This window comes from Microbacterium jepli, assembly GCF_047237905.1.
Taxonomy (GTDB): domain Bacteria; phylum Actinomycetota; class Actinomycetes; order Actinomycetales; family Microbacteriaceae; genus Microbacterium.
On sequence record NZ_JBDFLW010000006.1, the window covers coordinates 1 to 55,026 of the forward strand.

At 69.4% G+C, this 55,026-nt stretch carries 56 protein-coding genes; 29 read left to right on the forward strand and 27 right to left on the reverse strand.

Annotated elements, in window-relative coordinates:
• Window positions 1-140: 140 nt before the first annotated feature.
• Both ABC304_RS17820 and ABC304_RS17825 read right to left on the reverse strand, forming a co-directional pair.
• Window positions 141-962 (reverse strand): isocitrate lyase/PEP mutase family protein, encoded by an 822-nt coding sequence (locus ABC304_RS17820; protein WP_412928398.1) that lies wholly within the window; start codon window positions 960-962, stop codon window positions 141-143.
• A gap of 38 nt (window positions 963-1,000) precedes the next feature.
• Window positions 1,001-1,546, reverse strand: coding sequence for a carboxymuconolactone decarboxylase family protein (locus ABC304_RS17825; protein ID WP_412928397.1), 546 nt, complete (start codon window positions 1,544-1,546; stop codon window positions 1,001-1,003).
• A 129-nt stretch (window positions 1,547-1,675) separates the two neighbouring features.
• Here ABC304_RS17825 and ABC304_RS17830 point away from each other — a divergent pair, with 129 nt between their 5' ends.
• On the forward strand, window positions 1,676-2,299 hold the full coding sequence (locus ABC304_RS17830; RefSeq protein ID WP_412928396.1) for a TetR/AcrR family transcriptional regulator: 624 nt from the start codon (window positions 1,676-1,678) through the stop codon (window positions 2,297-2,299).
• A 10-nt stretch (window positions 2,300-2,309) separates the two neighbouring features.
• Here the strand turns inward: ABC304_RS17830 and ABC304_RS17835 are convergent, their stop codons facing one another.
• The 8 genes from ABC304_RS17835 to ABC304_RS17870 all read right to left on the reverse strand — a co-directional run bounded on the left by ABC304_RS17835 (window position 2,310) and on the right by ABC304_RS17870 (window position 7,977).
• The gene (locus tag ABC304_RS17835) at window positions 2,310-2,462 is read right to left on the reverse strand and encodes a hypothetical protein (RefSeq protein ID WP_412928395.1); all 153 of its coding nucleotides are present in this window, start codon (window positions 2,460-2,462) and stop codon (window positions 2,310-2,312) included.
• Between the two features lie 117 nt (window positions 2,463-2,579).
• Window positions 2,580-3,413, reverse strand: a complete 834-nt coding sequence (locus tag ABC304_RS17840; protein ID WP_412928394.1) for an aldo/keto reductase — start codon at window positions 3,411-3,413, stop codon at window positions 2,580-2,582.
• Window positions 3,414-3,429: 16 nt separating this feature from the next.
• The gene (locus ABC304_RS17845; RefSeq protein ID WP_412928393.1) at window positions 3,430-4,209 is read right to left on the reverse strand and encodes an IclR family transcriptional regulator; all 780 of its coding nucleotides are present in this window, start codon (window positions 4,207-4,209) and stop codon (window positions 3,430-3,432) included.
• A 39-nt stretch (window positions 4,210-4,248) separates the two neighbouring features.
• Complete coding sequence (locus tag ABC304_RS17850; protein WP_298745227.1) at window positions 4,249-5,472, reverse strand: NAD(P)/FAD-dependent oxidoreductase; 1,224 nt, start codon at window positions 5,470-5,472, stop codon at window positions 4,249-4,251.
• A 1-nt stretch (window position 5,473) separates the two neighbouring features.
• The gene (locus ABC304_RS17855; RefSeq protein ID WP_194384099.1) at window positions 5,474-5,668 is read right to left on the reverse strand and encodes a ferredoxin; all 195 of its coding nucleotides are present in this window, start codon (window positions 5,666-5,668) and stop codon (window positions 5,474-5,476) included.
• A gap of 13 nt (window positions 5,669-5,681) precedes the next feature.
• Window positions 5,682-5,996 carry a hypothetical protein gene (locus tag ABC304_RS17860; RefSeq protein ID WP_138173433.1) on the reverse strand — a complete coding sequence of 105 codons (315 nt, stop codon included), beginning with the start codon at window positions 5,994-5,996 and terminating at the stop codon, window positions 5,682-5,684.
• Window positions 5,993-6,586, reverse strand: coding sequence for a 3-phenylpropionate/cinnamic acid dioxygenase subunit beta (locus ABC304_RS17865; RefSeq protein WP_412928392.1), 594 nt, complete (start codon window positions 6,584-6,586; stop codon window positions 5,993-5,995). The genes ABC304_RS17860 and ABC304_RS17865 overlap by 4 nt, the downstream gene beginning before the upstream one ends.
• A complete protein-coding gene (locus ABC304_RS17870; protein WP_194384097.1) occupies window positions 6,583-7,977 on the reverse strand; it encodes a Rieske 2Fe-2S domain-containing protein in 1,395 nt (464 codons plus the stop codon). Before ABC304_RS17870 ends, ABC304_RS17865 begins: the two co-directional genes overlap by 4 nt.
• A 145-nt stretch (window positions 7,978-8,122) precedes the next feature.
• Between ABC304_RS17870 and phtC the strand changes: the two genes are divergently transcribed.
• Window positions 8,123-8,869 (forward strand): 3,4-dihydroxyphthalate decarboxylase, encoded by a 747-nt coding sequence (phtC, locus tag ABC304_RS17875; protein WP_194384096.1) that lies wholly within the window; start codon window positions 8,123-8,125, stop codon window positions 8,867-8,869.
• Between the two features lie 33 nt (window positions 8,870-8,902).
• Here the strand turns inward: phtC and ABC304_RS17880 are convergent, their stop codons facing one another.
• From ABC304_RS17880 to ABC304_RS17895, 4 genes are all read right to left on the reverse strand, one after another.
• Complete coding sequence (locus ABC304_RS17880) at window positions 8,903-9,817, reverse strand: alpha/beta hydrolase (RefSeq protein WP_412933022.1); 915 nt, start codon at window positions 9,815-9,817, stop codon at window positions 8,903-8,905.
• Window positions 9,814-10,527 (reverse strand): alpha/beta fold hydrolase, encoded by a 714-nt coding sequence (locus tag ABC304_RS17885; RefSeq protein WP_169080449.1) that lies wholly within the window; start codon window positions 10,525-10,527, stop codon window positions 9,814-9,816. The genes ABC304_RS17880 and ABC304_RS17885 overlap by 4 nt, the downstream gene beginning before the upstream one ends.
• A gap of 140 nt (window positions 10,528-10,667) precedes the next feature.
• Window positions 10,668-11,192: a LysE family translocator gene (locus tag ABC304_RS17890; RefSeq protein WP_169080451.1), complete on the reverse strand. Its 525-nt coding sequence runs from the start codon at window positions 11,190-11,192 to the stop codon at window positions 10,668-10,670.
• A 158-nt stretch (window positions 11,193-11,350) separates the two neighbouring features.
• Complete coding sequence (locus tag ABC304_RS17895; protein ID WP_412933024.1) at window positions 11,351-11,728, reverse strand: hypothetical protein; 378 nt, start codon at window positions 11,726-11,728, stop codon at window positions 11,351-11,353.
• Window positions 11,729-11,771: 43 nt separating this feature from the next.
• Here ABC304_RS17895 and ABC304_RS17900 point away from each other — a divergent pair, with 43 nt between their 5' ends.
• Genes ABC304_RS17900 through ABC304_RS17910 form a run of 3 tightly spaced genes read left to right on the forward strand, consistent with a single transcriptional unit; the run spans window position 11,772 to window position 13,147 of the window.
• Window positions 11,772-12,122 (forward strand): hypothetical protein, encoded by a 351-nt coding sequence (locus tag ABC304_RS17900; RefSeq protein ID WP_412933026.1) that lies wholly within the window; start codon window positions 11,772-11,774, stop codon window positions 12,120-12,122.
• A 7-nt stretch (window positions 12,123-12,129) separates the two neighbouring features.
• Window positions 12,130-12,696 (forward strand): pyridoxine/pyridoxamine 5'-phosphate oxidase, encoded by a 567-nt coding sequence (locus ABC304_RS17905; protein WP_412933027.1) that lies wholly within the window; start codon window positions 12,130-12,132, stop codon window positions 12,694-12,696.
• 22 nt (window positions 12,697-12,718) lie between these two features.
• Window positions 12,719-13,147 (forward strand): cupin domain-containing protein, encoded by a 429-nt coding sequence (locus ABC304_RS17910; RefSeq protein ID WP_412933029.1) that lies wholly within the window; start codon window positions 12,719-12,721, stop codon window positions 13,145-13,147.
• 129 nt (window positions 13,148-13,276) lie between these two features.
• Here ABC304_RS17910 and ABC304_RS17915 read toward each other — a convergent pair whose 3' ends face one another.
• Window positions 13,277-14,305: an LGFP repeat-containing protein gene (locus ABC304_RS17915; RefSeq protein WP_412933031.1), complete on the reverse strand. Its 1,029-nt coding sequence runs from the start codon at window positions 14,303-14,305 to the stop codon at window positions 13,277-13,279.
• Between the two features lie 256 nt (window positions 14,306-14,561).
• Between ABC304_RS17915 and ABC304_RS17920 the strand changes: the two genes are divergently transcribed.
• Together ABC304_RS17920 and ABC304_RS17925 are read left to right on the forward strand one after the other, a co-directional pair.
• Entirely contained in the window at window positions 14,562-15,302 is a 741-nt protein-coding gene (locus ABC304_RS17920; protein ID WP_412933033.1) for a glucose 1-dehydrogenase, read from the forward strand.
• Window positions 15,303-15,363: 61 nt separating this feature from the next.
• The gene (locus tag ABC304_RS17925; protein ID WP_412933035.1) at window positions 15,364-15,954 is read left to right on the forward strand and encodes a hypothetical protein; all 591 of its coding nucleotides are present in this window, start codon (window positions 15,364-15,366) and stop codon (window positions 15,952-15,954) included.
• A gap of 6 nt (window positions 15,955-15,960) precedes the next feature.
• Here ABC304_RS17925 and ABC304_RS17930 read toward each other — a convergent pair whose 3' ends face one another.
• Window positions 15,961-16,359 carry a TIGR03618 family F420-dependent PPOX class oxidoreductase gene (locus ABC304_RS17930; RefSeq protein ID WP_412933036.1) on the reverse strand — a complete coding sequence of 133 codons (399 nt, stop codon included), beginning with the start codon at window positions 16,357-16,359 and terminating at the stop codon, window positions 15,961-15,963.
• Between the two features lie 192 nt (window positions 16,360-16,551).
• Here ABC304_RS17930 and ABC304_RS17935 point away from each other — a divergent pair, with 192 nt between their 5' ends.
• Together ABC304_RS17935 and ABC304_RS17940 are read left to right on the forward strand one after the other, a co-directional pair.
• Complete coding sequence (locus ABC304_RS17935) at window positions 16,552-17,388, forward strand: alpha/beta fold hydrolase (protein ID WP_412933038.1); 837 nt, start codon at window positions 16,552-16,554, stop codon at window positions 17,386-17,388.
• Between the two features lie 127 nt (window positions 17,389-17,515).
• Entirely contained in the window at window positions 17,516-17,707 is a 192-nt protein-coding gene (locus ABC304_RS17940) for a hypothetical protein (RefSeq protein WP_412933040.1), read from the forward strand.
• Between the two features lie 35 nt (window positions 17,708-17,742).
• Here the strand turns inward: ABC304_RS17940 and ABC304_RS17945 are convergent, their stop codons facing one another.
• A complete protein-coding gene (locus ABC304_RS17945; RefSeq protein ID WP_412933042.1) occupies window positions 17,743-18,702 on the reverse strand; it encodes a Dyp-type peroxidase in 960 nt (319 codons plus the stop codon).
• A 96-nt stretch (window positions 18,703-18,798) separates the two neighbouring features.
• Entirely contained in the window at window positions 18,799-21,027 is a 2,229-nt protein-coding gene (locus ABC304_RS17950) for a helix-turn-helix domain-containing protein (RefSeq protein ID WP_412933043.1), read from the reverse strand.
• Between the two features lie 252 nt (window positions 21,028-21,279).
• Between ABC304_RS17950 and ABC304_RS17955 the strand changes: the two genes are divergently transcribed.
• Window positions 21,280-22,071 carry a helix-turn-helix domain-containing protein gene (locus tag ABC304_RS17955; RefSeq protein ID WP_412933045.1) on the forward strand — a complete coding sequence of 264 codons (792 nt, stop codon included), beginning with the start codon at window positions 21,280-21,282 and terminating at the stop codon, window positions 22,069-22,071.
• A 6-nt stretch (window positions 22,072-22,077) separates the two neighbouring features.
• On the opposite strand, the gene ABC304_RS17960 is transcribed toward ABC304_RS17955, so the two are convergent.
• Together ABC304_RS17960 and ABC304_RS17965 are read right to left on the reverse strand one after the other, a co-directional pair.
• Window positions 22,078-23,868 carry a glycoside hydrolase family 2 TIM barrel-domain containing protein gene (locus tag ABC304_RS17960; protein ID WP_412933047.1) on the reverse strand — a complete coding sequence of 597 codons (1,791 nt, stop codon included), beginning with the start codon at window positions 23,866-23,868 and terminating at the stop codon, window positions 22,078-22,080.
• Window positions 23,865-24,869 (reverse strand): LacI family DNA-binding transcriptional regulator, encoded by a 1,005-nt coding sequence (locus tag ABC304_RS17965; RefSeq protein WP_412933048.1) that lies wholly within the window; start codon window positions 24,867-24,869, stop codon window positions 23,865-23,867. The genes ABC304_RS17960 and ABC304_RS17965 overlap by 4 nt, the downstream gene beginning before the upstream one ends.
• Window positions 24,870-25,022: 153 nt before the next feature.
• Between ABC304_RS17965 and ABC304_RS17970 the strand changes: the two genes are divergently transcribed.
• Genes ABC304_RS17970 through ABC304_RS17985 form a run of 4 tightly spaced genes read left to right on the forward strand, consistent with a single transcriptional unit; the run spans window position 25,023 to window position 29,508 of the window.
• On the forward strand, window positions 25,023-26,354 hold the full coding sequence (locus tag ABC304_RS17970) for an ABC transporter substrate-binding protein (RefSeq protein WP_412933050.1): 1,332 nt from the start codon (window positions 25,023-25,025) through the stop codon (window positions 26,352-26,354).
• Window positions 26,355-26,412: 58 nt separating this feature from the next.
• On the forward strand, window positions 26,413-27,354 hold the full coding sequence (locus ABC304_RS17975) for a carbohydrate ABC transporter permease (protein WP_412933052.1): 942 nt from the start codon (window positions 26,413-26,415) through the stop codon (window positions 27,352-27,354).
• Window positions 27,354-28,241, forward strand: a complete 888-nt coding sequence (locus ABC304_RS17980; RefSeq protein WP_412933054.1) for a carbohydrate ABC transporter permease — start codon at window positions 27,354-27,356, stop codon at window positions 28,239-28,241. The genes ABC304_RS17975 and ABC304_RS17980 overlap by 1 nt, the downstream gene beginning before the upstream one ends.
• Before the next feature lie 40 nt (window positions 28,242-28,281).
• Window positions 28,282-29,508 (forward strand): family 1 glycosylhydrolase, encoded by a 1,227-nt coding sequence (locus ABC304_RS17985; RefSeq protein ID WP_412933056.1) that lies wholly within the window; start codon window positions 28,282-28,284, stop codon window positions 29,506-29,508.
• Between the two features lie 4 nt (window positions 29,509-29,512).
• Here the strand turns inward: ABC304_RS17985 and ABC304_RS17990 are convergent, their stop codons facing one another.
• Window positions 29,513-30,910, reverse strand: coding sequence for a threonine/serine exporter family protein (locus tag ABC304_RS17990; protein ID WP_412933058.1), 1,398 nt, complete (start codon window positions 30,908-30,910; stop codon window positions 29,513-29,515).
• A gap of 118 nt (window positions 30,911-31,028) precedes the next feature.
• On the opposite strand from ABC304_RS17990, the gene ABC304_RS17995 reads away from it, so the two are divergent.
• Together ABC304_RS17995 and phrB are read left to right on the forward strand one after the other, a co-directional pair.
• Window positions 31,029-32,714 carry a BCCT family transporter gene (locus ABC304_RS17995; protein WP_412933060.1) on the forward strand — a complete coding sequence of 562 codons (1,686 nt, stop codon included), beginning with the start codon at window positions 31,029-31,031 and terminating at the stop codon, window positions 32,712-32,714.
• 104 nt (window positions 32,715-32,818) lie between these two features.
• The gene (gene phrB, locus ABC304_RS18000) at window positions 32,819-34,243 is read left to right on the forward strand and encodes a deoxyribodipyrimidine photo-lyase (protein ID WP_412933062.1); all 1,425 of its coding nucleotides are present in this window, start codon (window positions 32,819-32,821) and stop codon (window positions 34,241-34,243) included.
• A gap of 40 nt (window positions 34,244-34,283) precedes the next feature.
• Here the strand turns inward: phrB and ABC304_RS18005 are convergent, their stop codons facing one another.
• Together ABC304_RS18005 and ABC304_RS18010 are read right to left on the reverse strand one after the other, a co-directional pair.
• Window positions 34,284-34,691 carry a DUF3054 domain-containing protein gene (locus ABC304_RS18005; RefSeq protein WP_412933063.1) on the reverse strand — a complete coding sequence of 136 codons (408 nt, stop codon included), beginning with the start codon at window positions 34,689-34,691 and terminating at the stop codon, window positions 34,284-34,286.
• Window positions 34,692-34,727: 36 nt separating this feature from the next.
• Window positions 34,728-35,699, reverse strand: a complete 972-nt coding sequence (locus ABC304_RS18010; RefSeq protein WP_412933064.1) for an NAD-dependent epimerase/dehydratase family protein — start codon at window positions 35,697-35,699, stop codon at window positions 34,728-34,730.
• Window positions 35,700-35,910: 211 nt separating this feature from the next.
• Between ABC304_RS18010 and ABC304_RS18015 the strand changes: the two genes are divergently transcribed.
• The 3 genes from ABC304_RS18015 (at window position 35,911) to ABC304_RS18025 (ending at window position 38,020) form a co-directional block, all read left to right on the forward strand.
• Complete coding sequence (locus ABC304_RS18015) at window positions 35,911-36,810, forward strand: VOC family protein (protein ID WP_412933066.1); 900 nt, start codon at window positions 35,911-35,913, stop codon at window positions 36,808-36,810.
• 131 nt (window positions 36,811-36,941) lie between these two features.
• On the forward strand, window positions 36,942-37,541 hold the full coding sequence (locus ABC304_RS18020; RefSeq protein WP_412933101.1) for a GTP cyclohydrolase II: 600 nt from the start codon (window positions 36,942-36,944) through the stop codon (window positions 37,539-37,541).
• The gene (locus ABC304_RS18025) at window positions 37,541-38,020 is read left to right on the forward strand and encodes a MarR family winged helix-turn-helix transcriptional regulator (RefSeq protein WP_412933103.1); all 480 of its coding nucleotides are present in this window, start codon (window positions 37,541-37,543) and stop codon (window positions 38,018-38,020) included. Before ABC304_RS18020 ends, ABC304_RS18025 begins: the two co-directional genes overlap by 1 nt.
• A gap of 223 nt (window positions 38,021-38,243) precedes the next feature.
• On the opposite strand, the gene ABC304_RS18030 is transcribed toward ABC304_RS18025, so the two are convergent.
• The 4 genes from ABC304_RS18030 to ABC304_RS18045 form a co-directional block, all read right to left on the reverse strand.
• Complete coding sequence (locus tag ABC304_RS18030; RefSeq protein WP_412933068.1) at window positions 38,244-39,053, reverse strand: hypothetical protein; 810 nt, start codon at window positions 39,051-39,053, stop codon at window positions 38,244-38,246.
• Between the two features lie 144 nt (window positions 39,054-39,197).
• Window positions 39,198-39,992: an SDR family NAD(P)-dependent oxidoreductase gene (locus ABC304_RS18035; RefSeq protein ID WP_412933070.1), complete on the reverse strand. Its 795-nt coding sequence runs from the start codon at window positions 39,990-39,992 to the stop codon at window positions 39,198-39,200.
• Between the two features lie 347 nt (window positions 39,993-40,339).
• Window positions 40,340-41,461 carry a CapA family protein gene (locus ABC304_RS18040; RefSeq protein ID WP_412933072.1) on the reverse strand — a complete coding sequence of 374 codons (1,122 nt, stop codon included), beginning with the start codon at window positions 41,459-41,461 and terminating at the stop codon, window positions 40,340-40,342.
• A gap of 1 nt (window position 41,462) precedes the next feature.
• Window positions 41,463-42,929 carry an alpha/beta hydrolase domain-containing protein gene (locus ABC304_RS18045; RefSeq protein ID WP_412933073.1) on the reverse strand — a complete coding sequence of 489 codons (1,467 nt, stop codon included), beginning with the start codon at window positions 42,927-42,929 and terminating at the stop codon, window positions 41,463-41,465.
• A gap of 104 nt (window positions 42,930-43,033) precedes the next feature.
• Here ABC304_RS18045 and ABC304_RS18050 point away from each other — a divergent pair, with 104 nt between their 5' ends.
• From ABC304_RS18050 to ABC304_RS18095, 10 genes are all read left to right on the forward strand, one after another.
• Window positions 43,034-44,605, forward strand: coding sequence for an ABC transporter substrate-binding protein (locus ABC304_RS18050; protein ID WP_412933075.1), 1,572 nt, complete (start codon window positions 43,034-43,036; stop codon window positions 44,603-44,605).
• 31 nt (window positions 44,606-44,636) lie between these two features.
• The gene (locus ABC304_RS18055; RefSeq protein WP_127097041.1) at window positions 44,637-45,581 is read left to right on the forward strand and encodes an ABC transporter permease; all 945 of its coding nucleotides are present in this window, start codon (window positions 44,637-44,639) and stop codon (window positions 45,579-45,581) included.
• Window positions 45,578-47,551: a dipeptide/oligopeptide/nickel ABC transporter permease/ATP-binding protein gene (locus tag ABC304_RS18060; protein ID WP_412933078.1), complete on the forward strand. Its 1,974-nt coding sequence runs from the start codon at window positions 45,578-45,580 to the stop codon at window positions 47,549-47,551. Before ABC304_RS18055 ends, ABC304_RS18060 begins: the two co-directional genes overlap by 4 nt.
• On the forward strand, window positions 47,548-48,366 hold the full coding sequence (locus ABC304_RS18065; RefSeq protein ID WP_412933079.1) for an ABC transporter ATP-binding protein: 819 nt from the start codon (window positions 47,548-47,550) through the stop codon (window positions 48,364-48,366). The genes ABC304_RS18060 and ABC304_RS18065 overlap by 4 nt, the downstream gene beginning before the upstream one ends.
• Window positions 48,366-49,238, forward strand: a complete 873-nt coding sequence (locus ABC304_RS18070) for an alpha/beta fold hydrolase (RefSeq protein WP_412933081.1) — start codon at window positions 48,366-48,368, stop codon at window positions 49,236-49,238. The genes ABC304_RS18065 and ABC304_RS18070 overlap by 1 nt, the downstream gene beginning before the upstream one ends.
• Complete coding sequence (locus tag ABC304_RS18075) at window positions 49,235-49,807, forward strand: MarR family winged helix-turn-helix transcriptional regulator (protein ID WP_412933082.1); 573 nt, start codon at window positions 49,235-49,237, stop codon at window positions 49,805-49,807. The genes ABC304_RS18070 and ABC304_RS18075 overlap by 4 nt, the downstream gene beginning before the upstream one ends.
• Complete coding sequence (locus tag ABC304_RS18080; protein WP_412933084.1) at window positions 49,804-51,039, forward strand: CaiB/BaiF CoA transferase family protein; 1,236 nt, start codon at window positions 49,804-49,806, stop codon at window positions 51,037-51,039. The genes ABC304_RS18075 and ABC304_RS18080 overlap by 4 nt, the downstream gene beginning before the upstream one ends.
• Complete coding sequence (locus tag ABC304_RS18085; protein ID WP_412933086.1) at window positions 51,036-52,088, forward strand: 2-hydroxyacyl-CoA dehydratase family protein; 1,053 nt, start codon at window positions 51,036-51,038, stop codon at window positions 52,086-52,088. The genes ABC304_RS18080 and ABC304_RS18085 overlap by 4 nt, the downstream gene beginning before the upstream one ends.
• Window positions 52,085-53,350, forward strand: a complete 1,266-nt coding sequence (locus ABC304_RS18090) for a 2-hydroxyacyl-CoA dehydratase (protein ID WP_412933088.1) — start codon at window positions 52,085-52,087, stop codon at window positions 53,348-53,350. The genes ABC304_RS18085 and ABC304_RS18090 overlap by 4 nt, the downstream gene beginning before the upstream one ends.
• A 161-nt stretch (window positions 53,351-53,511) precedes the next feature.
• The gene (locus ABC304_RS18095) at window positions 53,512-54,837 is read left to right on the forward strand and encodes a serine hydrolase domain-containing protein (protein ID WP_412933090.1); all 1,326 of its coding nucleotides are present in this window, start codon (window positions 53,512-53,514) and stop codon (window positions 54,835-54,837) included.
• The last annotated feature ends 189 nt before the right edge of the window (window positions 54,838-55,026 follow it).

The following is a 55,026-nucleotide window of genomic DNA, read 5'->3' on the forward strand; positions in this document are numbered from 1 at the left end:
TTCAGCAGCTGCTGAATCGTCTCCTCCGGGATCGTCTTGCTGCCGTCGAAGTAGCGGCTGAGGTGCTTGTTCATGATCTTGTCGAGATCCATGGTGTTGTGCCTTCCGTGAGATGTGGTCGTAGGTGGGAGTCGGATGCGTCAGGAGGCGCGGGTGAGCAGCTCGCCCACGCGGTCGAAGCCGATGCCGGCGGTCGCCGACGCGATGTCGCCGGCTCTGAGGGCGCGGGCGGCCTGCTCGAGGGCGGTCATGGCGTTGGTGTACAGCGCGGGTCCGAGACTGATGCGCTTGACCCCGGCCGCCTGCAGCTCCGCGACGGTCAGCACCTGATCCGCCGGCGAGATGAGCACGTTGACCGGAGTCGGCGCGACGGCCGCGACGATCGCCTCGAGGGAGGCGAGATCCGGTGGAAACGGGGCGTAGACCACGTCGGCACCGACCTCGGCGAACGCGGTGAGGCGTCGGATGGTGTCGTCGAGGTCAGGGCGGCCCTGGAGATAGTTGTCGGTGCGGGCGGTGACGACGATGCGTCGCTTCGCCGCATTCACAGCGCTGCGGACGCGCTCGACGGCCTGGTCGAAGTCACGGATCGGGGCATCCGGATTCCCCGTCGTGTCTTCGATGCCGATGCCGGCCAGACCGTACGCCACGGCTCGGTCGACGGTCGCGGCGACGTCTTCGGCGGTGAGGCCGTAGCCGTCCTCGAAATCGCCGTTGACCGGCAGCCCCGTCACCTGGCCGAGCAGGCGGGCATGGTCCAGGTGCTCGTCGCGCGAGACCGCGTGGCGACCGTCCTGCCGCCCGAGCGCGGCGGCCAGCGCCGCTGACGACGTGCCGATCGCCTCGAAGCCCGCGTCGGCCAGGATCAGTGCGGAGACGGCGTCCCACGCGTTCGGCAGGACGAGCCCGCCCTCGCGGATGTGCAACGCCATGAACTTCTCGTAGAGCTCAGAACCGGGCATGGGAGTTCCTTCCGAAGCGCTCGCGGGGTGCCGGCTGATCACGCCGCGGCTGCCGTCGAAGCAGCCGAGGGGATGTCGACGGTGGTCTGGTTGACGTTGTTGATGTAGTTCGTCATCAGCGCGCGCACTGCCAGCGTGACGATCCCGAGGATCTGCGGATCGGTGTAGCCGGCGCCGCGGACCGCGGCCAGGTCGGCGTCGCTCACGTGCCCTCGCGTCTCGATGATGCGGTGCGTGAAGCGTGCGACCGCCGCCCGCTTCGGGTCCACCGAGCTTCCGGCGCGCGCCAGCTCGATGTCCTCGATCGACATCCCGCCCTGAAGGGACCCGGCCGTGTGCAGTGCCAGGCAGTAGTCGCAGCCGTCGGCCTCCGATACGGCGAGCGCGATCGTGTGCCGGGTCTTCGCATCGAGCAGCCGGTTGGCCTTCGTCTGCAATGTCATGACGATGTCGAGCACAGCCGGGTTCGACGCCAGGGTGGCGAACATGTTCGGGACGAACCCGAACCGGCCGGCCACCTCATCGAGTGCGCGGTTCGTCTCTTCGGGAAGCTCGGCGGTGGGGGAAACGTTCAGACGCGACATGAGCGATCGACTCCAGTCCTGGGTGGTCGGTGTCCGACCTCGGTGATTTTTGGGCTGCTTAGCCCACTTGGTTGATGAAACACCAGAATGGAATGGGTTGTCAAGCCCATTTTTGATATGATCGGAATCATGAAGTCCACGACGGCAGCGCCGGAGCCTCAGCAGCTCACCGAGAAGGGTCAGGCGACTCGTGCGCGGATCCTCGAGCACACGGCCGAACTGATCTACCGCAACGGCGTCCATTCGACCAACAACGAACAGGTCCGGCGCGCCGCCGGCGTCAGCGGGTCGCAGCTCAACCACTACTTCCCCACCAAGGAGAGCCTCGTGCTCGCGGTGATCGCGTGGCAGGCCGACAACGTGCTCGCGCTGCACCGGAGCGGGGAGTTCGATCACTTCGAAGACCTCGAGGGATTCCGGAAGTGGGCCGCCTTCTATGTTGGATACGAACGCGCGTTCCACGAAGGATGCACCCTCGGCTCGCTCGCCAGCGAGATCATCAAGACCGACCTCGACGTCCATGACGAGCTCGCGCGCGCGTTCAGCCAGTGGAGGGAGATCTTCCAGGATGCGTTGGCGGATCTGCAGCGTCGCGGCCGACTGAGCGCCGAGGCCGATCCCCGGCAGCTTGCGAACCTGCTCTTGGCCGCCTTCCAGGGCGGGATGATCCTCGCCCAGATCGCTCAGGAGATCTCCCCGCTCGAAGACGCACTGCAGGCGGCGCTGGACCACGTGGAGTCCCTTTCGGTCTAGCGGACGCGCTTCAGGACGCGCCGCGCCGAGCGACGACACCGGGGCGCTTGGCATCGATGACGTCCGCATAGCCGGGGTTCTCGTCGACGAACGCGGCGTCGACCGGACACAAGTTCGTCACCGACCCGCGCTGGCGCGTCACATGACCCGGGAGTCGGAGCATGAAAGCTCGTAGTCCTGGTGTGGTCGGCAGCACCGGCAGCTCGCCAAAACCATCGATCTCGGATCTGATCGCTCGACCCCTGAAACTTGAAACGCGATCGAGTCGGGGAGAAACGCGCTAATGTCCGTTCTCTTTTGAGTCGGAATCTCGTGCCGCTGATTCACCGCGATCGAGGTTCCTCAGCTCCGCAAGGTCGTCGTGAGTGAGGTTGAAATCGAAGATCTGTGCGTTCTCCCGCAGCTGTCTGGGGTCGTCCGCGCGCGGAATCGGGACGATGTTGTGCTGCACATGCCACCGCAACAACACCTGCGCGGGGGTGCGACCGACCCGGTCTGCGATGTCTACCACGACGGGATCTGTGAGCAAGGGGCCTCCGCGCCCGAGCGGACTCCAGGCCTCGGTCACGATGCCCCACCGCTTGTGCAGATCACGGATATCGTCGCGCGCCAGGTCGGCACTCAGTTGGATCTGGTTGACGTCGGGCACGCGTCCGGTAGCGGCGACGATCCGTTCCAGAGGTGGTCGTTTGAAGTTTGAGACGCCGATTGCTCCGACCCGCCCCTGCTCGACGAGTCTTACAAGACCCCGCCACGCCGCAACATAGGTGTCGAGCCAAGGCACTGGCCAGTGAATGAGGAATAGATCGAGGTAGTCGAGCCCGGTCCGTCGGAGGCTCTCGTCATAGGCGCGCTGGACACCATCTACGCTGTGATCCTCCTTGTTGAACTTGCTGGTGACGAAGATCTCCTCGCGAGCGATCCCGCTCTCTCGGATCGCCGCGCCAACCGGTTCCTCGTTGAGGTACTTGTGAGACGTGTCGATCAGTCGATAGCCGATGTCGAGCGCCAGCGCGACCATCTCGTGCACCGCGTCGCCCTCGAGCGGCCACGTGCCGAGACCCAGACGCGGAATCGAGTGTCCGTGGAGGAGGGGGATCGGGGCGGGGTTCACCGGAGCACCCCCGTGATTAGCCCAACGCCTCGCTCAACCGCATCGAGGCGTCCTTGAGTGCTCGCCCGAAGGTCGCGACCTTCGAGACCGGAAGACGATGGACTGGGGCAGCGAGGTTGATGGCGAGATTGATGCCCGCTGAGTTCGCGACCGAGACTGCGACCGACGCCACACCGTCCTCGCTCTCCTCGCGGTTCGTCGAGTAGCCCTGGCGCCGAACGGCTTCGAGTTCCTTCTCGAGGTCCGCAAGGGACTGAACGGTATGCGAGGTCACCGCGGGGAGCGAGTCCGTTGGAAACAAGCGCCCGAGCTGTTCTGCCGGCAGGCTGGCAAGCATCGCCTTGCCGGTCGAGGTCGCGTACGCCGGGATCTCCCGTCCAAGGCGTGAGGCGACGCGGACTGCCGCCGCCGGCTCGGACGCCGCGATGAAGCGGACGTTCGCGCCTTCGAGGATGCCGAGATGGCTCGTCTCGCCCATCGAGGAACTGAGATCCTCGAGGATCGGCTGCGCCAGGCGCGGAAGATCCATGCGCCGGAAAATCGAGAAGGCCACGCTCGTGAGTGTCGGACCCGGACCGTAGGTCTTCGTGCGCGGATCCTGACGGGCAAATCCGCGCCAGATGAGCATTGCGAGGATGCGGTGCGCCGTCGAAGACGCCACCCCGAGTTCGGCGCTGACGTCGGTCAGCCTTACCTCCTCCGTACGCTCGCCAAGAAGGAGGAGCAACCGCAGTGCGTTGTCCACTGACTCGATCGGGTATTGGGGCGCTACACCGTCGCCGGGCGATTTCTGCACAACAGAAATCGTATCCTCTTGTGGTCACGGGGACCATCCTCAGACCGCGGGCGTGACCGACCGCGCGCCGTCGCCGCTCAGGCGCGCCGCGACCTCGGCTCGATCGGTTCTCGTAGCCACCGCTCGCCGCGTGTTAACGAGCGCCCGCGGCCAGTTGACGACGAGCGCGCCGGTCAGCGAGTCGCCACTCTCCGAGTAGAGCACGGCGAAGCGCTGGTCCTCCTCGGACCCGATGATGACGATGTCGTCGGCGCCGGTGCGCCCGACCACCTGGATCTTCCAGTCGTACTGGTCGCTCCAGACATACTCGGTCGTGTCGTAGTCCTCGCAATCATCAGGGTGGACGATGTTGTGTGCGACGACGCGAGCCTGATCAACGGCATTGGTCCAATGTTCGAGGCGCAGCGAGACGTTGCGCGACGCACTCGCCCAACGTGCGATATCGCCGACGGCAAAGATCTCAGGATGCCCGATGGCCCGCAGCCCAGAGTCGCAGATCACCCCGTTGTCGAGTTCGATGCCGGAACCCTCGAGCCACTCCGTGTTGACCACAGCTCCGATACCGACGAGAGCTGCATCGGCCTCGATGATCTCGCCGCCATCGAGCACCACGCGCACCCCGTCTGCCGTCTGTTCGACGCCTTCGACTGTCCTTCCGAAGTACTCCTCGACGCCCTCATGCGCATACTTGCGGCTGAAGATCTGGCCGACCTCGGCATTGAGCACCCGCGACATCGGCGCCGGGAACGGGTCAACCATGCTGACCCGCACGCCCGCCGTGATCGCGGTCGCGGCAGCCTCACCCCCGATGAAGCCTGCGCCGATGACCACAAGGTGCCTCGCTGTGGCCAGCTCATCCCGCAAGCGCTCGGCATCGCCGCTGGTACGCAGCAAGTGAATATGCTCACCTTCACCCCACGGAGAGCGACGGGCGCGTGACCCGGTGGCGATCACGAGTGTGTCGTATGAGACAGCTGCACCGTCCGCGAGCGTCACAACCTGGCCTTCGAGGTCGACGGATGCCGCGGGCGTGCCGAAGATCGAGATGGCTCCGATCCCCCGCGTCTCGTGCTCGGAAAGAAGTTCGATCTCGTGTCGCGCCGTCTCACCGGTGAGGTACTTCTTCGAGAGCGGAGGTTTGTCGTAGGTGGGATGGCGCTCCTGGTCAATCAGGACGATCTCGCCCTCGAACCCCTCGCTTCGAAGAGCTTGGGCGGTCTTGAGCCCACCAACAGAGGCGCCGACGATGACGACCCGCGACACGTCAGTCCTCCACAACCAAGGCGGAGACGGGGCAGCTGCGCGCCGCCTCCTCTACTCGCTTGCGCTCACTGTCGGGCAGGTCCTCGCGCAGAACGATCACCAGGGCGTCGTCATCGAGGTCGAAGTAGTCGCCCGCGGCGACAACGCAATTGGCGTAGCCCTGACAGGCGCTGCGGTCTGCGATGATCCGTGCCATCGGTCTCTCCTTTCTACTGCGGTCGCATTTCGGGGAACATCGGCTGGTCAGGCCGCGCGATCATCTCGGAGAACGTCTGCGTGGTCTGCCAGGTCAGGGCCTCGAGCTCCATGGGATCGATCGCGATCCACTGGCCAGTTTTCGGGGCGTCGATCAGAAGCCTCGTGCCGTTGTGAGTTTCCACACGGCGCACTTCGATCTCCGAAAACTCGTTGGCGATGACGAGCGGCTCCCCGACGGTGCGGGCGACAAGACGCTCGCGCTCCGCAGCCGCAGCCGCCGCGGCATCACGATCGACGTCGGCACCCTCCCAGTCGAGGCCGCTCACAGGAAGATCGCCAGGTTCTGGATGCGGAGCACCGACTCGTCCACCATGATCACCCGACGTGCCAGCTGCAGGTCGTCACCGACGCGACGCAATACATCCTCGCGGTGAGCGGAGATGATTGACGGCTCGTTGACGTCTCCCCGGCTGCGGAACAGCAGGACGGCGGAGTCGACGATGAGCTCGTCCTCGACCGAGGACAGGAACACGCGCACGTTCGTCACGTAATGACGCAGGCGTGAGGGAGGGTCCTCCGTCCAAGCGTGTTCAGTCAGGAATCGCGCGACCCGGCGGCTGAGCGAGTACTTATTCTCGTCCCAGTGCGACATCCCCCTCGCCGTCGTGAAGGAAGACCCGAGAGCCGTCGTCTGACGCACCGGCATGATGTAGTGAATATCCTCTGTAAGCGTCTCAAGCCAGTGCTCGTACCGTTGCTCGTCGAGGGTGTAAGCCTCTTCAATCAACCAACGATGCGCCTCGAGATGCAGTTCGTCGGAGAACAATAGGGACCGCCCGACTCGATCGGCGCGCGTGGCGTGGGCGCCGAGACGCGATTGCTCGGATATCTGGACACCGGTCTCGGTGTTCATCATGCGGGTGCCTCCCCGTTGTTGGTGATGCCTGTACCGATGCTCGCGACCTGCACCTCGACTTCGTCATCGGTGTCGAGGTAGTCGGCCCAGCGATCGAGCAGATGACGCTGGTTGTACTCGCCGTAACCAACGTGCGCGACGCCTGGACCGGCGAACTGTTCAGGAGTCAGCGCAGCGACGACCGGAGTGTCGTCTTTGAGAGTCCCCATCCGACTGTTGAGCAGGAGCCGTCGAGCCATCGAACCCTTGGCAGTCGTGGTCAGCGAGACCCAGTTCTCGACATCGTCCTGCTCGAACATTCCCGTGCTACCGAAGCACATCAGGTAGGCCTTGTACGAGAGATCCTTGAACTCCTCCGGCGCCTCGGCATCGACCGCGAACCAGGAGTAGACCTCCGTCTCGTTCTCGCTAATGGGCTGCCACGAACGGATCGAGATGAAGGGCAGCACGTCGTCCCCGTCCTCCACCTTCGGCCAGTTGTGCACGAAACTCATGTTCGGGAAGAGCGATGCCGCAGAGATCATGAACCCGTCACGGCCAATCACATCGAGCTGCTCAGGCGACCACTGCTCCTTCATCCGCTCGATCATCGCGTCGGGATATCCGACATAGCGCAGCCGCTCCTCGAGGCTGCCAGGCGGGAGCTTGTAGGTCGTGCCGCCGCCGTTGCCGGCCCAGTACGTGTTGCCGTCCTTGCGCTTCTCCGCCTTCGGCTCACGGAACAACCCGATCTCGACGACCGAGGTGTGGGTCTGGGGCGTGTGATACATGTCGCCGGCGAAGTTCTCGGCGCCGATCTTCCAGTTCGCCTTGACGCGCCACCGCTGCGGGCCACGCAGCTCGATGCCCTTGGCGCTCTGCCCCGTGTAGTAGTCGAGGTAGAACGCGAAGTCGCCGATGTATTCCCGCAGGGTCGGCGCGTTCGGGTCCATGCTGATGAAGATCAGACCGTTGTATGTGTCGAGGTTCGGCGCCGGGAGCAGTCGTGCACCCTTCTTGTTGAACCCTGCCTCACCCCCGTAGGCCTCCTCGTGGAACGGGAGGCCCATAATCCGGCCGTCGTTGCGGTATGACCACCCGTGGTAGGGGCAACGGAAGTGGGAGGCGTTGCCGACCTCGGCGCGGCACACCTGCATCCCGCGGTGCAGGCACATGTTGAAGTGCGCCCGAATCTCACCACTCTCATCGCGCACGACGATAAACGAGTCGTCGAGCACATGCCGCACCACGTAGTCACCGGGCTGAGGGATCTCGGATTCATGTCCGACGAAAATCCACGCGCGGCTGAAGAGCTTGCTCTTCTCCTGCTCGAAGATCTCCTCGTCGTTATAGATGTGCGCCGGGATCATGCCGCGCCGCACGTCCTCGAAGATCGTCGTCTTGCTCGCCATTGGGCCGCTGCTTCCTGATGTCAGAGTCCTATTCCGCGCCTTGAAGATGATGTCGGTCGAGACCGGTTTTCTTTAAGACAGAATCTGATTCTGCTAGATTTTCCAGGAATTCGCAATCGGAGATCACGCCTCGAAGGAGAAGTGGATGATGAACGACTACGTCGACGAACGCATGCTCGTCGCCAATGCTTGCCGCGTGCTCGCGGTCCGGGGGCTCGTGGACGACATCCTCGGGCACGTCAGCCTGCGGGTCGACGACGACACCGTCCTCATCCGAGCCCGCGGACCGCAGGAGCGAGGGCTGCGGTTCACCACCGCCGACGACATCCTCGCCGTGCCCCTTGAGGGATCGTTCGAGCTCGCCGGCGGGTACCGGGCGCCGAACGAGCTGTCTCTGCATCTTGAGCTGCTGCGCCGCAATCCTGCGGCTCGATCCGTCGTCCACGCGCATCCGCCGGCTGTCGTCGCGTTCTCGCTGACCGGACGGACGTTGCTACCGATTGTCGGTGCCTTCAACATCCCCGCTATGCGGATGGCGCGCGGCGGCATCCCCGCGCATTCCTCGTCTGCGCTGATCCGCAACCACGCACGCGCGACGGCCATGGCGGACGATTTCGGCACGCGGCCGGTCGGCATCCTGCGCGGTCACGGCCTCACCGCCGTCGGCGAGAGCGTCCCGCAGGCCGTCATCCGCGCGATCAATGTCGACAGCCTGGCTCGCGTGCACCTCGCCGTTCTGCAGGCAGGGGCCGAGCCTATGCCGATCGACGACGACGATCTCGCCGACCTGCCCGACCTGGGTGACGCATTCAACGACGGGCATCTCTGGCGATTCCTGCTGCAGGAACTTGCTGAGCAACGGCTCCTGCTGTACTCGGGCCATCAGAGATGACCGGCGCCCGGGTCGCGATCAGCTGCACCATCCTCACCGCCGCGGGCGTACATTTGGACCGAGCCACTCCGTTACAAGGTTGAGCACCGCATCGCTGTTCGACTCCTGCATCAGCATGTGGCCGTTGCCAGCCACGTTCGCTGCCGTCAACGCGACGAACCTGACATCGCCGCCTCGCTCGGCGAGCCAGTCAGCAGTCGCGCGGTCCGACTCGATCGGATGATCGGTGTCGTGGGTACCGACCATCACGAGGGTCGGTAGGCCGTCCAACTCCCTGTCGCCGATATGGACCTGCGCACCGCGAACGTTCTGCCGCTCGAGGAGGAGCCCGGCTGGGATTGGCACCAGCTGCGAACGGAGCTCGTCCAGGTGACCGGGTGGGAATTGCTCGCTTGCACCGACCAGCTTCGTCTCGATGAACTCTGATCCGGGATGCCACCAGCCGCGACGGGGAAGCCTCCAGGTGAGCGGGCGTCCCTGGACGACGATGTGATCGGCGTCCTCCTCCAGCACGGCGGGCTCGGGCTGGATGTCCCCGGGGGGAGCGGGTGCCAGCGCGACTAGGGCGATCAGTGAATCCCGATGGTGGAAAGCGACCCGATAACCGAAAGCGGCGGACATGGAGTGGACCACGAGGACGACCGGGCCGCCGAGCGCAGCGATTAGCTCCACGATCGCGCCGGCGACCGCCGCCCCATCCAGCCGCGTGTCGGGGTCCCATGCGCCGCCAGCCGACAACCCAGGCCACGTCATCACGACCGCGCGGTATCCGGCTTCGGCGAGACGGGGCGCCCACCCGGGTCGCCCGCCGATCGCTCGACTCCAGCCATCGGGGCCCACCCCCCCGCCGTGAACGAGCAGCACCGTCGCACGGGCGGGGCCGCCGGGCAGCCATTCGGCGTAAGCGACGGTCCCAGCGGAAGTCGCGAAAGAGCGAAACGTCGTCACGACATAACGGAGACGATGGCTGCTGCCAGCTCCACCGGGCGCGTCAACATGGCCATGTGGCTCCCCGGCGAGCTCGCGGTCGTCGGGTTCGTGAGCCGGTCTGCTGATGCGCGGTACAACTCCTGCGGCACAGCCCGATCCTCTTGCAGGAAGATGTAGCCGCTCGGCACGTCACCGGTGCCGGCCGACCGAAGACGGATCGGCTCGTCGAGCCAACCGCCAGGCGACGGCACCAGACGGGGCTCGACCTGCGCGTGAAGCTCCTCCGATCCGTCCTGCAAGAAAGCCGTCATGAATAGCTGCGGCGGGATCGGCACGCTCTGGTCGGGCGAGGATGCGGCTGTGCCACGGGCGAAATTCGCCAACTCGGCGGGGAGGATCGCATTGATCGACTCGCCGTCGGCGAGTACCCACGCGTCGATGAAGATCGCCTGCTCCACCTGCTCCGGCATCGCCTCAGCTACGAGCTGGATGATCGGGCCGCCGCCACTGTGGCCGACTACGACGAACCGGTCCCACCCCTTGTCGGCGATCCGGCCGATGAGATTGTCCGCCATGGTCGAGAGCGTGACACCTGCACGGTCGTCGTTGTCACCGAGACCCTGCAAGGTTGGGGCCCATACCTCGTGGCCTGCCTTCGTGAGCTCAGCGACAACGCCGTCCCACGCCCAACCACCCTGCCAACCTCCATGAACCAAGACGATGCGCATTCTGGAACTCCTTTGTTCACCGACGGCGGGTTCCGTCGGATGGACTCCCACTCTACCTAGCAGAATCTGTGCAGAACAACAGTCCTGCTCGATCCCTTCAGAAAGGGTCATTCGTACTCGTCGAGCTTCCGGAGGACGGTCTATCTGAGCGGCGTCTCACGGAGGTCCTGCAGCATGATCGCCCGGTTCAGGGGCGAGCTGCTTTGCGGGACCTCTCTGGCCAGCATGACCGCCACTGTGCTGAGCAGGGTGCCGGTGACCCAACGCTGCCATTTGATCCACGTGGGTCGCGTCGACACGAATCCGGAGATTGTGCCGGCGCCCAGCACGATGAGGGAGTTGACGATCATGCTGACGATGATCTGAACTTCGCCGAGAACGAATCCCTGAGCGGTCGTGTTTCCCTGCCCGTGATCTATGAACTGCGGGATGATCGCGAGGTACATGACGGCGGCCTTGGGGTTGAGCAGGTTGGTGACGAGCCCCATCCGGAACAGCTTCAACCGGGAGTCGCGCGCGAGAGATTGTGCCTCGAATAGCCCCTTGCCGTCGGGGCGCAGCGTTGCGGACGCCAGCCACGCGAAATAGAGCACTCCAGCGGCGTTCAGGTCGATGTAGAGCCAAGGCACGGCGACGAATACGATGCCGAGCCCCAGGTTGGCCATCGTTAACACACTCTAGGTCGATCTGCCTGCCGCAAGCGGGCATCTGAGTTGAGTCGGGCCAACTGTAGGAAAATGCCATTTCGCGTGGAATCCTGGCCCTGAAACCGTTGTCAACTACCGTGGAATCGCGAGGGTTTCATGTCATCTCAAGCGGGAACCTACACGCGTAGCGCCAGTCGCTCCGCTGTCGAGCCCCGCATGTCCTCATCTCTGCCGCTGCGCGGCAAGACCGCCCTCGTCACCGGCGTCTCCCGACGCGCGGGAACGGGTTCGCCGTCGCGGTGAACATCGCATCCCTGGGTGCGCACATCGTCATCCATCACCACCGCCCGCACGATCTCGATCAGCCCTGAGGCGGTGACGACCTCGAGCAGGTCCGCTCGGGTGTCCGGCGGCATCTGGCCGAGGATGCGCGATTCGCCGACATCGCCGCTGACCTCTCCGACTCCGCCAGGATCCCCGAGCTCATCCACACGGCCGCCGGGCCTGAAGCGATGACGGGCCTGAACGGCGGGCCGTTCGATGAAGCCCGTCACGCCGTGCCTGACACCCGCTGTGCACCGCCGCTAGCCTTGCCGCGTGGAAGCGGACTGGATCGAGCACCGTCGTTCTGGTGACGGCGAACGCGTCGGGTGGATGCAACCCGTCGGCGACGGGTTCATCGCGATCGACCTGCTGGGACGGCCCCGCAGCGAGGTCGTGGACTGGATGCGCGCTGAGGGGATTCTCGACGAGCTCGGTCTGGGCTACCTCGCCGATCCTCACGAACTGCGGCTGGACGACGGAACCTGGCTGCGCGTGCGCATCGCTGAGGTGTCACCGTCGACGATCCGGGTGAAGAAGGATGACTGGGGCGACATGACGGCGACTCAGATCTATCACTCGGTCGCGTTGCCCGTGACCGACAGCCGGCTTCGCGCGCTGTCATGATGGGGCCGTGCCTTCACCTTTCGCGACGTGGCTGAGAGGACAGCCCTCGCTCACGGGGTCGCCGCCGCCCTTCGACGTGACGGCGCTGCCCGCCCACCCGGTCGAGCTCTTCCAGGCGTGGATCGAGCAGGCCGTCGCGGCGGGAGTGCCGGAACCGCTGGCCGCGACTCTGGCAACTGTCGATGCTGCGGGCGTGCCCGACGCGCGGACCCTGATCCTGAAGGACGTCGACAGCCTGGGCTGGGCGGTGGCAGGGCCGCGCTCGTCCGCCAAGGGAGCTCAGCTCGCGGTGAACCCGGCGGCGGCGCTCAACTTCTGGTGGCAGCCGATCATGCGCGCCGTGCGTCTCCGGGGACCGGTGCGCGAGGCATCTCGCGAGGAGAGCGACGCGGACCTCGCCGCCCGATCGCCCGCAGCACGAGCGGGCATCGAGTCCGGTGAGTGGGTGCTGTGGCGCATCATGCCGGTGAGGGTCGAGTTCTGGCAGGGCGCCGAGGATCGTCGGCACACGCGGGTCGTGTACGAGCTGCGCGACGGCGACTGGCATCACAAGCCCCTACCCGCTGCGGGTTGAGTGTCGAGGAGAGGAGAACGCGGTGACGGATCATGAGGTGACTCAGATCGGGGCGCCGGATGCCTGGCGTGATCATTTCGGCGGCTTCGTCCCGGCGCGGTCGCGCGACGGGCGTCGGGTCGTCGACCACGAGCTGGCGATGCAGTACATCGGCATGACGGCCAATGCGCTCCTCCCCGGCGAGGACGCCGGCTACTGGCACACGCACGCGGCCATCGAGGAGCTGTACGTCTTCCTCGAGGGACGCGGCCAGATGGGTCTCGACGAAGAGGTCGTGGATGTCGAGGCCGGGACCGTCGTCCGCGTGGGTCAGGGCGTATGGCGAACGTGGCGCGCGGTGCCCGACAGCCCGACCGAGCTGCGCTGGCTGTGCATCCGGGCCGGGGGAGACCAGCTGCCCCACATCCCCGACGACAGCACGCGCGACCCCGACCGGCCGATGCCCTGGTGACGACCACGGTCTGCACGGCCGTCCGGCGGCTCACGTGGAACCCGCACGTCAGCAGGCGCCCGCCGAGCGCACTCGAGCCCCGTGACCGGCGTCACGGGGCTCGATTGTCACTCGCTCCGGGAGCGGCGGTCACGCCGGGAAGTTGCTCGCTGTCAGAGTGATCACGGCGAAGTCTCCGCCCTCATCGGTGTTCCTGATGGTGTAGCTCTTCGAGACGAAATCGTCTCTCGGGATCAGGAAGTCGGTGTCGAGCGTGCCGTCGAGGTCGTCCGTCTGCTCGCTCGTGCCTTCGTAGAGCTTGCTCTGACCTGTCGCCTTCGCATCCCCGTTGGCCATCGCCTGGACGCTGATGGGCATCTCGACCCGCATCTCTCCGCCCGCGGTCGTGACCATGTTGATCAGCTCCTGCGGCGAGCCGTTGGTGACGACGACCTCCCCCGACTTGTCGCCCGAGTTGTGCTCGTTGCTGCCGAACGTCTCGTCGTCGGTCAGCTCCATGTGGGCGTTGATGGTGATGCGCCGGCGCACTTCCGGCGCATCCGGACCTGCCCCACCGCCGAGACCCTGCGGACGCACACCCCCACCGGCGGCCGGCTGATAGGTCGTCGCGGACACCGCGGCACCGAACGACGGGGACCACCCGATCTGTCCGTTCTGGAAGTCGCTGACCCGGGTTCCCCCCGGTCCGTCGTGTTCGTCTGACGTGGGGTAGCCCAGGAAGGACCGTTCCCATCCGAGCGCGGCGTAACGCCCTCGGATGTCGCCGTGGATCTCGAAGGCTCCCGTCGTCGGCGTCCAATAGATGGACCCGCCTTCGAAGTGGTTGTATCGCCCGACGGTGTCCGGCGTCGTGCTCTCGTCGGTCAGCGGGAACCCGAGGAAGCTCGCCTCCCACCCGAGCGACGCCCACTTGTCGCGGATCGCTCCGTGGACCTCGAACGCGCCGTACTCGGGGGTGTAGTAGATCGAGCCGTTCTGGAAATGCTGATACCAGCCCCGCTGATTGGGGGTCACCGACGGGGCGGACGTCGCCTGCCCGAGCCATCCCAGAGAGCTGTGCTTCTCCGCGATCTGAGCGGGACCCAGCGTCCGGAGTACGGGTCCCAGCGTGAGGTCGCTCATCTTGAAGCGAATTCGTCCAGCATCGATGCTTGTCATCTCTTGCTCCTATCGAATGATCGGGACGCCTGATCGTCGCCGATGCTCTGAGGAGGCCGGAGCGCGGGGTGCTGATACACGCTGCGCGGGAAGGCACCGGGTACACGCAGCGGAGATGGCCGTTCGTCGGAAGGCGTCGCCTTGCCTCACCTCTTCCGGCCCTCCATCTAATCGACACTTGTAGAATAGAACGGTCGCCCATGAAGCGACGGCCCCGGATCGCATCCGGGACTCCTCGAGGAGAAAGGTGCACACCATGGCACGCGTCGACAACAAAGTGGCCCTCATCAGCGGCGGAGCCCGCGGAATGGGAGCATCGCACGCACGACTGCTCGTGGCGGAAGGAGCGAAGGTCGTCATCGGCGATCTGCTCGACGCCGAGGGCGAGGCGCTGGCCGCCGAGCTCGGCGACGCCGCGCGCTACGTCCACCTGGACGTGACCGACTACGCCCAGTGGGAGGCCGCTGTGCAGACCGCCGTCGACGAATTCGGCGGACTCGACGTGCTGGTCAACAACGCCGGCATCGCGAACTTCGGCTCGATCGAGGAGTACACGCTCGAGGCGTGGGACACCATCATCGCGATCAACCTCACGGGTGTCTTCTACGGCACGAAGGCCGCGATCGAGCCGCTGAAGAAGAGCGGCAAGGGCTCGATCATCAACGTCTCCTCGACGGCGGGCCTGCAGGGCTATGAGGCCCTCCCCGGCTACAACGCCGCCAAGTTCGGCGTTCGCGGCCTGTCCAAGAGCACGGCGCTCGACCTCGGCAAGTACAACATCCGGGTCAACTCGGTGCACCCCGGCGCGATACGCACGCCGATGACCGACGGCCTGCCGAGCGAGCAGAACCACGTCGCGCTGCATCGCATGGGCGAGGCGATCGAGCTGTCGAACATGATCCTGTTCCTCGCCTCCGACGAGTCGAGCTTCTCCACCGGCGCGGAGTTCGTCGCCGACGGCGGCGAGACGGCCGGACTCTCGCACTACGAGTCCTGACACGATGAGCGAGTGGATGCCGCGGCCCGCGGCATCCACCCGTCTTCAGGAAGGCCGCGCCATGCGTGAGGATCCGCGCGCGACGCGCACCCGGCGTGCTCTCCGCGATTCGCTGCGTTCGCTGCTGCCGGAGAATCCCCTCGACGACATCTCCGTGGCGATGCTGTGCCGCGCGTCGGGCGTGCACCGCACCACCTTCTACGGACACGCGACGGGCGTCCGGCAGTTCGCCATCGCGGAGTTCACGGCCGAGCTCGACCGGATCGCGACGGTCGAGGTCCACGTCGACGAGGAGACCCCCGCGCACGTGGCGGGTCGCTACCTCGCCTCCCTGCGCGAGCTGCTCGCGCACCTCGTCATCGACCGGACCGTCTACCGGGCCCTACTGACCTCCGACTCGCGCGGAGCCTTCCGCGCGGCGCTCGAGTCGCGTCTGCGCGCGCGCGCCGAGGATGCGCTCGCCGTCTTCGCGAGCCAGGGCATCGAGGGGGCGCCCCGAGATCCGCGCGACCAGGCGGAGGCCGCGGCGTTCATCGCGGGCGCCATCGTCGGTGTCTTCGACGTCTGGACCCTCTCGGACGACGACGACCCGGTGGGGGCGGGCGCGCGCATCGCGACGCTCATGCCGCGGTGGTGGCCGATCGGCGCGTGAGCGCGGTCACTCGCCTCCGGAGTAATCCTGCGACCACGACCGTTCGGGCTCGATGAGGAAGACGGTCATGCCCGATCGCACGTCGTAGTCCGCGCCCGTGTAGAGGCGGGCGATGCGGTCGACGACCTCCATCGCCGGCTCGCCGGTGATGCGCTCGACGACGCGCCCGCGCACCGTCGCCATGTCCAGCGGCTGGTCGGGGCGGGTGGTGGAGAGCGCCACGCGCGGGTCGCGCTGCAGGTTGCGGTCCTTCCGCGAGTCCTCCACCATGAACACCGCGACCCGGTCGCCCTCGACGCCGACCCAGACCGGCACCGAGTGCGGGGCGCCGTCGGGCAGCAGCGTGGCGATGTGCGCGAGCGCGCCGCGTGCGAAGTAGGGCCGGACGGTCTCCCAAGAGCTCATACGCCCGATCGTATCGGCGGACGCGTCGAGCGGAACCGGGCCCTCCGACACTTGTCGCAAGTACCGCGGAGGCCCTGGCGGGGTGGGAATCGCCGGCGTTACCGTGGACGCACTCGCCCGGCATCCCGTGGCGGGATCACCACACCTCGTCCCAGGCTCCGGCTTGGTCCTACACGAACGCGGAGGTCGGTCATGGCATTTATCACCACAGAAGACGGCGCAGAGATCTACTACAAGGACTGGGGGCCTCGCGACGCGCAGCCCATCATGTTCCACCACGGCTGGCCGCTCTCGTCCGACGACTGGGACGCGCAGATGCTCTTCTTCCTGAGCAAGGGCTACCGCGTGGTCGCCAGCGACCGCCGTGGCCACGGGCGCTCGTCGCAGATCGGCACGGGCCACGACATGGACCACTACGCCAGCGATGCCAGCGCCGTCGTCGAGCACCTCGACCTGCGCAACGCCGTGCACATCGGCCACTCCACCGGTGGCGGCCAGGTGGCCCGCTACGTCGCGAAGTACGGGCAGCCGCAGGGACGCGTCGCGAAGGCCGTGCTCGTCTCGTCGGTGCCGCCGCTCATGGTGCAGACCGAGGCGAACCCCGATGGCACGCCGATCTCCGTCTTCGACGGCTTCCGCAGCGCACTCGCCGCGAACCGGGCGGAGTTCTTCCAGGCGGTCGCCGCCGGGCCGTTCTACGGCTTCAACCGGCCCGGTGCCGAGGTGTCGGAGCCGGTCATCGCGAACTGGTGGCGTCAGGGCATGACCGGCAGCGCGCTGGCCCACTACGAGGGCATCAAGGCGTTCTCGGAGACCGATCAGACCGAAGACCTCAAAGCCATCACGGTGCCGGTGCTCGTCACGCAGGGCGACGACGACCAGGTCGTGCCCTACAAGGACGCCTCCCTCAAGCAGCACGAGCTCCTGCAGAACTCGGAGCTCAAGATCTACGAGGGCTTCCCGCACGGCATGCTGACCACCCACGCCGACGTCATCAACCCCGACCTGCTCGCGTTCATCCAGAAGTAGGTCGAGCGCACGAGGGGAGGCGTGATCCGGTGATGCCGGGTTGCGCCTCCTCCCGCAATCAGACGACCGGATGCCGCGAGCCCACGTCCGCTCCCGATTCACGATCACCAGCGCAAGGAGTCACGCCATGTCCGATCCCACCACCCCCGCCGACCTCACCGGCACCGCGGACGAGCGGCGACAGCAGCTCGCGCAGCGTCAGGCGGAGGGACCGCTCCCGGCGGACTGGGTCACGCGTCAGCTGGTCGCCGCGCTGGAGGCCTGGGCCGCGGACGAGACCGTCCTCGACATCGACCAGGAATCGCGCACCGACTTCTAGGACCTGGCGGATCCGCGCGGCCGGTGCGCCGGCCCTCAGCCGTCGCCGAGACCGTCGAGCAGGTCCGCGCTGGGAGCGAAGAACACGCACCCCGTCTGCGCGGTGGAGAAGTCCAGGAGCCGGTCGTGCAGACCCGGGGGATCGCCGATGAACATGCGCTGCAGCATCCGCTCGATCACCCACAGGTGACGCGCGTAGCCGATGAAGTACGTGCCGAACTCGCCGGAGCCGGGCGAGCCGAACGGCATGTTGTCGCGCAGGATGTCGTGCTCGCCGTTCTCGTCGACGATCGTCGAGAGGGTCTTGTGCGACTTCTGGCCCTCGACCGCGTCGTCGAGCTCGATGTTGTCGGCCTTCGTGCGGCCGATGATGTGCTCCTGCGCCTCGGTCGTGAGTGCCCGCCACTTCTCGAGCGGATGCAGGTACTTCTGCACCACGACGTACGTGCCGCCTGCGCCCGGACCGTCGTCGTCCGTCAGCACGGTCGAATCGAGTACGGCGGGCCCGACAGGGTTGGCGGTGCCGTCCACGAAGCCGAGCAGATCGCGGGTGTCGAAGTAGCGGAAGCCGGTCGTCTCGTCGACGACGTCGACCGCGTCGCCCAGGATTGACAGCAGCTGGCGCTCCAGCTCGAAGCAGAGGTCGCGGCGGTCGGCGCGGATGTGGAAGAGCAGATCTCCCGGCGTGGCGACCGCGGTGTGCGCAGCGCCGACCACAGGCTGGAACGGCTTCAGCTCGCGAGGCGCCGGCTGTCCCGTGACGGCGGCCCAGACCTCGCTGCCGATCCCCACCGTGCACGACAGCGCTCCTGTCAGGTCGCGGAACGACACGTTCTTCACCAGATCGCTGACCGACCCCAGCCCGGCACGGACCGCGGCGCGGGCCTCATCCGAGTCGCGCACGGTGAGCACGAGGAAGATCGCGTGCTGGGTGAGCGGGGCATCCACCTTCTGCGGTTCGATCGGCACGCGGTGGGACGGGGCGTCTGCGCTCATGCGAGGATCCTTCGGGCGGCGAGCTGGGCCCCCAGCATCCCAAGATCCGCCCGCGGGCGCATCCGACACGTGTCGTGAGATCCGTGTCGGGCGTCGTCAGGGCTGCGAGAGGGAGTCGAGCGCCGTCTGGATCTCCGCCGCCCACCAGTCCGGCCGCTCGTGGGGCTGCACGAGATCCAGCGCACGCTGCAGATCTCGGCGCGCCTCCTCGGTCTCGCCGAGGCCGAGGAGGGCGAAGCCGCGATGACGGTGGGCGCGTGCGAGGAAGGCCGGCTCGTGGGGGAAGAGCGCGGCGTCGTCCATGATCTGCTCCGCCACGACCACGGCCTCGTCGTACCGTTCGAGCTGGAGGAGGGCTTTGGCGGCGATGGCGGTCTGCGCGTTGTTGGCGCTGCTCCATTCGCGGATGGAGAGGTCGGCCTCGCGCTCGTCGAGCAGGCGCCGGATTTCGTCGGCCTCGTGGAGCGCCCGCTTCGGGTCGTCCTCCATCCACCCTGTCGCGAGGAAGTAGCGGCTCTGCACCTGCGCCTCGACGAGGTCATGGCTCGTCGCCTCGGCGAGGGCCTGCGTGGCCGTCTCCCGCGCGGCCGCGAGCTCTCCGCGTCGGGCCTGAGCCCACGAGAGGGTCACAAGTGCCCAGACGGCCGGGCCCACGGCTCCGGCCTCGACGGACGTGTCCCGGGTGCGTCGTGCCAGCTCCAGCGCATGGTCGGCATCGCCGTCCAGCAGGCCGAGTTCGAGCGAGGTCTGCAGCTCCAGCTGCGTCGCGAGGACGCGCCGGTCGCCGAGCTGTTCCGCCGCTGCGACGGCGATCCGCGCGACGGTGCGCCAGTGGGGGAAGGCGAGCCATCGCTCGGAGAAGCGCACCAGGGCATCCGCCGCTGCGAGCACCGCGGCCCGCGGAACGCCGGGAGTGGCCGCAGCGGACTCCAGCGCGCCGAGCCACGCGTCCGCCTCCGTCTGCAGCCATTCCCGCGCCGAGGCGAGGCTCGCGTCGCTCGGCCCGGCCGCAGCATCCTGTTCCTCATCGACCAGCGCCATCCTGCGCGCGGTCTCGAGGATCCAGTGGCGCAGACCGGCCTGTCGCTCCTCGATCTGCCCCTCCGTCTCGGACGACGCGAGCTTGTCCTTCGCGTATACGCGCAGGAGATCGTGCATGCGATACCGCTCGCCGATCAGCGGCTCGAGCAGCGCGCTGTCGACGAGCTCGTCGAGGCTCTCGGCGGCAGCCTCGGTGCTCAGAGCGTCGACCGCCGCCGTCATGTCGGCGCGGAAGGACGGGCCGGTGATGAGCGAGAGTCCGCGGAACAGCCGCTGCGACCGCGGAGTGAGCGCGTCGTACGACAGCGCGAAGGCGGAGACCGCGCTGAGATCGCCGGCGACGAGCTGGCGCAGGCGAGTGGCCTCGGCGCCGAGACGCCGCGTGAAGTCGGCGACGGTCCAGCCCGGCCGCGACGAGATCCGGCTGCCGGCGATGCGCAGGGCGAGCGGGAGATCGGCGCACAGTGCGGCGAGCTCGTCGAGGTCGCCGTCGGCGCGCTGCGCGGGGGCGATGATCCTCGAGAGCAGGTCGATGCTCTCGGGTCGGTCGAGGGGGCCGAGCACGACGCGGCGGCAGCCCTCCAGCCCGGCGAGCGGACGTCGTGATGTCAGGACGAGGCGGACGGGATGCAGCGCCGTCAGCACCGGCCGCACCTGCTCCTCGCTCGCGATGTTGTCCAGGAGCACGAAGAGCGAGGCGCTCGCTGTCGCCCGGCGCCACGCGGCGACCGCGTCGTCGAGCGTGTCGGCTTCTTCGCGCGCCTCCGTCTGCCGGAGGAGAGCCTGCAGCACCTGCAGGGGAGACAGCGGAAGGGTGTCGGGGCTGTGGACATTCGCGAAAAGGATGCCGCGGGCGTCGGTCGATGCCCGGTGAAGCGCCTCGAGGGCGACCGTGGTCTTGCCGACGCCCGCCGTGCCGCTCAGCAGGACCGGCGTGGTCGCGGCGCCTTCCCTGAGCAGCTCCGCGAGAACCTCCATCTCCGCGTCGCGTGCCGCGAAGTCCGGCAGGCGGAAGGGCCGAACGGAGACCGACGGGGTCTCGGCCGGGGCGCCGCGTCGTCCCGGCCGTGCCGCGCGGAGGAAGTCCGCGCGGTCGTCGCCGGCGAGCTCGAGCGCGTCGGCGAGGGCGATGACGGTGCGCCGCTGCGGCCCGGTGCTCACGCCGCGCTCGATGTCGCCGATGGCGCGAGCGCTGAGCCCGGACCGCTCGGCGAGGTGCTCGATGGTGAGATCGGCGTGGTGTCGGCGGCGGCGCAGCAGGACCCCGAACGGATGCTGCGACACGAACTCGCCCCCTGGCCACCGGACACCCGTTCGCCACGCGCGTCCTTCTGGGATTCCGCGGGCGATGTCCTGCGGCGAGCCTGCCAGATCCCGGAATCGCCGCAAAATCCCTGGCGCGGATTTCTGCCCCCTTTCTTCCTGGTCCTGCGTGCCGTCCACGAGGTCGAATGGGTCGTACCCGGAAGCACCGCCCGGCCACCCGGCCGGTTCGCATCGCGGCCCCGTGTCGCGACCCACCGTGAGGCATGAGGCATGAGCAACGTCGTACGCGAGTCGGAGGGTGCGCGCCAGGCCGACCGCGACGGGGTGTTCTTCGCCCTGACCTCCGTCGACCCGCTCGTCCGGCGCGACGCCTTCGAGACCGCCGTCGACAACCGGTGGCTGCGGAGAGGGCAGGACACGATCGTCCGCGTCGTGCTGATCGACAGTGCGGTCAGCGTGCTCCGACGCGCGCGCTTCGGTCGTCGGCTGACCGCGCTGCGCCCCGGTGTCGTGCAGCTCGCGGGGCTGCGGAGCGGGGCCGTGATCCTCGTGGGTCATGCCGGCGGCGCGGACCTGGATGCGCGCATCCACGGCGAAGCAGAGGCCCGCGGCATCCGGATCCTGGGGATCGGGACCGCCTCACCGTCGCCCACGGCCCCCGACCTGGAGCGGGCTGTGGCGGAGGCCACGCACGCCGCGGAGCTGTCGGCGGCCTTCGAGGAGTTCCGCCCGGCCGTCGACAGCAGCGACCTCGGCGGGTGGCTGCTGTTGGCGACCGCGAGGCTCGATCCGGCGAGCCTGGCCGCCGTGTCACCCGCCGCGCACGCCCTCGTCACCCGAGGCGATGAGATCCAGAGACGCACCGTCGAGACGTACCTCGACGTGGCCGGAAACGTCCCCGCCGCGTGCGAGGTGCTGTTCATCCACCGGACGACGCTCTATTACCGCCTCGAGCGGATGCCGGCCGAGGTGCGCGAGGCGCTCGCCGACGGCATGAAGCGCAGCACCCTGCACCTCGCCCTCAAGCTGATCCGGCTGTGGGAGGCCGGGGGCCGGATCTGAGGTGAGTCAGGAGTCGTCGCCCCGCACCGCCGCGCGCACCTTGTCGACGGCGATCTTGGGCGTGCGATCTTCGCGCAGCAGACCGTTCGTCTCCTGCCCGGTGTCGGTCAGCTGGGTGTAGCAGAAGCCGCTCAGCGGCGCTGCCGTCGCCACCGCGCGGATGAGTGCGCAGACCCGCTCGCCGAACTCATCGGGGCTCGCGGCGGTGGAATAGCCCCAGTCGGTTCCGTTCTCGGGGCGAAGGCTGACACCGCCGAACTCCGTGAGCATGACGGGCTTCGTGTGTCCGTCGCTCTCCACGGAGATCTTGCGCCCGGCCGGCCCGTAGCCGTCGAGCATCCGGTCGAGCGCCGCGGCGTCGCCGTATCGAGCGGTGAGCACCGCGGGGCTCGCGGCGTAGTCGTGGATGGTGAGGATGTCCGACCGGGTGTGCTCCCACCCGTCATTAGAGATGACGGGACGCGTGCCGTCGAGCGCGCGCGTGACATCCGCGACGGATCTGCTGAACGCCCTCTGACGGTCGTCGTGCGCGATGTGCTGCACACCCCAGCTCTCGTTCAACGGCACCCAGGCGATCACGCTCGGGTGCGAGATGTCTCTCTCGACGAGAGCCATCCACTCCGTCATGAGATGTGAGATGGCGCGGCGATCGAACGCGTAGGCGTTCGCCGTCTCCGCCCACACCATGAGGCCGAGCCGGTCGGCCCAATACAGGAAACGCGGATCCTCCGCCTTCTGGTGCACGCGGGCGGTGTTGAAGCCGAGTTCGAGGATCAGCTCGACCTCCCGCCTCAGAGCGTCGGCGCTCGGTGCGGCGAGGTGGGACTCGGGCCAGTAATTCTGGGCGAGGACGGCCCGCACGGTCGCCGGCCGGTCGTTGAGGAGGAAGGCCGCGCCGTCGGTCGCCACGGAGCGGATGCCGACGTAGCTCGACACGACGTCTTCGCCCCTAGGGGTCTCCACGCGGACGGAGGCGTCGATCAGGGTGGGATGCTCTGGACTCCACAGCAGCTCCTCGTACTGCTGTCCGTTGTGCTGACGCGGCAGATGCAGGCGAACGGTGCACGAGCCGCTCAGAAGGCGCGTGCGAGACTCGGCGAGCAGTCCACCGTCGTGCCGAAGCTCGACGTGCACCCAGCTGTCGTCCTCGGTGGCGCCGGCGACGTCGATCTCCAGCCCTACATCGGCGGACGGGATGTCGGTGGTCCAGCGCAGGGCGCTGACCGATGTCGCGGGCACCGCTTCCAACCAGACGGGCTGCCAGATGCCCGTCGTGCGCTGATACCAGATCGAATGCGGCTCGTCGCGCCAGTCCTGCTTGCCGCGCAGGATCGAGACGTCGGCGGAGTCGTCCAGCGCGTGGACGACGATCTCGTTCTCGCCTTCGAGGAGCGCGTGCGAGATGTCGGCGCTGAACGGCGTCTGACCGCCGCGGTGCCGGGCGACGATGACACCGTTCACCCACACGGTCGCCTCCCAATCGACGGCGCCGAAGTGCAGCAGCACACGACCTGCGGCATCCGATCGCCCAGCGGCCCCCAGCTCCGCCGGTCCGAAGGTCCGCCGGTACCAGACCGAGTCCAGTCGGCCCGGGTCGCCTATGCCGGACGCGCGGGATTCGGGCGGGAAGGGCACGAGTATCGACCGCTCGAAGACGATGTCCGCGGGCTGGGCATCCGCCCGTCCGGCGGAGAACTGCCACGAGCCGCAGAGGTCGGACCACTGCGCTCGCATGAGCTGCGGCCGCGGGTACGTCCCGTCCTGTGCGGAGGCGATGGGCGGGATGCTGTCGGTCACGAGTCTTCTCCTGACGTGCTCGCGCGGCGGGCGATGGTGAACGGGATGACGTGGCCGCCGCGGGCGGGTGGCTCCGCTCCGAGCAGCTCGATGGCGGTGCGCGCGAGGGCGACCGTGTCGGGCGCGACGGAGCTCAATGACGGAGTGCTGAATGCCGCTTCGTCGATGTCGTCGAATCCGATGACGGCGACGTCCCCCGGTACAGACACTCCTCGCGCGATGAGGACATGCATCGCGCCGAGCGCGAGGAGGTCGTTGAACGCGAAGATCGCGTCGAAGGGCGTCCCGGCGTCGAGCAGAGCGGTCGCAGCATCCGCTCCGTCGGCGCGATGGTAGCGGTCCACGGCCGACACGAGGGCGGGGTCGTAGGGGACCCCGGCGGCTGCCAGAGCCTGACGGTAGCCGGAGAGGCGGAGGACGGATGTCTCGTTCGGACCGTCCTGCTGCGCGCCGATCGCGGCGATGCGGCGGCGGCCGAGGGAGATCAGATGCTCGACCGCCGCACGTGCGGCGGCGGTGTTGTCCACGGTCACGTGGGCGAGGTCGGTTTCGCCCACGTGCTCGCCGAGCAGGATCATCGGCGTCGCGTCGGTGCGATGCGCCAGGTCGGCGGCGGTGAGCGCGAGCGGGCTGAGTATCAGGCCGTCCATGACGGGCACGTCGATGCCCTCCGCGATCCGGCGCTCCGCCTCCTCCTGGCCGTCTGTCTGGTTGATCATGACCGTGATGGAACGCTCTTGCGCAGCGCGGACGAGGTCGGAGGCGAGTTCGGCGAAGTAGGGCTGACTGAGGTCCGGCAGCGCGACCGCGATCATGCCGGACCGCCCGCGGCGGAGATTGCGCGCTGAGACGTTCGGTCTGTAACCGAGTTCGTCGATCGCGACGCGCACGCGCGACTTGAGGTCGTCGGTCACCCACCCGGTTCCGTTCACGACATTCGACACGGTCTTCGCGGACACGCCGACGCGCTCGGCGACGTCCTTCAATGTGGTGCGTCCCACTGCCGTCGCCTCCTCGCCGTGCAGCCGCCTGACCATCAGAGTCGGCCGGGCAAATAGTTCAACGATTACCGGTAGGTACTTGTTCAACGATTACCGGTTCCTGTATAACAGACACCGGGCAGTTCGTTCAACGTTGAACTAGGAGAAGGATCGATGAAGACACAGCTATCGTCCGGGTCTCGCCGCACCCGTGGCATCCGAGCCGCCGTCATCGGAGCGGGCGTTCTCGCTCTGGCGCTGAGCGGCTGCGCAGGACAGGGGAGCGGGGGAGGCGGCAACGACGGCGCCGCCGACGCCGGCGGGAAGGTCTCGCTCACCTTCTGGAACGGATTCACCGGACCTGACGGCCCGGCCCTGCAGAAGGTGATCTCGGACTTCAACGCCTCGCAGGACGAGGTCGAGGTGACGGCGGAGATCATGCCGTGGGACACGCTCTACCAGAAAGTGCTCACCGCCGTGGCGGGCAACGACGGTCCCGACATCGTCGCCATGTCCGCGGGCAGGATGCCGCAGTTCGCCCAGCAGGGGATGTTCGCGCCGGTCGACGACTACTACAGCGACTCCGCGAACGACTCCGGCGCCCTCAACGAGGCCGCGATCAACGCCTCGGTGTTCGACGGCGTCAACTACGGCGTCCCGGTGAACTTCACGCCGATGATGATGTACTACAACAAGGACCTGTTCCAGGCCGCCGGGCTCGACCCCGACGCCCCGCCCACCACGTGGGACGAGTTCGCCGCGATGGTGCCCAAGCTGACGGTCGACGAGAACGGCGACGGAAAGCCGGAGCAGTACGCGACGGCGCTGGGCGACCACGAGACGGTCCCCGTCTTCATGTCCCTGCCCTGGGGAACGGGCGGCGGGATCGTCTCCGACGACGGCAAGACATCGATGCTCGGCGATCCGGCCACCCTCGACGCGCTCAACTTCTGGGTCGACCTCGTCAAGGACCAGAAGGCGTCGCCCCTCGGCCTGTCCGGCGCGGACGCAGACAAGCTGTTCCTCACGGGCAAGGCGGCCACCGAGATCGTCGGCCCGTGGATGACCACCGGATTCGACGAGGCGGGCCTGAACTACGGCATCGCCCCGCCGCCGGCCGGGCCCGACAGCGACGCCATCCTCGGCGACGTGGTGTCGATGGGCGTCACCGCCGGCGCCGACGACGCGACGAAGAAGGCCGCGTACAAATTCTTCGCGTACTGGAACTCAGCAGACGGCCAGATCACCTGGGCCAGCGGATCGGGTTTCCCGCCGAATCGCGCCGACGTCGCGGACAAGGTGACCGAGAGCCCCTACCCGGCGATCTTCGGCGCCGAGGATGTCGCGAGCCGGGCGAAGATCCTCCTGGCCGGCGTCGCCCCCGGCGGCACGATCGGCGAGACCATCTTCTGGCCGTCGCTGCAGAAGGCGCTGAACGGCGACGGCACGGTCGATTCCATCTTCCCCGCCGCCTCCGACGCGGTGCAGGCCGAGCTCGACAAGTGACACTCGTGCACGGACCGGGGCGGACGCTCCGGTCCGTGCCGACGAAGGAGATCGACCGATGACGGTGACCGATGTGCCGGTGGTCGCGCCGCGTGCCGCGAAGCCGAACCGAGGGCGTGGCAGGGGTCCCGCCACACGACGCCAGCTGACCGCCTGGCTGTTCCTCGCGCCGTCGCTGATCGTGCTGGTGGCCTTCACCCTGTATCCGATGGTGCAGGCGGTCTACCTGTCTTTCACCAATTACAACCTCATCAAGGCGGCGGACTTCATCGGCCTCGACAACTACGTCGAGCTGATGAACGACCCGGCCTTCTGGAACGCGTTCTGGAACACCGTCCTCTATGCGGTCGTCGTGACGCCGGTCACCGTGGTCCTCGCCCTGCTGTTCGCCGTGATGCTGAATCAAACCTTCTTCGGGCGCACCTTCGTCCGCACGGCGATCTTCCTGCCGTTCATCGTTTCGCTGGGGATCATCGCGATCGCGTGGTCGTTCCTCCTCGATCCCAACATCGGGCTCCTGTCCTATTGGCTCAGCGGTGTCGGCATCGTGACGGAGCAGGGCTGGCTCACCGACCCGAGATTCGCGATGCCGGCCGTCATGATGGTGGGCGTCTGGAAATTCGTGGGGTTCTACATGGTGATCTACCTCGCGGGCCTGCAGTCGATCCCCGGTGACCTGTACGAAGCGGCGAAGATCGACGGCACCACCGCGCTGCAGCGCTTCCGGCACGTCACCCTGCCGCTCCTGTCGAACCAGACACTCCTGGTCTCAGTGCTGGCCCTCATCGCGACGCTGCAGGCCTTCGACCAGATCTACGTGATGACACGCGGTGGGCCCTACTTCAAGACGGAGACGCTCGTCATGCTCATCTACCGTGAAGGCTTCCAAGAGCTGCGCTTCGGGTACGCCTCCGCCATCTCGTTCGTGCTGCTCATCTTCGTCTTCGTGCTCTCGATCGTGCAGTACGGGTGGCTTCGGCGCCGGGCGGTGACGTACTGATGACTGCGACACTGCCCCGCTCGACGACCGCCGTGACCGCGGTGGAGACGAAGGACCGCCGGCGGCGCACCATGTACCGCGCGACCCAGTGGCTGCTGGCGGTCGTCGCGATCCTCATCGCCCTCGGGATGCTGCTGCCGATCGTCTGGCTGACGCTGACAGCCTTCAAGCCCGAAGCCGACATCGTCACGTACCCGCCCACGCTGTGGCCGCGCGAGCTGACCCTCGAGCACTTCGTCGAGGTGTGGGAGCGGATCCCCTTCGCCCGGCTCTACGTCAACACGATCGTCTTCGCCGGCGGGGTGACCGTCATCTCGCTCTTCCTCGACTCGATGGCGGCCTACGCGCTCGCCCGCATCCCGTTCCGCGGGCGCGGCGTGGTGATGGTGCTCATCCTCGTGCTGCTGATGCTGCCGTTCCAGGTCACGCTGATCCCGCTCTACGACATGCTCAACGGTCTCGGGCTCACGAACACGCTGCCGGGCCTCATCATCCCGCGCATGACGAACGCATTCGGGATCTTCTTCCTCACGCAGTTCTTCCTGTCGCTTCCGCGAGACCTGGAGGAGGCCGCGCGTGTCGACGGGGCCTCCGAATGGCGCATCTACCGGCAGGTGATCCTCCCCCTCGCGCGGCCCGCGCTGCTCACCCTGGGGCTCTTCCACTTCCAGTACAACTGGAACGACCTGCTCTGGCCGCTCGTGATGTCGTCGAGCCTCGAATCCTCCACTCTTCCCGCCGGCCTCGCGCTGTTCATGGGACAGCACGTCGTCGAGTACGGCCTCCTCATGGCCGGATCGCTGCTGGCCCTCCTGCCGGTGATCGTCTTCTTCCTGCTGATCCAGCGCAGCTTCGTGGCCGGGATCGCGACGACAGGACTCAAATGACCCCGGATGCCGCGGCATCCGGCCACGACGAAAGGACCCCATGACGCGCTGGTTCGAGGAGACCCGCCTGCGCTTCGGCGTGGGCATCGAGGACACCTTCATCCCGCAGGTGCGACCCGGGCACCGCGCACTGGACGAGTACGAGCTCACGCAGCACTACTCCCACTGGCGGGAGGATCTCGATCTCGTCGCCGAATCCGGTGCCGAATTCGTGAGATGGGGCATTCCCTGGTATCTCGTGGAGCCGCAGCCCGGCGTGTTCGACTGGAGCTGGATCGACCAGGTCGCGGACCACATGGTCGAGCGCGGCATCCGCTGCGTCGTCGATCTGATGCACTACGGGACCCCCACGTGGCTCGACAACGCCTTCCTGAACTCCGCCTACCCGGAACGCGTCGCCGCGTACGGTCGCGCCGTCGCCGAGCGCTACCGCGGCGTGTGGGACGACTTCACGCCGCTCAACGAGCCGATCGTCAACGCCGAGTGGTGCGGAGAGATGGGGAAGTGGCCGCCTTACCTCGAGGGGATCGACGGTTTCCTCACGGTCGTGAAGGCGCTCGCGCGCGGTATGGTCCGCACCCAGCAGGAGATCGTGGCAGTCAATCCGGATGCCGTCTTCGTGCACGTCGACGCCGGGTTCCGGTACGAGGGGGAGACGGCTCCGCTGCCGCGCTCCGTACTCGAGGAGCGTCGCTTCATCGCCCTCGACCTCATCACCGGACGCGTCGACGATGCGCACCCGTTACGGTCCTGGCTCGGCGATCACGGCTATACCGAGCCTGAGCTGGCGTGGTTCCGCGACAACGCCGTGCAGCCCGACGTGCTGGGGGTGAACTACTACCCGGCGTTCACCACGATCAGCATGGATGAGAGCGGCGCGAAGTCGCCGGTGTGGGCCGGCACAGACGGCCTGCGCGATCTCGTGAGCCTGTACAGCTCGCGCTACGACCTGCCGATCGTCATCACCGAGACGTCCCTCGTCGGCACACCGGAGGAGAAGATCGCCTGGCTGGAGGATTCGGTGCGAGAGCTCGACGCCCTGAGGGCGGAGGGCGTGCCGATCGTCGGGTACACGTGGTTCCCGTTCCTGGACCTCGTCGACTGGCTGTACCGGTTCGACGAGGGACCCCTGGATGACTGGATGCTGGACTTCGGGCTCGTGACGCTGGTGCGCGGGGGCGATCAACAGCTCGACAGGCGGAAGAACGCGGCCTTCGCAGAGTTCCAGAATGTCGCGCGGAGAGCCTCGAACACTCGCCGGCAGTAGGCCGTCAGCGTCGGAGGCGCGCCCGCGTGCCGGCGATGCCGCGCAGCGAGGCACGCACGGGCTGACCGAGATAGATGCCCAGCGATGCGCCGACGGCGAGGCTGATGCCGATGGTCGCGGCGCCGGCGAGGGTGGTGAACCCCGTGAGCAGCAGGGCCGCGCTCTCGCCGGACTCCACGACGCCCAGCAGTCCGCGGAAGACGGCGGCACCCGGCACGAGCGGGAGGATCGCGGCGGTGGTGATGGCCACTGAGGGGACGTGCAGTCGGTAGGCGACCATGACGCCGGCGACGCTGCCGAGGAACGCGCCGACGCCGCTGGCCGCCGCCACCTCGAAGCCGAGCTGGGTCGCGAGCAGGTAGCCGAGCCAGGCGACGAGGCTCAGCGCTGCGCTGACGCCGATGATGCGGCCGCCGCCACCGTTGAAGATCGCCACCGACACGGCGATGAGCGCCGCGCCGAAGAACTGCAGCGGCACCGGGCCGAGGGGGAGCGCTTCGGTCGGGGGAGACATGGCGAACCCGAGGGTGCGGGCCGTCTCGAGCCCGGCGAGGATGCCGAGCACCACGCCCAGGGTGTTCGTCGTGAGCTCCAGGATGCGCCCGATCGCAGTCAGCGCGAAGCCGTCGATGGCGTCCTGCGCGGCGCCGACCACCGTGAGCCCGGCGAGCATCAGGACGACCCCCGAGGCGACGATCACCGACGGACGCACCTCGGCTGCGGCATCCCACCCCGTCTGTCGCAGCAGCGGCGTCGCCGCCGCGATCATCGTCAGCACGAAGGCGCCGGCGATCTGACTGAAGAAATAGGGGACGCGGGCGCGCGCGAGGGCGAACTGCGTGAGGGCGGCGACCGACGCGGCGAAGAAGGCGAGCGCGATCACCAGTCCGTTGCCGCCGAACATGATGGCGACGCCGACCGCCAGCAGGGCCTGGGAGAGCACGACCACGGCGGGCCGGTAGCGGAACGGCGTGCGGCGGATCTCCCGGCAGCGGGACAGCGCATCGCCGAGGTCGCGTCCCTGCTCGATCTCCGCGACCAGCGCCTGGAGGCGCTCGAGCCGCAGGTGGTCGGGCGCGGAGCCGCGCACGACGCGCAGCAGCGTGACGGGCGACGCGGCGCCCGTGCGGTGGTGCGCAGCGGTAATCGAGTTGTAGGTCACATCGACGTCGACCGGGTCGAGGCCATAGGCGGCCGCGACCCGGACGATCGTCGTCGTCACCGCGCTGGCGTTGGCTCCGGCCACGAGCATCGTCTCGCCGATGCGCATGGCCAGGTCGAGGATCGACACCGCGAGGCGGTCATCGATGACGGGGAGCGTGTCGGTGGAGGTGTCGGTCGTCGCACCCGTCCGGACGAAGCCGGACAGGGCCTGCAGAACGGTCCGCTCGCGCCGGCTCATGGTGACCTCCCGCGTTCGTGCACGACCCGCGCCTGACCCTTCCCGGCGCAAAAGCACGAGTCTAGCCGCGGGTGCCTGAGATCCTTCTCCGCGCGACCCGCTCGCTAGGGTGGATCGAATGACCTCGCCGGCCAATGCCCCCTCCGCCTCGACGACGACCCGGAAAAGGGCCGTCACCCCCTGGGTCTTCTGGCCCGCGGCGATCGTCGCCGTGTTCTTCAGCGTCTTCGCCCTCGCCGCCCCCGATGTGGCCGAGGCGGTCTTCGGCGCGGTGCAGACGAGCATCGTCAACGCCTTCAACTGGTACTACGTGCTGATCGCCGCGTTCTTCGTCGTCTTCGCCCTCGCGATGGGCTTCAGCAGATTCGGCGACATAAAACTCGGCGCCGATGATGACGAGCCCGAGTTCTCGCTCGGCGCCTGGTTCTCGCTTCTGTTCGCCGCCGGCATGGGCATCGGACTCGTCTTCTACGGGGTCAGCGAGCCGCTCAACCACTTCGCCGATCCGCGCCCCGGGCTCACCGGAACGCCGCAGCAGCTCGCGCAGTCCGCCCTGAGCCAGACCTACCTGCACTGGGGCGTGCAGGCGTGGTCGATCTACGTCGTGGTGGGCCTCGGCCTGGCCTACGCGATCCACCGCCGGAAGCGGCCGATCTCCATCCGCTGGACCCTCGAGCCGCTGCTCGGCAAGCGCGTACGCGGCGGCTGGGGCAATGCGATCGACGTCATCGCCCTCATCGGAACCCTGTTCGGGGTGGCGACCTCGCTCGGCCTGGGTGTGCTGCAGATCAGCGCGGGTCTCGACTTCGTCGGGCTGTTCACGCCGAGCCCCGGTGTACAGGTGGGCATCATCGCGGTCATCACCGTGTTCGTGCTGCTGTCGGTGCTGTCGGGGGTGACCAAGGGCATGAAGTGGCTGTCGACGACGAACCTCGTGCTGGCCGGCCTCCTCGTCGTCTACCTGCTGGTCTTCGGGCAGACCGAGTTCCTGCTGCGCGAGTGGGTGCAGTCGATCGGCAACTACGTGCAGAGCTTCGTCGGGCTGTCGTTCAACGTCAGCGCCTTCCAGGGCGAGGCGGGAGCGGCCTGGCAGGCCTCGTGGACGTCGTTCTACTGGGGCTGGTGGATCTCGTGGGCGCCCTTCGTGGGCATCTTCATCGCGCGCATCTCGCGCGGGCGCACGGTGCGGCAGTTCGTCCTCGGCGTGATCATCGTGCCGACGCTCATCACGATCCTCTGGTTCGCCGTGCTCGGCGGCTCCGCCCTGCAGCTCGAGCTCAGCAGGCCCGGCTCGCTCACCGGACCGGACGGCTCCGTCAACCTCGACACCGCCCTGTTCCGGATGCTCGACTTCGTGCCCGGCACCCAGGTGCTCACGGTCGGCGTGATCATCCTCATCGCCATCTTCTTCGTGACGTCGGCCGACTCGGGCGCGCTGGTGATGGGCATGATCGCGACCGGCGGTCAGCTCGAGCCCCCGCGCTGGGCGCGCATCTTCTTCACGCTGGCGACGTCGATGCTCGCCACGGCGCTGCTGCTCGCGGGCGGCCTGCAGGCCCTGCAGACCGCGGCCATCATCATCGCGCTCCCGTTCAGCATCATCATGCTGCTCATGTGCTGGTCGACCGTCGTCGCCTTCACCCGCGAGCGACGGGCGTATGACAAGGCCGCGCGCGGACAGCTCCTCGGGCAGATCGGCGAGCACTACGGGCTCGAGGTCGAGGCGCCGAACGACGCGGGCGCCCTGCACGAGCCCTCGTGGATGCGGCGGCTCGCCGGAAAGGTCCGTCGACGGGACGGGTAGACGGGGCGGAGGCGGCCGCGAGCCTCTGTTTCCCGTCGTGAACCCGACGGGAAGCGTGCCCGCAACCCCTCCTGCGCTACCGGATCGGCCGTCAAGATGAGCGCATGGCCAATGACGACACCCCCGGCGACGCGGGGAGAGATGTGTATGCGGGCATCCAGTCCGAGCGCGTCCGGCAGCTGAACGACATCGACGAGCCGGGCGACGGCGCGTACGTCCTCTACTGGATGCAGCAGTCGCAGCGCGCGGAGTTCAACCACGCCCTGGAGTACGCGGTGCACCGCGCGAACGAGCTCGAGCAGCCGCTGCTCGTCTGCTTCGGCATCACCGAGGACTACCCCGACGCGCAGGAGCGGCACTACTCCTTCATGCTCGAGGGGCTCGCCGACGTCGCGCAAGCGCTCAAGAAGCGGGACATCACCTTCGTCGCCCAGCGCGGCACGCCGGACGACGTCGCGGCGAAGCTGTCGAAGGACGCGTCGCTCGTCGTCACCGATCGCGGGTACCTCCGCATTCAGCGACAGTGGCGCGATCGCGTCGCGAAGGACGCGAACGTGCCCGTCGTGCAGGTCGAGAGCGACGTCGTCGTGCCGGTCGAGCTCGCGTCCGACAAGAAGGAGAGCGCGGCGCGGACCCTCCGCCCGAAGATCACGAAGCACCTGGAGCGCTTCCTCGTGCCGCTCCGTGCGACGACGGTGAAGAACACGAGCCTGGACAAGCAGATCACGGGGGAGGACCTCAGCGACGTCCCGAAGCTCCTCCAGAAGCTGTCCATCGCGCGCGACGTGCCCGCGGTGGCGATCTTCACGGGCGGCACGACCGCGGCGAAGAAGATGCTGCGGGCCTTCATCGAGGATTCGCTGCCGCACTACGCGGAGAATCGCAATCAGCCGCAGACGAACGACGTCTCGCACATGAGCAAGTACCTGCACTTCGGGCAGATCTCGCCGGTCCATCTCGCGCTCGAGGTGAAGAAGGCCGGTGGAGGCGAGAACGTCGACGGGTTCCTCGAGGAGCTCATCATCCGCCGCGAGCTGCCGCAGAACTACGTCTTCTACGAGCCGCACTACGACTCCTATCAGGGGCTGCCCGAATGGGCGCGCGAGACGCTGCAGAAGCACGCGAAGGACGAGCGCGAGCACGTCTACACCCGCGCCCAGCTCGAGAAGGGCGAGACGCACGACGAGTACTGGAACGCCGCCATGCGCGAGATGGTCGTCAGCGGCTACATGCACAACCACATGCGGATGTACTGGGGCAAGAAGATCATCGAGTGGTCGAAGACGCCCGAGACGGCCTATCGGACGGCGCTGTACCTCAACAACAAGTACTTCCTCGACGGGCGCGATCCGAACTCCTTCTCGAACATCGCGTGGCTCTTCGGCCAGCACGATCGTGGGTGGACGGAGCGCGACGTGTTCGGGACGGTGCGCTACATGAACGCCGCGGGCCTGGAGCGCAAGGCTGATCCGAAGGCGTACGTCGAGAAGGTCGAGAAGATCGCCGAGCAGGTCGAGTCGGAGGGCTGAGGCGTCCGGCCCGGCGATGCCCGTCGGCGCAGCGCACGGCTCAGCCGCGGCCGCGGCTCCGTCGGCGGAGAAGGGCGAGCAGCCCGCGCCAGCCCACGAGGAAGAGCAGCAGGACGGATGCTGCGACGATCACGAACGCGACCTGCACACCCTGTCCCGACACGGCGCGCAGCAGCATCCCGCCCGCGACGGTGATGGCCCAGACGGGCAGGCCGGTGCGGACGACGGCTAGCGGCGCCCGCCACGCGAGCGACAGCACCCAGCCCACGACGAGCGCGAGCAGGAACGGCCACGACGTGGTCCAGAGCCCGGCGAGGATGCCCTCGGTGTGGCTGGCGCGGCCGATCGCCGCGAAGACGACGATGAGCACGGCGTCGATCACGAACGCCGTCACCCTGCGGCGGACGACGACCGCGTCCGTCGTCCGGCGTGAGCCCGAGTCGGTCATACCGTCAGGCTAGCCGGGGCCGCGGCATCCGGCTCGTCACACCTGCAGCGGACGCGCGACGTCGAGGCGGTCGTGGTCGATCAGCCACCGGATCGACTCGAGGATCGCCGCCTCCGGCTCGTACCGCGGCGCGAAGCCGAGCACGCGGCGCGCCTTGTCGATGCTGAGGTGATGGTTGCGGAACAGGTGCCCCCAGCTCGCGTTCGCATGCCGTTCGGTGTTCTCGGCGCGGAACTGCTCCCACGAGATGGGCTCGAGCGTCGCCGCCTGACCGAACCAGGATGCCGCGAGCTCCGCGTAGCCGCGGACGCTCAGCGACGAGGGGGCGACGGCGTGGAAGTCCTCGCCCGCGGCGGCGTCGCGGTGCGCGACGGCGAGCTCGAACACCTGGGCGACGTCGTCGGCGTGCACGTGGTGCATGAGCTCGGAGCCGATGCCGGGGATCCGGAGCGTGCCCCCCTCCGACAGCGTGCGCCACACCGAGAGGTCGCCGTTGCCGAGCGGGCCGACCGGCGACCACCCCGGGCCGACGATGTGGCCCGGGTGCACGGAGGTCGTGACGAGGCCGCCGTCGGCGGTCTCGCGCTGCAGCATGCGGGCGATGGCCTCCTTCTGGATGCCGTACTCGTCGAACGGGGGCGTCCCCTGCCCCTCGTGGATCGGGGTCTTCAGCGCCGGACCGTAGCGCCACAGGGTTCCGCAGTGCACGAGGTGCTCGACGCGGCCGCGCAGCGCGTCCACGAGTGCGGTCGCGGACTCCAGCGTGAAGCAGAGGAGGTCGACGACGACCTCGGGATGCTGCGCCAGCACCGTCCGGCCGAACTCTCCCGCGGCATCCTGCTGCTCCCGGTCGGCCACGACCTGCGCGACGGCGCGCCACTCGGGGACGTCGACGTACGCGCTGCTCGACCCGCGCGTGATGTTCACGACATCGTGGCCGGCGCGCACGAGGCGCGGCACCAGGAACGAGCCGATGTGGCCGCTTCCGCCGATGACGACTATCCGCATGGGGTCCGCTCCGTCGTGTGCTCCATGCCCTCATCCTGCCGGTTCGGTCGGTACGGGCCGGTTCGGTTGACTCTTCGGGCGGGAATCATGGGCGGGATGCCGCGGCTCGCGTCAGGCGAAGGCGCCGGCAGTCGGGAATAGCCCGTGCGATTAGTTGTTGAGTCAAGTAATACCGCGGCATCCCGTCGCGCATCGAACGAAGGACTTCGGCATGACCGCCTCGCCCCTCGACTGGCGCCCTGCGCCCATCCGCACCCTCGGGGCGGCTGCCGACGCCACCCGCATGGACACCGTCGAGCTGCTCGTCGGCGACCTCGACGCTCAGACCGCGTTCTACCGCGACGCCGTCACGCTCGACGTGCTCGACCAGTCGGGCGCCCGCGCGACGCTCGGCCGCGACGGCATCCCGATCGTCACGCTGACCCACATGCCCGACCTCCCTCCGGTCGACCGGCACGCCGCCGGGCTGTACCACACGGCCATCGCGTTCCCCGATCGATCGGCGCTCGCCGCGGCGGTGCTGTCGATGGCGCAGCGTGCCGGCCACCTCTATCAGGGCGCCACCGACCACACCTTCAGCAACGCGTTCTACTTCAGCGACCCGGAGGGCAACGGCATCGAGCTGTACTGGGACCGTCCGGTGGAGATCTGGCAGAACAAGCCCGAGGGGTGGATGCCGACCAACACCGCCATCGATCCGAACGCGTTCCTGCGCACCCACCTCGACCCGAACCGGACCGCGGACGACGCCGCGACGGTGGGGCACGTGCACCTGCAGGTCGGCGACATCGCCGCCGCGCGCCGCTTCTACGTCGACATGCTCGGCTTCGACGTGATCATGGACCTCGGCTCCGCCCTGTTCATCTCGGCCGGCGGTTATCACCACCACATCGGACTGAACACATGGCACAGCGCCGGCGCCGGACCGCGGGCGGTGTCGCTCGGGCTCGGCGACGTGAGGCTGCGCATGCCGGAGCGTGGCGACATCCTCTCGCTCGCCGACCGCGCCCGCCACCACGGCGTCTCGACCGAGGACGACGGCAGCGCGCTGCGCCTGCGCGACCCGTGGGGCACGCTCCTGACCGTCGCTCCCGAGGGGGTCGCGGCGTGAGCGGGGTCGCCGACGACCGGGGCACGCTGCCATCGCCGGTTCCGGCCGGTTCGGTGGATCCGGCCCGTCCGGCAGACGCGACCGATTCGGCCGGTGCGGTGCCGGAGGCGGAGATCCGCACCACGGTGACGGTGCCCCTGCGCTTCGCGGACGGCTTCCGCGCGGAGGCGCGGGTGTCGACGTTCCGCCACCTCGTCGACGGCGCCGAGCACCTGCTGCTGAGCTTCGGCGGGGGAGCGGATGCCACCGCCTCCGATCTCGCGCCGGCACCGCTCGTGCGGCTGCACAGCGAGTGCCTGACCGGCGACGTCTTCGGCTCCGAGCGCTGCGACTGCGGACCCCAGCTGCGCGAAGCCGTCGAGCGCCTGTCCATCGCGGGCGGCGCGCTGCTCTACCTGCGTCAGGAGGGGCGCGGGATCGGCCTCTACGCGAAGCTCGACGCCTACGCGCTGCAGGATCAGGGTCTCGACACGTACGAGGCCAACGCCGCGCTGGGCCGGGGCGAGGACGAGCGGGACTACACCGCCGCCGTGCAGATGCTGCGTGCCACCGGCATCCATCGTCTGCGGCTCCTCACGAACAACCCCGACAAGGCTGCGCAGCTGGCCGGGCACGGCATCGCGGTCGAGGAGGTGGTGCCGACGGGCGTTTACCTCACCGCGGCGAACGCGCGCTATCTGCAGGCCAAGCGCGACCACACCGGGCACCTGCTCGACTTGACGGCGGCGTGATGTATCCCGTTCCGCGGATGTCGCCGGCCGAGGGCGAGGCGTGGCTCGGGCTGATCCGCGTGTGCGAGCTGCTGCCGAGCGAACTCGATTCGCAGCTGCAGCGCGACGCGGGCATGACGCACTACGAGTTCGCCGTGCTGACGTTCCTCCGGTGGGCGCCCGAGTCCTCCGCGTCGATGAGCGAGATCGCGGAGGCGACCAGCGGCAGCCTGTCGCGGCTGTCGCACGTGTGCTCGAGATTGGAGCGGCGCGGGCTGATCGCGCGCTCCCCCTCACCCGAGGATCGCCGTGTGACCACCGTCGTGCTGACGGGCGAGGGGCGGCGGGCGCTGATCCGCGCGATCCCCGGTCACATCGAGACCGCCCGCCGGCTCGTCGTGGATGCGCTGTCGGAGGAGGATCTCGCGCATCTCGCCCGCATCACCGCCCTGCTGGTCGCACAGCTCGACCCCGAGAGCCGTTTCGGCTCACCGCGCTGAGCGCAGATCGCTGCGGGCGGCGCGTAGGGCGCTGCCCGCGGCATCCGCTCGGCTCTTCACGTGACGCTCGCTACGGAAATCGGTGTCGCCGCGCCCGTTCACCTGACGCTCGCTGCGGGAATACGCCGGCGGTGACAGCAGCACGTGTCAGGTGAGGGCGATCGGATGCTGCGCCGGCTCGCCGCGCTGCGCACAGGGCAGCGCGGGTCAGCCCCGGCGCAGGTCAACGCGGAACGACCGGACCCAAGCGGCGACGGACCGCGATCGTCGTCACGGCGATGATGACCAGGCCCGACACGAGGGCGACCGACAGCGCGCCGAAGCCCGCCACGGCCGTCGAGATCGTCGCGCCGACGAGGGCGTAGGAGGCGATGGCGGCGTACCAGATCGATCCGCGCGAGACGACGAGGAACAGCACCGCGGTACCGGCGGCCGCGGCGATCACGAGGATCTGCCACGTCGTGCCCCAGCCGCCCTCGATCGGTGCGCCCGAGCCCTGCACGACCGTGGCCACGTTGACGAAGAACGCCATCGAGGTCCAGCCGGCGTAGACGCCCTGCGAGAGGTACAGCGCGACGCGGTCGATCCGCCGCCAGCCGGCGATCTCCTCGCGGCCCTGCGAGATGCGCGCCCACGCCACGAGGTTCGCCCCGACGATCAGCACGAAGACGACCAGCGTGAGCGGCGACTGCTGACCGACCGCGGCGGCGGAGAGCCAGAGGAAGAATCCGACGTAGAGGGCGGAGTTGGGCGCGACGAGCCGGTCGCGCAGAGGGGAGTCCTGCACGCTCGGACGCGCCTGCAGCAGAGACCAGAAGATGCTCGCGACGATGATGAGTCCCCAGATGCTGAACATCGGCCCGGGCGGCACGATGGGGGAGAAGTCCGCCCCGCCCTGCAGCTCGGTGGGCGACAGCAGGTCGAACGCCAGGGACGACACCGGCTGGCCGATCGCCAGGATCAGCACCAGCAGTCGGCCTGCCGAGATGCGCCGGCTCGTGGCCGATCCTCGTGCGCGGGTCATCGTGGTCATGGGACACCTCCGTGAGTGCGAGCCGTGCGAGTGGACGGCACCTTTCTCAGAGATTCGTCCCGCACGGCCTTCGCGGATGCACCTTGCGCGAAAGCGGATGCCGCGCTACGCGGTCGCCGACCTCAGCGCGTCGACGTCGCGCGGCTACGGCAGGATCGCGTCGACGTAGCCGCCGTCGACCCGCACCGCGCCGCCCGTCGTGGCCGACGCCAGCGGTGAGGCGAGGTAGACCACCATGTTCGCGATCTCCTCGGGCTCGATGAGCCGCTGGAGCAGCGACTGCGGGCGGTGGCTGCGCATGAACTCGCGCTGCGCCTCGTCCCACGGCAGATCGCGATCGACCAGCTCGTAGACGAAGTCCTCGACGCCGCCGGTGTGCGTCGGGCCGGCGATCACCGAGTTGACCGTGACGCCCGTGCCCGCGGCGGCCTTGGCGAAACCGCGCGAGACGCCGAGAAGCGCCGTCTTGGAGACGCCGTAGTGGATCATCTCCGCCGGGATCACGACGGCCGAATCGCTCGCGATGTTCAGCACGCGGCCCCATCCGCGCCCCATCATCCCGGGCAGCAGGAGGCGGGTCAGCCGCACGGCGGCCAGCACGTTGACGTCGAAGTACCGCCGCCACTCCTCATCGCCGATCTCCAGCGCCGGCGTCGCACCGAAGATGCCGAGGTTGTTGACCAGCACGTCGACGTCGCCGGCCTCGTCCACGAGCCGCTGCGCGCCGTCCTCCGTCGTGACGTCGGCGGCGACGGAGAGGATGGATGCCGTGGCCACCTCCTCGCGGATGCGCCGGGCCGCAGCATCCGCCGTCTCCTCGGAGCGCCCGTTGACGACGACGCGCGCTCCGGCCGCGGCCAGTCCACGGGCGATGGCGAAGCCGATGCCCGCCGTGGAGCCGGTGACGACGGCCGTCCGGCCGGAGAGATCGATCTGCATGCCAGCCATGCTGGCACGGCGCGCGGGGGGAGGTCCCGGGGCTTGCGGCGTCCAATCGCCGCCGCGGCGTGTGCACAACACAGGCGATCCGGGATCAGGCGGCAGCGCTATGCCCGGAAAGTCGCGGCTCGTCCAGTGAGCGGTGGGCGATCTGCCTGCGTTGTGCACAGCGGCCGGCGACGACCAGGTGCGAAGCACGGGGCTCGCGGTGTGCTCGTGGACGGCTCGCGTCACCGCGAAACATCGCAACATGCCGTCGCCGGGGAATGTGGAACGGCGTTTCGCGGAAAGGGGTGGCGGGCGCGGCGCCGCGGAGGGGGCGAGCGGGGCGCCGCGGCGCGAGCGGGTCAGTGCGCGCGGATGAGGTCGCCGTCCCAGTCGTAGCGCGTGGCGAGGCCGGCGCGGGCGCTGATGGTACGCACGTACTCCAGGATCTGCTCGCCGCGGGCGTCGCGGCCGTGGGGGACGGGGCGGCCGTCGTCCTCGATCCAGCAGGGGACGAAGGATGCGGCGACCTCGTCTCCGACCTCCAGCCGGGCGATCATCGTGTGCCGGCTCTCGGGGTGGAAGGGATACGCGGGCATCGCCGGATCGGGCACGAAGCCGAACATCTCGGCGCGGCCGGCGGCCCAGGTCGCGGCCTCCGCGGACGACTTGTGCGACGGCGTGAGGGCGTCGGTCACCGTGACGAAGTTGCCCAGGCCGTGGAAGATCGGCCGCCCCCGGTGGAGCTCCACCCCCCGGCCGATGTGCGCATGATGGCCGATGACGGCGTGCGCCCCGGCGTCGATCGCGGCATGGGCGACCTCGGTCTCGTAGTCCGCCAGCCGTGCGGGCATGTGGACGAGACCCTTGTGCAGGGCGACGACGAGGACGTCGGTCTCGGCCGCGGCCGCGGCGACATCGTCGCGGAAGGCCTGCAGCGAGGCGGGGTCGCAGAAGGTGCGCACGCGCGGCGGACCGCCGGGGTTCGCATTGCGCATCTCGTAGTGGGTGAGCACGTCGACGTACGCGCAGCCGGCCTTGCGGCTCGTCGCCCACGACTCGCGGGGCCCGACGCAGTTATAGCTGATCACGCCCACCCGGCGCCCGGCGATCTCCCGCACGGCGGGCTGCTTCGCGGCGGCGAGGTCCGCGCCGGCGCCGGTCGCGGCCATGCCGACGCGGGCGGCCGCGGCGATCGTGTCGGCGATTCCGCTCGCACCGGAGTCGTAGATGTGGTTGCCGGCGAGCGTGACCACGCCGAAGCCGGCGTCCGCGACGGCGGCGAGGTGACGCGGGTCGGCGGGCGGCGCGGGCACGTCGACGCTCGTCACCTCGGTCGTCGTCGAGTGCGGCACCTCGATGTGGCCGATCGCGAGATCGGCGGCCCGGAGGTGCGCCGACACATCGCGGAAGAAGCGTCCGGGCTCCGGCTGGTCGACGATCAGGTCGCCGACGGCCGCGATGACGAGAGGCTGCGCGGTCACGTCACACGCCCGCTTCCGGTGACGGAACCAGGGACGCGTCGGACTCATCCGCCGCCGTCTCCCATCGCCCCGGCGCCGACTCGATCAGCTCGCCCGCGTCGTCAGCGAGCAGCATCCGTTCGGCCAGCAGCGCATCCGTCGCCGCGGTGAACGCCTCGCGGTAGGCCTCGGCCGATGGGAACCGCCGACGCACCTCGGCCGGGGCGAGCGGCGTCATGGTCCCCGTGAGGCGCGCCGCGAATCCGGCGTCCGCCATCGGCGTCCAGTCGGGTCCCGACCCCTTCGCGGCGGGCGTGCCGTGCGGGGCGTATGCCGCGAGGGCGGCCTCGATCCACGGGGTGCGGATGCCGCCGAGCACGTTTCCATCGGCGTCGCGCCGCAGCATCCGCTCCTCCGGCACGTCGCCCGTCTCGTAGGAGAAACGGGCAGCGCGAGGTGCGGGACGACCGTCGATCGCGTCGACGAGCCGGTCGAAGAGGGCGCGCACCACGAGGTCCGAGCGGGCATCGGTGAGCGCCTCCCGCATCGGCACGCCCGTGTCGGCGTGGCCGGCCGCGGCGAGCGTGCGTGCGTTGGTGGCGTGGCGGCCGGGCCAGTCCTCGATGTGGGCGGCGCCGGCCAGCTGGTAGAGCCGGTAGGTGTCGGCCGGGTCGTCGGAGTCGTCGCGCAGCTGCGCGCGATGCGTCTCGGACTCGGTCTCGCTGAGGATCTCGAAGACCGGCACACCCACGTCGCGCACCGTCCGCCGGGGGTCCGCGAGGTCGACCGTCGCGGCATCCGGGGTCAGGGGCGGATACCCGGCGGGCCCGGCCCCGCCCGACGAGATGACGATCGCGACGCCGTCGACGAGTCCGCCGCGGGCGGTCGCGAAGCCCTCCTGCGCGAAGACCCGGCAGACGCTGCCGGTCGCCGACCAGCCCGAGAGCACGATGCGCCGGGTCTCGAGCGCGCCGAGCGCGTTCTCGCGGACGGCGGCGAGCGCGTCGGACAGTACGTCCCACTCCGTGCCGAGCCCCGGCACGAGCAGCCGCCCGTAACGGTCGGGGTCGAGCTGGTCGCGCATCAGCCGCGCGACGTCGGGGAACACCGTCACCCCGACCCACGCGTCACCACGGCGGATGAGGTGCGGCGCGAGCGCGTCCCACGTGAGACCCGCGTCGCGATGCGGATGCAGCGGCTCGACGTGCGTCACCCCGGTGGCATCGCGGAGCGACGAAGGCCGTCGCACCAGCACGCGGGTGCGATACGGGATGCCGCTCTCCCGCCGCCGCGGAGCGCCCGGGTCGCCCGTCTCCCACGTGCCCGCCGCGCCGGACAGCAGGAACTCCTCCTCGACGTAGCGGGCGCCGTCGAGATCGACGGTGAGGTCGGAGAGGGCGGGGACATCGGCGCCGGATGACGCGAGAGCGGTGCCGAACGGCGCTCGCGCACCGTCGAGGGACGTGACGGACCAGGCAGAGGGTTTCATCGGCGAAGCCTTCCGGGAAGGGTTGTGAATCATCAGTCTACTTGATAAGTTTCCGGATCGAGGGTGTCGACGAGTGACCCCTGACCCTTGCAAAGGAGCAACGAATGTCACACCGACGCCCTGCTGCGGCGCTGCTCGCCATCGCCGCGGTCACCGCGCTGACGATGTCCGGCTGTGCCGCCTCGACCGATGCCGCCACCTCTGAGGGAGGCCGCGGCGACAAACTCGCCCTCCAGTTCACCGGCATCCCCATCAGCCTCAACCCCGCACTCGCCGGCGGCGGCGGCAGCGTCGTCTACACGGCGCTCGCCTACGACCCGCTCATCTACTTGAGCGGTGACGGCGACCTCGTGCCCAGTCTGGCGACCGATTGGTCGTTCCGCGACGCCGACAACACCCAGCTCGAGCTCACCATCCGCGACGGCGTGACCTTCCAGGACGGCGCCGAGCTCGACGCGCAGGCCGTGGCCGACTCGATGAACTACTTCATGGGCGCCGGCGGCGGTCAGGTCCCCACCGTCGGGCCGATCGACACGATCACCGCGGAGGACGACGACACCGTGCTCGTCACCTACTCCACCCCGTATCCCGCCGGGCCGTCCAAGCTCACGCAGCTGAACCAGCTCGGCCTCATCATCGGGCCCGAGGGCGTGAAGAACCCCGAGTCGCTCCTGACGACGATGGACGGCACCGGTCAGTACCGCTACAACCCCGACACGTCCGTCGCCGAATCCAGCTACGTCTACGACCGCTGGGACGGCTACTGGAACACCGACGCGCAGAAGTACGACCAGATCTCCATCCAGGTGATCGGCGACCCCAACGCGGTCATCTCCGCGGCCACGACCGGCCAGGTGCAGTTCGCCGGCGGCGGGGCCGACACGGCGGAGGCCGCCACGGCGGCGGGTCTGAACCTGCTGTCCGCGCCGTACTTCAACTACGGCCTCATCGTGCTCGACCGCGACGGGACCATCGTGCCCGCGCTGGGCGACGAGAAGGTGCGCCAGGCGATGGGCTACGCGATCGACCGCGACGCCATCGTCTCGGCCCGCGGCGGCGACGAGTTCGCCACCGCGCTCTCCCAGCTGACGACCGACCAGGAGATCGGCCACGTCGCCGCCGCCGGGTTCGACTACGACCTCGACGCGGCCAAGAAGCTGATGGCCGAGTCGGGCTACCCCGACGGCTTCTCCATGACGCTCCTGTCCGAGACGCCGCTGGACAACCAGTCGCTCATCACGCAGACCGCGATCGCCCACCTGGGCGAGATCGGCGTGAACGTCACGCTCGACGTCGCCAGCGCCATCCCCGACTTCATCGGCAAGGCCGGCAGCAAGCAGTACCCCGCCATCATCTGGCCGATCGTCGGCGACGTCGCGTCGGACTACTCGCAGACCTTCACCGGCCCCGGCTTCACGAACGCCTTCGGCGTCACCGATCCCGAGCTGGCGGAGCTCACGCAGGCCGCGATCCTGGCGACCGGAGACGACAAGGATGCTGCGGAGCAGGCCGTCACCGAGCGGTCCAACGAGCTGGCGTGGTTCCTGCCGCTGATCGCGACGAACAACGTGTACTACATCTCGCCGGACGTGCAGAACGTGCGCGTCTCCACGCTGAACCCGAACCCGATCCCGGTCGCGCCCTCCGCCGACCTGGCCTGGTCCCCGGCATCCTGATGACGTCCGGGCCGCACCGAAGGGAGATGAGATGACGCTGCTGGTGATCCGCCGCGTGCTGATGTCGATCGTGCTGATCTTCGTCTCGACGCTGACGATCTTCGTGCTGATGTCGCTGGTCCCCGGAGATGCGGCCCAGACGATCCTCGGCGAGAACGCCACCCCGCAGTCGGTCGACTACCTGCGCGAGCAGCTCGGCCTGAACCAGCCCCTGTGGCAGCAGTACGGCAACTGGGTGCTCGGCGTGCTGCGCGGCGACCTCGGCAAGTCGATCTACAGCGGCGAACCGGTCACGAAGCTCGTCGGCGGCCGCATGGGCGTCACCTTCGCGCTCATGATCGGCTCGACCGTCGCCATCGCGATCCTCGGCATCGTGATCGGCCTGGCCAGCGCACTGCGCGAAGGCTGGATCGGCCGCACGATCGACGCCCTGTCGCTGGTGGGCTTCGCGCTCCCGAGCTTCTGGATCGCGATCGTGCTGGTGGCGATCTTCGCCGTCGGACTCCGTCTGTTCCCCGCGACCGGGTACGTGCCCCCGGCCGCGGGGACGGGCCCGTGGCTCAACTCGCTGGTGCTGCCGGTTGCGGCGCTCTCGCTCGGCGGGGTGACGGTCATCGCGAAGCAGATGCGCGACTCGGCCCGCCGCGAGCTGGAGCGCGACTACGTGCGGGTGCTGCGCTCGACCGGCGTCTCGGAGACGCGCATCGTGCTGCTGCACGTGCTGCGCAACGCCTCCATCCCCACCACCACGCTCATCGGGCTCATGGCCGTCGGCGCGCTCAGCGGCGCGGTCTTCATCGAGAACGTCTTCGTCCTGCCGGGCCTCGGCAGCCTCGTCACCTCGGCGGCGACCCGGCACGACCTGCCGGTCATCCTCGGCGTGGGCGTCGCCTTCACCGCGATCGTCATCGTCATCAACCTCGCCGTCGACCTCGCCTACGCCTCCCTGAACCCGAAAGTGCGCCAGAGCCGATGACGTCGCCCACCCTCCCCGTCCTGGCCGGCGAGCCGGCCCCGGTCACGCGCCCGGTCTCCACCGGCCGGCCGCCGTCGGCCTCCCTGACCCGCGCGCTGCTGCGCAAGCCTCTCGGCGTCGCCTCGCTCGTCGTGGTGCTCCTCCTGGTGCTCGCGGCGATGTTCGCCCCGCTGCTATCGCCGTGGGATCCGCTGGCCCAGGACCCGTCCGTCGCCCGCCAGGGTCCGTCGGCGCTGCACTGGCTCGGCACCGACCTCCTCGGGCGCGACCTCCTGACCCGCATCATGTACGGCGGCCGCGACTCGCTCCTGGGCGTCGCGGAGGCGCTGCTGGTGATGCTCGTCATCTCCGTGCCCGTCGGCATCCTCGCCGCCTACATCCGCGGCGCGTTCGACCGTGCGGTGCTGTCGGTCATCGACATCGTGATGTCGATCCCGGCCATCCTCATCACGCTCGCGTCGCTGGCGATCTTCAACAACAGCATGCTCGCCGCCATGATCACGATCGGCGTGCTCGCCTCCGCCGCGTTCACCCGCGTGTTCCGCAGCGCCGTGCTGGCGCAGCGACAGGAGCCGTTCGTGCAGGCCGCCGTGGTGACCGGCCTGCCGACCTCGCTCATCCTCTTCCGGCACGTGCTGCCGCAGGCGCGCGGCACCATCCTCGTGCAGGCGTCGCTGTTCGCCGCAGCCACGCTGGGCATCCAGACCGGTCTGTCGTTCCTGGCCTTCGGGCCGCCGCCGCCCGCGCCCACCTGGGGCGGGATGGTCGCCGAGGCGGCCTCGGCGATCCAGTCCTTCCCCTGGATGTTCGTGCCCACCGGCGGCGTCATCGTCATCGCGACCCTCGCGCTCGGCCTCCTCGGCGACGCCCTGCGCGACGTGACCGCCGAGCAGGTGCAGCAGCGCGGCGCGCCGACGCGCTCCGTCCGCGCGCCCCGCGACGCCGCCCGGCCCGCCGACGCGGTCGAGGCACGTCGACACACCGCCGACCCGCTGCTGGCGGTCGACGACCTCACCGTCGCCTTCGGCGCGGGCCGTGAGCCGCTCACCGTCGTCGACGGCGTCACCTTCGACGTCGGCCGCGGTGAGATCCTCGGCATCGTCGGCGAGTCCGGCAGCGGCAAGACCGTCACGGCGCTGGCGACCATCGGCCTCCTCGGCCGCGGCGGCCGGGTGACAGGCGGCACCGTCTCGTTCGAGGGGCGCACCATCTCCGGCGACGCCGCCGCGATGAAGGCCGTCCGCGGCAGCGGCATCGCCTACATCTCCCAGGAGCCGCTCGTCGCCCTCGACCCCTCGTTCACCGTCGGCTTCCAGATCGTCGAGGTCGTGCGTCGTCACGACAAGACGTCGCGCGCCGACGCCCGCCGCCGGGCGATCGAGCTGCTCGCCTCGATGCGCCTGCCCGACCCCGAGCGCGTGTTCCGCAGCTACCCGCACCAGATCTCCGGCGGCATGGCCCAGCGCGTCGTGATCGCGAAGGCGCTCGCCGGCCGCCCGCGGCTGCTGATCGCCGATGAGCCCACCACCGCGCTCGACGTGACCGTGCAGGCCGAGATCCTCTCCCTGCTGTCGAGCCTGCGCGACGAGACGGGCATGTCGATCATCCTCGTCACCCACGACTGGGGCGTCGTCGCCGAGACGTGCGATCGCACGCTGGTCATGTACGCCGGGCAGCTGGTGGAGGAGGCGAGTGTCGACGCCCTGCTGGGCGCCCCGCGGCATCCGTACACGCGCGGGCTCCTCGCCTCCGACCCGCACGGCGCGCGCCGCGGCGACATCCTCCCCACCATCGGCGGAGTCGTGCCGCCGCCCGGATCCTGGCCCGACGGCTGCCGCTTCGCCGCGCGCTGTCCGCTGGCCACCCCCGAGTGCTCCTCCGGCCCCATCGCCCTGCGCGAGGCCGGTGCAGAGCGGGTGAGCCGCTGCATCCGCATCGGCGCTCTCGTCGACGAGGAGGTCCGCGCATGAGCGACACCACCCCCGTGCTGGAGGTGCGCGACATCCGCGTCGAGTACGGCTCCGGCCGCAAGCGCTCGACGGCCGTCGAGGGCGTCGGCTTCGAGGTGCGCCGCGGGCGCACGCTCGGCCTCGTGGGCGAGTCGGGCTCCGGCAAGACCACGATCGGCATGGCCGTGCTCGGCCTCGTGCCGGTCGCCGCGGGCGAGATCCGCTTCCTCGGCCAGCCGGTCCACGACGTCTCCGCGAAGCGTCGGCGCGAGCTCGGCAAGGTGCGCCAGGTCATCTTCCAGGACCCCTACAGCTCGCTCGACCCGCTGCGCACGATCGGCTACAGCCTCATGGAGCCCGCACGGTTCCATGGCATGACGGCGGATGCCGCGGCATCCCGTGCCCGCGAGCTGGTCGCGACGGTCGGACTCGACGAGGGCGCGCTGGTGCGGTATCCCGCACAGTTCTCCGGCGGTCAGCGCCAGCGCATCGCGATCGCCCGCGCGCTCATGACCGACCCCGAGTTCATCGTCTGCGACGAGCCGGTCAGCGCCCTCGACCTCTCCGTGCAGGCGGACGTGATGAACCTGCTGACGCGTCTGCAGCGCGAACTGGCGCTCAGCCTGCTGTTCATCTCGCACGACCTCGCGATCGTGCGCCAGATCTCCGACGAGGTCGTCGTGCTGCGCGGCGGCCGGATCATCGAATCCGGTCCGACCGAGCAGCTGTTCGCCGCCCCGCGCGAGGACTACACGCGCGCGCTGCTGGACTCCGTGCCCCAGGCCGGGCACGCGTCCCGCCGCTCCACCCCGCTCGCTCAGGAAGAGACCCGCTGATGCCCCACATGCCCGTCGACGATGTGTCGCTCTGGTACGACGAGTTCTCCGGAGAGGGGATGCCGATCCTGGCCAGCGCCTCGTCGTTCGAGCCCGGCGGCTACCCCGAGATCCTGTCGCGCGATCCGCTGGGTCGCCGCGTCATCCAGATTCAGGCCCGCGGATGGGGACGTTCGACCCACCTCGCCGAGACCCCGCCCGACGGCTGGCTCGACACGTGGGCCGACGACGTCTGCCGCGTCGCCGACGCGCTCGGGATCGACCGGTTCGTCTACACGGGCGTCTCGCACGGCGCCGGCATCGGATGGCACCTCGCCCGCCGGCATCCCGAGCGCCTCGCCGCCCTCATCTCCGTCGTCGGGGCCCCGCACGACCGTGCGGGCGGCACCGCCAGCTCGGCCGGTCGCGCGGCGGTCATCGCCGGCCGCAAGGACCCGGACGTGATCCGCGCGCAGTTCGGGAAGCTCGCGGGGTGGACCGACGAGCCGCGTCGCGAGGCCGGCCGCGAGCACATGTTCCGGCGCATGATCGAGAATTTCGCCGGTCAGTCGGAGGAGGAGGCGCGCATCAACCAGGGCAAGCCGTTCCCCGAGGCGCGCACCGACGAGGAGCTCGCCGAGATCTTCCGCTCGATCAGGGTGCCGGTGCTGATCCTCGGCGCTCTGCGCGACGGCGTCATCAGCCCGGAGGCGACGCTGCGCGCCGCCGTCAACGTGCGCGGAGCCAAGGCCGTCCTCTGGGAGGACGAGGGCCACATGATGGCGGGCGAGAGCCCGGCACGCCTGGCGAGGGAGGTCGCCGTCTTCCTGTCCGAGATCGAGGGCTCGGCCCATCCCGCCGACGGCATCGTCTCGGATACCTTCGCTCCATGAACGAGCAGCTGCCCCCTCGCGCCACCAGCCTCGCCACCGACGAGCTGTACTACACGCTCAACCGTCTCTCCCGGTCGATGAACCGCGCCGCCGACGACATCTCGTGGCGGCACGGAGTGAGCCTGGCGGAGTTCAACGTGCTGCTCGTCCTGGCGGAGGGCGTGCTGCTGTCCTCGGCGCAGCTCGCCCGTCGCGCGTTCGTGACGCCCCAGTCGAGCCACCAGGTGGTCTCCACGCTGGTCGCGGGCGGCCTCGTCGAGACCGTCGAGCATCCCACCGACGGCCGCATCAAGCTCGCCCGCCTCACGGACGCGGGCTGGGAGGTGCTGGATGCCGCGCGAGGCGAACTGCGCGTGATGCAGGCCCGTGCGATGTCGGACCTGAGCGAAGCCGACCGCGAGCGGGTGCCCGCCATCCTGGCCACCCTCGCCGAGACCCTCCAGGGCGGCTGGTTCGGCGACGTGGAGGCCGCCGAGGCGGCCGCCGCCCGCCGGCCGCTGCGCGGCACGCTCGCCCGCACCCCCGACATCCGTCCTCTTCCCCACGCCGACAGAAAGAAGCCCTCATGACCGGCGCCCCCCTCGACGGACGTCTCGTCCTGGACCTCACCACCGCCCTCGCGGGCCCCTACGCCACCCTCATGCTCGGCGGCCTCGGCAGCCGGGTGATCAAGGTCGAGAACCCCCACCGCGGCGGCGACAGCTCCCGCACCAACTCGCCCTATGCGACGCGCGACGGCCTGTCGCCGGTCAAGACCGCCGCCGACGACATGTCGGTGTCGATGCTGCTGCGCGGCCGCAACAAGGAGAGCATCTCGCTCGACCTGAAGACCGACGAGGGCCGCGCGGTCCTGATGGACCTCATCGCCCACGCCGACGTGCTCGTCGAGAACTACAGCGCCGGTGTCACCCGCCGGCTCGGCATCGACTACGAGGCCGTGCGCGCGGCCAACCCCCGCCTGGTCTACACCTCGATCACGGGCTTCGGCTCCGACGCGGGCGACGGCGGCAAGGCCATGGACACCATCGTCCAGGCCCTGAGCGGCATCATGATGACCGCGGGAGAGCCCGGCGACAGCCCGGTGCGCTTCGGCCTGCCCATCGCCGACCTGTCGGCCCCGCTCTTCGCCGTCATCGGCACGCTGGCCGCCCTCATGGAGGTCGATCGCAGCGGGGAGGGCCAGCACGTCGACGTGTCGATGCTCGGCGCGATGACGTCGCTCGTCGCCTGCGAGCCGTTCGACGCCTTCGAGTCGATGGGCTACCCCACGCGCACCGGCGACTACGTCCCCCGGCTGGCGCCGTTCGGCACCTTCCGCGCCTCCGACGGCTGGTTCGCCGTGTGCGGGCCCACCGACGCGTTCGCCGCGGGGGTGTTCCGCACCATCGACGCCCCCGAGCTCCTCGACGATCCGCGCTTCGCCGTGCGCGACGCCCGCGTGAGCAACTCCGACGAGCTGCACGAGCGGATGGCCGACTGGGCCGCGCACCGCACCGTCGACGAGGCCGTCACCGCCTTCGAGTCGAACGGCGTGCCGTGCGCGCCCGTCCGTGCCCTCGCCGACGCCGTCCGCGACCCGCGTGTGCAGTCGCGACGCGAGGTGGTCCGCATCCAGCATCCCGACTTCCACGTCGACACCGAGCTCTGGGGCACCGGCGTGCCGATCACCTTCAGCCGCAGCGAAGTGGGTCTCGACCGGCCCGCGCACGCGCTCGGCGCCGACACGCAGGACGTGCTCGAGGAGCTGCTCGGCTACTCCGCCGAGCGGATCGCCGGCCTCGCCGACGCACGCGTCGTATGAGCGGCGCGGCCGTGATCGGCGTCGTCGGGCGGGACGTGCCGATCGAGGTGTTCGACGCGGTCGACGCCCGGGTGCGACGGCTCGACGCGCTGCCGCGGGGCGCTGCCGGGCCCGTCTTCGCGGAGGCCTTCGCCGAGGCGGAGGAGATCCTCGGCACGGGCATCGACCCGGATGCCACGGCCACCCTCGCGCACGTGCTCGCCGACCCGTCGGGTCTCGCCGCGATCGTGCTGTGCAGTGACGCGGATGCCACGCAGCGCCTCTACTACGCCCTGCGCGAGCTCGCGCGGCGAGAGCACGGCCGCGGTCTTCCGCCGATCCACCTCGCCGACGTGCTCCACCTGCCGCGGGCGGCGTCCCTCGCCTACACCGCCGCCGAGGTCGCCCGGCTGCAGGAGGCGCTCGGCGACTGGACCGGACGGCGCCCGTCGGCGGGCGACGTCGCGGACGCCGCACGTGCGCGCGGACAGGTGCGGCGGATGCTGTGGCTGCTGGCCGACCTGCGCCCGGTGGTCAGCGGCGCGGAGTTCGCGGCGCTGCGCGCCCGAGCCGACGAGCTGGCACCCGAGGCGGCGCTCGTCGCGCTGCGGGAGGCCGTGGCATCCACCCGTCGTTCGTCTCCGTCCGACCTGCCGCGCATCGCCCTGACCGGAAGCTCGCAGTGGGGGCCGGCGGTCGTCGAGCGCATCGAGCAGCTCGGCGTGCGGGTCGTCGCCGACGACTGCGCGGGCGGTGCGCTCGGCCTCGAGCTCGACGTGCGCGAGCCGTCGATCGACGGCATCGCCGAGCGCGGCTGGCGCGACGGGCAGAGCGCGCACCGCGGCTCCGCGCCGGAGCGGGCCGCCGCCCTGGCCGTCCGCGCCGAGCGTGCCGGCGCCGCCGCGATCGTCTCCTACGCGCGGCGCCGCGATGACGCCGCCATGTGGGAGGTCGGCACCCTGCGCGCGGCGACCGCACTGCCCGTGGTGGTCGTGCACGAGCAGGCCGCCGGCGACATCGATCTTTCCGTCCTCCGCGACGGACTCGAGCAGATCGGGATGCTGCGATGACCGACGACCGACTCCGCACCGCGCGGGAGGCGCTCCGGCATCAGCGGGAGTGGTTCGCGCAGCTGCGCGCCGAGGCGGAGGCCGGGCGCCCCGTCGCGCTGGTGAACGCCGACGTGCCGCACGAGCTGTTCCGCGCCTTCGATGTGCCCTACATCGTGAACCAGTGGTGGTCGTCGGTGGCCGCCTCCCGGGGCGCCGCCCAGTCGGGCCTGGACGCCGTGGCCCGCGCGGGCCTGCCGCGCGACTCCGAGCCGTACAACACGATCGGCCTCGGGAACGTGCTGAACGGCGACGGGGACGACGTCGCCGGGTGGGGCGTCCTGCCGCGGCCGGCGCTGGTCGCGACCGACCGCACGGGCGATGTCACCGGCAAGCTGTTCGAAGCCTGGCGCGACGTCGTGGGCGTCGAGCTGTTCGCCTTCGAGAGCGCCGTGCAGACGGCGCCGGTCGAGGAGTGGTGGCGCACCGTCGCGGACCAGTGGGAGCACGTGGTCGGCAGCCGCCGCATCGACCTCATGGTCGCCGAGCTGCGGGAGCTCATCCCCGTGCTCGAGCGGATCAGCGGCCGGCCGTACGACGAGACGGCGCTGCGCGAGATCATGCGCCTCGGCAACGAGCAGGCCGAATGGAACCGCCGCACCCGCGACCTCATCGCCGCCGCGCGGCCGCTGCCGGTGCGGGTCACCGACACGATCCCGGCCGTGATGCTGCCGCAGTGGCACCGCGGCACGGAGTGGGGCAGGGACGCCGCGAAGGCGCTGCACGACGAGATCGCCGAGCGGGTCGAGGATGGCCGCGGCGTCGTGGCCGACGAGCGCGCGCGACTGATGTGGATCGGCCGCGGACTGTGGTTCGACATGGACTTCTACCGCCACTTCGAGGAGCAGTACGGCGCGGTCTTCGTGTGGTCGATGTACCTGTCGATCGCGGCCGACGGCTACGCGCGGTACGGCGGCGATCCGCTCCGCGCGCTCGCCTCGCGGTTCATCGGCTTCCCCGAGCGGCTCTACGTCGCACCCGAGGCCACCGAGTGGTACGTCGATCAGGCGCGGCAGCACGGTGTCGACGGCGTCGTGCACCTCGTCTCCGACGACCCCCGCGGCGGGTGGGCGATCACCCGGGCGCTCGAGGAGGCCGGCATCCCGGTGTTCGTGCTGCGCGCCGACAACGCCGACGATTCGGCCTACGACGCGGCATCCGTCCGCTCGCAGGTCGCGGACTGGCTCGCATCCAGCGTCGAGGCGGCCCGCGCGCGGCGCTGACCCGGCGGCGCTGACCGCGCGAGGCACTGACACGGCGGCGCTGACCGGGCGGCGCTGACCCGGCTGACGAGACCTGGGTCTATGGTCGGCGTCGCGCCGGGGACGGATGCTGGGGGTGCGGGGTCGGGTTGACCGCGCGCCCCGACGCCCGAGGAGACCCCATGCACGCTCGCACGCCGCTCGCCGGTGCCGCTCTCCTCGTGGTGGGCGCCTTCCTCTTATCGGGATGCACCGCGCCGAGCCCGAGCGGGCCGACGGCGTCACCCGCAGCATCCACGTCCGCTCCCGTCGCCGCGTCGACGTGCGTCGCCGATCCCGACGCCGCCATCGCCGCGGGGAAGACCGCCGCTCCGACGGGCGAGCTGCCGGCCGACCTCGTGGCGACCCTGGACGCCGCGGCGCAGCAGGCCTTCGACCTCGGCGCGTCGCCGGGCGCCATCGTCGGGGTGCAGACGCCGGAGGGTCGGTGGACGAAGGCCTACGGGCTGGCGGACCCGAAGGCCGGCAACGCGATGGCGGTCGGGATGCACACGCGCATCGCCTCGCTCACCAAGATGTTCACCGGCACGATCCTGCTGCAGCTGGCGCAGGAGGGGAAGCTGTCGCTCGACGACGCCGTCGACCAGTACGTCAGCGGCATCCCGAACGGCGACAGGATCACCCTGGCGCAGCTGGCCGACATGACGAGCGGCGTCAACACCTACACGGCGAACGAGGACTTCATCACGAAGTACTTCGCCGATCCCTCGGCGGTCTACACGCCGGATGAGCTCGTCGCGGCCACCGTCGAGGTCTCGCCGGCGGCCGATCCGGGTGAGCGCTTCCTGTACTCCAACGGCAGCACGATCATCCTCGGCGAGACGATCGAGAAGGTCACCGGCCGCCCGTTCGCCGATGAGCTGAACGAGCGCATCCTCGAGCCGCTGAAGCTGACCTCGACGTCGTGGCCGGGGGACTCGAACGCGATCCCGGAGCCGTTCGCCCGGGGATTCACCCTCAACGGGGATGCTGCGACTCCCGACAACCCGACGGATTCGACCGACTGGAACCCCTCGTGGGCCTGGACGGCGGGCGAGGTCATCTCGACCACCGACGACATGCTCACCATGGGCCGCGCCCTCGGCACCGGCGCCGGCATCCTCGACGACGACATGCAGAGGATCCGTCTCGAGAGCTTTCTCGACCCGTCACAGAGCCCGCCTGCCCCGGGCGCCGGCGGCTACGGACTGGCGATGGGCTGCGGCCAGGGCTGGGTCGGGCACGGCGGCGAGCTCTCGGGCTACAACTCGACGATGTTCTACGACACCGCGACCGACACCACGGTCGTGGTGCAGGCCAACAGCGACATCGCCTCCGGCGGCTGCGAGAACTCGCCGACCCTGCAGGACGACCCGGGCGACGAGGTCTGCGAGGCGCCGGCCGTCCGCATCTTCGTGGCCCTGTCGGGGCTGCTCGGTCAGACCTACGCGCCCCCGCCGCGGTCCTGAGCCGGGTCGCGCGTTTCCCGCGGTCGGCGGGCGGCTCGCACGTTGCGGTGGTCGGCGCTCACCTAACGCGTGCTGCGGGATCCGCCGGGCGGTAGCCGCAGGATGCGTCAGGTGAAGCCTCGGGGCCGGATGCCGCGGCCGCCGGGTGCGGCATTCTTTCGCCTCACCTGACGCACGCTGCGGAATCCG

Bases quoted from the DNA above. Each gene is read 5' to 3' on its own strand.
- ABC304_RS17820 (WP_412928398.1), bottom strand. From the start codon at position 962: ATGCCCGGTTCTGAGCTCTACGAGAAGTTCATGGCGTTGCACATCCGC.
- ABC304_RS17825 (WP_412928397.1), bottom strand. From the start codon at position 1,546: ATGTCGCGTCTGAACGTTTCCCCCACCGCCGAGCTTCCCGAAGAGACG.
- ABC304_RS17830 (WP_412928396.1), top strand. From the start codon at position 1,676: ATGAAGTCCACGACGGCAGCGCCGGAGCCTCAGCAGCTCACCGAGAAG.
- ABC304_RS17835 (WP_412928395.1), bottom strand. From the start codon at position 2,462: ATGCTCCGACTCCCGGGTCATGTGACGCGCCAGCGCGGGTCGGTGACG.
- ABC304_RS17855 (WP_194384099.1), bottom strand. From the start codon at position 5,668: ATGGCACGGATCATCGCAGACCGCAGCGCCTGTCAGGGCTACGCCAAT.
- ABC304_RS17865 (WP_412928392.1), bottom strand. From the start codon at position 6,586: ATGATGAACACCGAGACCGGTGTCCAGATATCCGAGCAATCGCGTCTC.
- ABC304_RS17870 (WP_194384097.1), bottom strand. From the start codon at position 7,977: ATGGCGAGCAAGACGACGATCTTCGAGGACGTGCGGCGCGGCATGATC.
- phtC (WP_194384096.1), top strand. From the start codon at position 8,123: ATGATGAACGACTACGTCGACGAACGCATGCTCGTCGCCAATGCTTGC.
- ABC304_RS17885 (WP_169080449.1), bottom strand. From the start codon at position 10,527: ATGCGCATCGTCTTGGTTCATGGAGGTTGGCAGGGTGGTTGGGCGTGG.
- ABC304_RS17890 (WP_169080451.1), bottom strand. From the start codon at position 11,192: ATGGCCAACCTGGGGCTCGGCATCGTATTCGTCGCCGTGCCTTGGCTC.
- ABC304_RS17915 (WP_412933031.1), bottom strand. From the start codon at position 14,305: ATGACAAGCATCGATGCTGGACGAATTCGCTTCAAGATGAGCGACCTC.
- ABC304_RS17920 (WP_412933033.1), top strand. From the start codon at position 14,562: ATGGCACGCGTCGACAACAAAGTGGCCCTCATCAGCGGCGGAGCCCGC.
- ABC304_RS17925 (WP_412933035.1), top strand. From the start codon at position 15,364: ATGCGTGAGGATCCGCGCGCGACGCGCACCCGGCGTGCTCTCCGCGAT.
- ABC304_RS17930 (WP_412933036.1), bottom strand. From the start codon at position 16,359: ATGAGCTCTTGGGAGACCGTCCGGCCCTACTTCGCACGCGGCGCGCTC.
- ABC304_RS17935 (WP_412933038.1), top strand. From the start codon at position 16,552: ATGGCATTTATCACCACAGAAGACGGCGCAGAGATCTACTACAAGGAC.
- ABC304_RS17940 (WP_412933040.1), top strand. From the start codon at position 17,516: ATGTCCGATCCCACCACCCCCGCCGACCTCACCGGCACCGCGGACGAG.
- ABC304_RS17945 (WP_412933042.1), bottom strand. From the start codon at position 18,702: ATGAGCGCAGACGCCCCGTCCCACCGCGTGCCGATCGAACCGCAGAAG.
- ABC304_RS17955 (WP_412933045.1), top strand. From the start codon at position 21,280: ATGAGCAACGTCGTACGCGAGTCGGAGGGTGCGCGCCAGGCCGACCGC.
- ABC304_RS17970 (WP_412933050.1), top strand. From the start codon at position 25,023: ATGAAGACACAGCTATCGTCCGGGTCTCGCCGCACCCGTGGCATCCGA.
- ABC304_RS17975 (WP_412933052.1), top strand. From the start codon at position 26,413: ATGACGGTGACCGATGTGCCGGTGGTCGCGCCGCGTGCCGCGAAGCCG.
- ABC304_RS17980 (WP_412933054.1), top strand. From the start codon at position 27,354: ATGACTGCGACACTGCCCCGCTCGACGACCGCCGTGACCGCGGTGGAG.
- ABC304_RS17985 (WP_412933056.1), top strand. From the start codon at position 28,282: ATGACGCGCTGGTTCGAGGAGACCCGCCTGCGCTTCGGCGTGGGCATC.
- ABC304_RS17990 (WP_412933058.1), bottom strand. From the start codon at position 30,910: ATGAGCCGGCGCGAGCGGACCGTTCTGCAGGCCCTGTCCGGCTTCGTC.
- ABC304_RS17995 (WP_412933060.1), top strand. From the start codon at position 31,029: ATGACCTCGCCGGCCAATGCCCCCTCCGCCTCGACGACGACCCGGAAA.
- phrB (WP_412933062.1), top strand. From the start codon at position 32,819: ATGGCCAATGACGACACCCCCGGCGACGCGGGGAGAGATGTGTATGCG.
- ABC304_RS18005 (WP_412933063.1), bottom strand. From the start codon at position 34,691: ATGACCGACTCGGGCTCACGCCGGACGACGGACGCGGTCGTCGTCCGC.
- ABC304_RS18010 (WP_412933064.1), bottom strand. From the start codon at position 35,699: ATGCGGATAGTCGTCATCGGCGGAAGCGGCCACATCGGCTCGTTCCTG.
- ABC304_RS18015 (WP_412933066.1), top strand. From the start codon at position 35,911: ATGACCGCCTCGCCCCTCGACTGGCGCCCTGCGCCCATCCGCACCCTC.
- ABC304_RS18025 (WP_412933103.1), top strand. From the start codon at position 37,541: ATGTATCCCGTTCCGCGGATGTCGCCGGCCGAGGGCGAGGCGTGGCTC.
- ABC304_RS18030 (WP_412933068.1), bottom strand. From the start codon at position 39,053: ATGACCACGATGACCCGCGCACGAGGATCGGCCACGAGCCGGCGCATC.
- ABC304_RS18035 (WP_412933070.1), bottom strand. From the start codon at position 39,992: ATGCAGATCGATCTCTCCGGCCGGACGGCCGTCGTCACCGGCTCCACG.
- ABC304_RS18045 (WP_412933073.1), bottom strand. From the start codon at position 42,929: ATGAAACCCTCTGCCTGGTCCGTCACGTCCCTCGACGGTGCGCGAGCG.
- ABC304_RS18050 (WP_412933075.1), top strand. From the start codon at position 43,034: ATGTCACACCGACGCCCTGCTGCGGCGCTGCTCGCCATCGCCGCGGTC.
- ABC304_RS18055 (WP_127097041.1), top strand. From the start codon at position 44,637: ATGACGCTGCTGGTGATCCGCCGCGTGCTGATGTCGATCGTGCTGATC.
- ABC304_RS18060 (WP_412933078.1), top strand. From the start codon at position 45,578: ATGACGTCGCCCACCCTCCCCGTCCTGGCCGGCGAGCCGGCCCCGGTC.
- ABC304_RS18065 (WP_412933079.1), top strand. From the start codon at position 47,548: ATGAGCGACACCACCCCCGTGCTGGAGGTGCGCGACATCCGCGTCGAG.
- ABC304_RS18070 (WP_412933081.1), top strand. From the start codon at position 48,366: ATGCCCCACATGCCCGTCGACGATGTGTCGCTCTGGTACGACGAGTTC.
- ABC304_RS18075 (WP_412933082.1), top strand. From the start codon at position 49,235: ATGAACGAGCAGCTGCCCCCTCGCGCCACCAGCCTCGCCACCGACGAG.
- ABC304_RS18080 (WP_412933084.1), top strand. From the start codon at position 49,804: ATGACCGGCGCCCCCCTCGACGGACGTCTCGTCCTGGACCTCACCACC.
- ABC304_RS18085 (WP_412933086.1), top strand. From the start codon at position 51,036: ATGAGCGGCGCGGCCGTGATCGGCGTCGTCGGGCGGGACGTGCCGATC.
- ABC304_RS18090 (WP_412933088.1), top strand. From the start codon at position 52,085: ATGACCGACGACCGACTCCGCACCGCGCGGGAGGCGCTCCGGCATCAG.
- ABC304_RS18095 (WP_412933090.1), top strand. From the start codon at position 53,512: ATGCACGCTCGCACGCCGCTCGCCGGTGCCGCTCTCCTCGTGGTGGGC.